Source organism: Marinobacter iranensis (assembly GCF_029207565.1).
In the GTDB taxonomy this organism is placed as follows: Bacteria; Pseudomonadota; Gammaproteobacteria; order Pseudomonadales; family Oleiphilaceae; genus Marinobacter; species Marinobacter iranensis.
This window is the reverse complement of sequence record NZ_JANCMW010000010.1, coordinates 115,344-172,415: the sequence shown is the minus strand read 5'-3', so window position 1 is coordinate 172,415 and position 57,072 is coordinate 115,344. Positions and strand designations below refer to the sequence as shown.

Below are 57,072 nucleotides of genomic sequence, written 5' to 3'. Positions count from 1 at the left end.
TATCCCCCTCACGAAAACGCTCAAGCCCGGTATCGCCCCGGTCACACAGTATGGGGGTCATACCAAGGTCGGCCACGTGCATGCGCACCAGCTCGCCAATACCCGGGTTGTCCTCAACAATCAGTACGTTTCGTGTCATAGGTTCCTGGCCTGTCGAAGGCGCCCGGTTAATTCATGGCATCCGACTTGTCCATGCCATCGCCCTTCATGCCATCCTTCATGTCGTCGTGCATGGCCTTGTCGTCTTTCATGCCCATTCCGTCATCCTTCATACCCATGTGGTCGTCGGACATGCCCTCTTTTTTCATATCGTGGCTCATGGAATCGGACATGCCGTCTTTCTTCATGTCGTGATTTTCCATTGATCCTTTCATATCGTCCTTCATCATGCCATTTTCCGATGCCATGTCATCGGCCTGGGCCGCGCCTGCCATCAAGCCAAACAGGACCATTGCTGCAACTGTGCTGAACTTGTTCATTGTGACTTCTCCCCAGTAATTTAAGCCTGCCTGGCTGACAGGCCCGGCATCTATCCTGGGTGCACGCCATCACGTGAGAGTCACGAGGTGTTAAAGAGTGTATAGCGGAAAGTTCACAAATGTGTCACGCCGAAAAGGCTGACCAGTCTTCTCAGCACAATGTGCAATTCCCCTGGACAGATCTTCCGGGGTAGGCTGTGGCCGTCCGGTGATTCTGCTCTTCATAGCGGGTTTCCTGTTTTGTCGTTAGAATGAAATCGAATTCCGATACGAGGTTGCAGTGACAGAAAAGACAACAGCAAGGGCGACGCCAGCGGACGCCTTCCGACGTGCCCGAAGGATGTGGCTGAAGGGTGAAAGAATTCACCTGGCGTCCCTGTCCGCGGAGCTGAACATCGGAAGAGCCACCCTGTTTCGCTGGGTCGGCAACAAGGATTTACTGCTGGGGGAAGTGCTCTGGTCACTTTATGAACCCGTGAGGCTTGAAGCGCTCAGCGTAACGCCAGGCCAGGGCGTGGATTTTGTGGTTGGGGTGTACCGGCACATTAACTCCATCCTGTTGCACTCCGAGCCACTGCGGCGCTTTATCCATGAAGACCCGGAGTACGCCCTGAAGATACTGACGTCATCCCAGTCCACGATTCATAGCCGCACGGTGGAGGCCAATACCCGCACGCTTCGGGAGCAGATAGCGGCGGGACATCTCAATCCGCCCCTGAACGTCAACAGCCTGTCTTATTTCATGGTGCGCCTGGCCGAGTCCTGCCTTTACAGCGACATCATCAATGGCCGGGAACCCCGTGAGGAGGAGTTGGAGGATGCCTGTACTGCGGTGCGGATTCTGCTTGGTGGGAAGGCCTGAAGCTGGGGGCTGATCCCGCGGCGGGGGTGCCTTTTCTTCTGGGAAAAATAACTCGCTGCGCTCAGACATCTTTTTCCCCGCAGAAAAGGCACCCCCACCCCGTGACCGACCTGACTCCAGTGGTTCTGTCGGATTACGCTTCGCTAATCCGACCTACATGGTGCAGCCCCCATACACCCCCGTAGGCCGGATTAGGCGAAGCCGTAATCCGACACTCAACTATCAGCCATCACAACTGCAACGACCGAACCTCCAGAAACTCTTCCAGCCCCCACTTGCCAAACTCACGCCCAATGCCGGAATGGCCGAATCCGCCAAATGGCGCCAGTGGGTTGAAGCCACCACCGTTGACGAATACCTGACCGGTGCGCATCTTACTGGCCACTTTCTTGGCGTGGTTATCATCAGCGGACCAGACTGCCCCGGACAGGCCATAGGCGGTACCGTTGGCAATCTCGATGGCCTCGGCTTCATCCTCGTAGGGAATCACGCACAACACCGGGCCGAAGATTTCTTCCTGGGCAATGCGGCTGTCGGGTTTGACGTTGCCGAATACCGTGGCCTTGACGAAGTAGCCCTGGTCACAGCCTTCCGGCGCTTCCGGGCCGCCGGTCACCAGGGTGGCGCCTTCCTTGATACCGATGTTGATGAAATCGATCACCCTGTCCCGCTGTTGGGCGGAAGCCAGCGGGCCCAGGCGGGTGGTTTCTTCCAGTGGGTTGCCGGGGGTCATTTTTGCCACCGCATTGGCGGCCAGTTCACAGGCTTCGTCATGCTTCTGTGCCGGCACCAGCATGCGGGTGAGCGCGGTGCAGGTCTGGCCGGAGTTCAGCAGGCAGTTGTTGACGGTTCCCTTCACTGCTTTTGCCAGGTCGGCATCCGGCAGGATGATCGATGCGGACTTGCCGCCCATCTCCAGGGCAAAGCGCTTGAAGTCATCGGCGGCGGCGTGGGCAATCAGGCTGCCGGTGCGGGTGGAGCCGGTGAAGGACACCATGCTGACGTCGGGGTGTTTGATCAGGGTGTCGCCCACGGTGTGGCCTTCACCGCAGACCAGGTTGAAGACGCCCTCAGGCAGGTCCGTTTTGTCGAGTATGTCCGCCAGGATATAGGCGCTCTGGGGCGCGATTTCCGACGGTTTGAGTACCACCGTGCAGCCGGCGGCTATAGCCGGCACCACCTTGAGGATTACCTGGTGCAAGGGGTAGTTCCAGGGGGTTATGCATCCCACCACACCGACAGGGGTGTGCTGTACTTCGGAGTTGCCAACCTGTTCAGCAAAGGTGAATTCCGGCAGCAGTTTCAGGTAGCTTTTGGTGATGGTGGCAGGCAGCCCCGCCTGAATGCCGGTGGCCAGTTTGATGGGCATGCCCACTTCCCGGCATACCGTTTCAGCAATCTCGCCAGCCCGCTCTTTCAGGCCGGCGTGCAGCTGCTCCAGTACGTGGAGCCGTTTTTCCAGGGTGCTTTCAGACCAGCTTTCAAAGGCAGCACTTGCGGCGGCGATGGCCTGTTCCATTTCTTCGCGGCCGGAGGCGGGAACCTTGGCGATGACGTCGCCGGTGGCGGCCTCATGAACCTCGATGGTCTCGCCATTCCAGTCCTGCCACTGACCGTTGATGTAGTTCCTGCTGAGATCTTTCATGGTTCTGCTCCTGAATCAGTCGAACACAATCACGCCACGGGCGTTCTTGCCAGCCAACATATCATCGAATGCCTGGAGTGCGTCATCAATGGGGTAGGTGCGGGTGACCAGTTCGTCGAGTTTGAGTTTGCCGGCCTTGTAAAGCCCCAGAATCCGGGGGAAGTCGTATTGTGGCCGGGCGGAGCCCAACCAGCTGCCCTTGAGGGTTTTCTCGTCCGCAGGTAGCGTCAGGGTGGTGATCGACGTTTTGTCCCTGGGATCGGAAACACCCACCACTACGGCGGTACCGCCACGGCCCAGGCACTTGTAGGCCTGCTCCACCACCGGGCCGGCGCCGACGCATTCGAAGGCGTAGTCCACGCCGCCGGTGAGCTTCTTTACGGCCTTGGCGGCGTCTTCCACTTCGTTGATGTTAACGGTGTGAGTGGCACCGAATTCCCTGGCCATTTCCAGCTTCTTGTCGTTGTTGTCCACCGCCACGATCATTTCCGCGCCGGCGGTGACGCAGCCCTGAATGGCGTTCAGGCCCACGCCGCCAATGCCGAAAACGGCTGTACGGGAGCCGGGTTCGACCTTCGCGGTGTTGAATACGGCGCCAACACCGGTCATTACGGCACAGCCCACCAGGGCAGCATTCTGCATGGGCACGGACTCGTCCACTTTGACGCAGTTGTCCACGTGCAGGGTGGCGTATTCGGCCATCACGCCGCAGGCACCGAAGACGTTAAGGTCTTCGCCATCCGCACCTTTGGTGCGAACGCTGCCATCGGGCAGGGTAAACATGGCCTTACGGGCGTTTTCACAGAGTACCGGGCGGCCGCGTACGCACTGGCGGCATTTGCCGCACATGGAGATGAAGGAACTGACGACGTGGTCGCCTTCCTGGAAGGCGGTGACACCCTCGCCCACTTCAATGACAACGCCGGCAGCTTCGTGGCCGAGGACCAGTGGCGCGGGGTATGGGATTTTGCCGGTGGTTGCGGACTGGTCGCTGTGGCAGACGCCGCAGGCACCGATCTTGATGGTGATTTCGTCCCATTTGGGGCCTTCCACGGTGATGGTTTCTACCTGAACGGGCTGGCCCCATTCGCGGCAGACGACGGCCTTTGCTTTTCTGTCCATTGTGTTTGATTCCTCGGTTTTACGTAGCTTTCTTGTTTGGGGGCTGGCCGCGGGGTGGGGTACCTTTTCTTATGGGAAAAATAACTCGCTGCGCTCAGACATCTTTTTCCCGCCAGAAAAGGTACCCCACCCCACGACCGGTCTGACAAAGTTGGCTTTGTCGGATTACGGCTGCGCCTAATCCGACCTACATGGGCAAACCGTGCAATCATAGGTCAGCGTAGGTCGGATTAGCCGAAGGCGTAATCCGACAAACAAGGTCCCACTAGAACTCCCCATCCTGCATCCCCAACACCGTGGTATCCACAGCACCCACCAACTCAGCCAGGCTGACCACTTTTGGCAACTCGTACCTGGCAAAATACTCACAGGCCTTCACCTTGCCCTCGTAAAATTCCGCCGGCTGCTCACTGTTTCCTTGCAGTCCGGCCATGGCCTTGATGGCCTGTCGCAGCCAGAGCCAGCCAACAACGGTGTGGCCAAAGGCTTCGAGGTAGAGCGAGGCGTTGGCCAGGGCTTTTTCCAGGTTGCCGCTGGCTTTTTCGGCGTTGATGGCGTCTGTCGCTGCGGCCATGGATTTCACGGCCCGGCCCAGACGGTCCGCGCATGGTGCCAGCCGTTCGATATCACGGGCCTCGCCGATGGTGGTTTCGATGCGGTCCATCAGTTCCTGGTAGAACCTACCGCCGGCCATGGAGATTTTGCGGCCCAGCAGGTCGATGCCCTGGATGCCGTGGGTACCTTCGTGGATCGGGTTCAGGCGGTTGTCGCGGTAGAACTGCTCAACGGGATACTCGCGGGTGTAGCCATAGCCGCCGTGTACCTGGATCGCCAGGCTGTTGGCTTCCAGGCAGAACTGGGACGGCCAGGATTTGATGACCGGGGTCAGCAGGTCGAGCAGGCCGGCGGCGAGTTGGCGCTGGTCTTCAGTTTCTGCGTGCTTTTTCTCATCCACCAGCATAGCGCCCTGCAGGCACAGGGCCAGGCCCCCTTCCACGTAGGCTTTCTGGATCAGCAACATGCGGCGGATGTCGGTGTGACGGATCAGCGGGACCTGGGGAGAGTTCGGGTCTTTCTCGCCAACGGGACGGCCCTGTTTGCGGTCGCGGGCGTAGTCCAGCGCATGCAGATAACCGGTGTATCCCAGCATGACCGCCCCCAGCCCGACACCGATGCGAGCTTCATTCATCATGTGAAACATCGCCGCCAGGCCGTTATTGGGCTCGCCCACCAGGTAACCCACCGCTCCGTCTTTCTCACCAAAGTTGAGCATGGTGGAAGTGGTGCCCCGATACCCCATCTTGTGAATCAGGCCTGCCAGCGCGACGTCGTTCCGCTCACCAAGGCTGCCGTCGTCATTCACCAGGATCTTGGGCACGATAAACAGCGATATACCTTTCACCCCGGCGGGGGCGTCCGGTAAGCGGGCAAGCACCATGTGGATGATGTTGTCGCTCAACTCATGGTCGCCGGCGGAAATAAAAATCTTGTTGCCAAACAGGCGATAGCTGCCATCGTCCTGCGGTTCGGCACGGGTGCACAGGTCGCCGAGGGACGAACCGGAGTGGGGCTCCGTCAGACACATGGTGCCGAAGAAGCGGCCGGCCATCATCGGCTCGGCGTATTTCTTCTGTTGGTGTTCAATGCCCTGGGTCATGATCAGATTCGCTGCCGCGATGGTCAGGCCGGCGTAACCCTGAGTGCCCACATTAGCGCCCTTGAGCATCCCCACGCACATCTGGGCCACGGCAGCGGGAAGCTGCATGCCGCCGCGCTCGTAGTCCTGACCTGCGGCCATCAGGCCGGTATCCCGCAGAACGTCCAGGGCTTTTTTGACCTCCGGCCGCATGTTCACGCGACCGTTCTCGAAGGTGGGTTCTTCTTCGTCCACCAGGCGGGCGTGGGGGGCGAACTCTTCCGCGGCCACTTTCAGCGACAGGTCCAATGCTGCCTGCAGGGTTTCACGGTTGTGTTCGGCGTAGCGTTCATAGCCCAGGGTCTGTTCGACGTCGTGGAGCTCGAACAGCTGGAACGCCAGGTCCTGGGTGTTGATGATCTTTTGTTGCATGGCCTCGTTGCCCTTGGCATGAATGAACACGGGTAGCCTGCCGGTCTGGAGTCTGGTCCTGCGGTGGGGGTACCTTGTCTGCCGGGAAAAAGATGTCTGAGCGAAGCGAGTTATTTTTCCCAGAAGAAAAGACACCCCGCCTCGGGCCCAGCCCCAAAACAAGCAGGCCAACAAGTTAAACCACTTCAAACAGGCCAGCGGCCCCCTGGCCACCACCGATGCACATGGTGACGACAACGTACTTGGCACCCCGGCGCTTGCCTTCAATCAAGGCATGCCCTGTCAAACGGGAACCAGTAACACCGTATGGATGCCCCACGGAGATAGAACCGCCGTTCACATTCAATTTTTCCATGGGGATACCCAGGCGATCGCGGCAGTAGACCACTTGTGACGCGAAGGCTTCGTTCAGTTCCCACAGGTCAATGTCATCCATTTTCAGACCGGTGCGTTCCAACAGCCGTGGAATGGCGAAGACCGGGCCGATACCCATTTCGTCCGGTTCGCAGCCGGCAACCGCAAAGCCACGGAAGATGCCCATTGGCTCAATGTTGTTCTTTTCGGCGTAGGTGGAGTTCATCACCGTGCACACGGACGCACCGTCAGACAGTTGGGACGCATTACCCGCTGTCACAAACTGGCCCTCACCACGCACCGGGTCCAGGCCCTGAAGGCCTTCGAGGGTGGTATTCGGGCGGTTGCACTCATCCCTGGTCAGGGTGACATCTTTCTGACTGACCTCCCCCGTTTCCTTGTCCTTCACCAGCATGGTGGCGTCGTAAGGTACAATTTCGTCGTCGAACTTACCGGTCTCCTGCGCGGCGGCGGTGCGCTGCTGGGAGAGCAGCGCGTACTCGTCCTGGGACTCACGGCTGACCCCATAGCGCTGGGCCACAATGTCGGCGGTTTCAATCATCGACAGGTACAACTCGGGCTTGTTCTTCATCAGCCAATCGTTAGTGGCGTGGAAGCTGTTGAGCTTGTCGTTCTGAACCAGCGAAATGGACTCCACACCGCCAGCCACCATGGCCGGCACCTTCTCCGAAACCACACGCTGGGACGCCATGGCAATAGCCTGCAAACCGGAACTGCAGAAACGGTTGATGGAAACACCCGCGGTAGTCACCGGCAGCCCGGCGCGGATGGCCGCCAGGCGCGCCATGTTCTTGCCCTGGGCGCCTTCGTGGAAGGTGGCGCCGAGAATGACGTCTTCCACGATGGACGGATCAATACCCGCCCGCTGCACCGCATGCTGGATAACGTGGCCGGCCAGGTCCACGCTGTGAGTGTTGTTCAACGCACCACGGTAGGATTTACCAAGGCCGGTACGGGCGGTGGAAACAATAACGGCATCAGACATAACAATTTCCTTCGTAAACAGTAGGTCGGATTAGGCGAAGCCGTAATCCGACACAGAGTTGAGGGTTTCGACGGCATTGTCGGATTACGCTTCGCTAATCCGACCTACAAGAGCGAGAGGTCAAAACTCCGAAGTAAGGTCGGTCAGGGGGTGGGGTGCCTTTTCTGCCGGGAAAAAGATGTCTGAGCGCAGCGAGTTATTTTTCCCAGAAGAAAAGGCACCCCACCCCCTGACCAGCCACCCAAAGCCAGCAGGCTAACCTTCAAAGATCCCCAAACTTACGCCCCTCACTGACCAGTTCCTGCAACAGCCCCGCCGGCTTCCACTGCTCGCCCCCAAGGTCATCGTAGAACTGCTCAACAGTGCCAAGAATAATGTCCAGGCCAATCTGATCCGCCCAGAACATCGGCCCACCCCGATAGGCCGGGAAGCCATAGCCGTAGATCCAGGTAATGTCGATATCAAGGGAGCGGTCGGCAATGCCCTCTTCCAGGATCTTCGCGCCCTCATTGATCATCACGTACATGCACCGCTCCAGAATCTCCTGGTCAGTGATGTCACGAGGCGTAATGCCCTGCTCCTTACGGAACTCGGCGATAACCCGGTCCACCTCCGGATCAGGGATCGGCTTGCGGTTACCCTCTTCGTATTTGTACACACCCGCCTGGGTCTTCTGCCCGAGGCGACCCTGCTCCGCCAGCTTGTCCATCCAGCTTGCCGGCACATCCTCACCGGCCTTGCGGCGCTCCTGACGAATACTGTAGCCAATATCGATACCCGCCAGATCCGACATGGCAAACTGCCCCATGGGAAAGCCCAGGTCGGTCAGCACCTTGTCCACCTGCTGCGGGCTCGCACCCTCATTGACCAGCGCCATGGCCTCGGCGCCGCGCTTGTGCAACATGCGATTACCCACGAAGCCATAGCAGTTGCCCACCATGACCCCCACCTTGCGGATCTGCTTCGCCAGCGCCATGGCAGTGGCCTTAACCTCGTCGGAGGTCTTCTCGCCGCGCACAATTTCCAGCAGCTTCATCACATTGGCAGGGCTGAAGAAATGCAGGCCAATAACGTCCTGCGGACGTTTGGTGGCGGCCGCAATGTCATCGATGCTCAGAGTAGAGGTGTTGGACGCCAGAATCGCACCCGGCTTACAGGCTTCGTCCAGCTGACCGAAGATTTTCTTCTTCAGGTCCATGCTTTCGAAAACCGCCTCGATAACCAGATCCACATCGCTGAAATCATCATAGGTCAGGGTGCCGCTGATCAGGCTCATGCGTTCTTCAACCTGAGACTGGGTGATGCGGCCTTTCTTCGCGGTGTTCTCGTAGTTTCTGCGAATCACCGCCAGGCCCTTGTCCAACGCCTCCTGTTTTACCTCGGCAATTGTCACCGGAATGCCGGCGTTGGCAAAGTTCATGGCAATGCCGCCGCCCATGGTGCCAGCGCCGATGACACCCACTTTACGGATGTCACGAACCGGCGTGTCCTTGGGCAGGCCTTTCACTTTGGACACTTCCCGCTCCGCAAAGAAGGCATGAACCAGCCCGGCGCGCTGCGGGGATTCCATGCACTCCATAAACAGTTCACGCTCACGCTTCACGCCTTCCTCAAACGGCAGGTTGAAGGCCGCTTCCACTGCATCCACGCACTTGAATGGCGAGAACAGGCCACGAGCTTTCTTCTGCAACCCGGCGCGGAACTGTTCGAATACGTCACTGCCCTTGTCAGCTTCGATCTTGTCGGTCAGGTCGCGAACACGACGGGTCGGTTTGCCTTCGTCGGCAATTTTCCGGGCGTACGCCAGGCCAACGGCTTTGATATCACTACCGTCTTCAACCGCATCAACAATACCCAGTTCAAGCGCGTCTTTGGCGCCAACAAACTCGCCGGAGGTGATCATTTCCAGCGCCTTTTGAGCACCGGCCAAGCGCGGCAGGCGCTGTGTGCCACCGGCACCAGGCAACAGGCCAAGCTTCACTTCCGGCAGGCCAACCTTGGCACTGCTCAGCGCGACGCGGTAATGACAACCAAGAGCGGTTTCGAGTCCACCACCGAGGGCAGTGCCGTGAATGGCGGCCACAATCGGTTTGTCACTGTTTTCATACTGACCTACGACGGAAGGCAGCCCCGGTTCCTGCATGGGCTTGCCGAATTCGCGGATATCGGCGCCGGCAATAAAGGTGCGGCCTTCGCACACCAGCAACAGTACCTTGGCGTCAGCGTCTTTCCGGCCCTGTTCCAGCGCGGCCACCAGGCCGGAACGAACCCCGTGGCTGAGGGCGTTCACCGGTGGGTAGTTCACGGTGATCACGCCGATGGAGCCTTCCCGGTTGTAAGTTACGACCTCAGACATAATCTCTCCTTGCCTTATATGGAATGTAGTTTTAACAAGCGAAACATAGGAACGATTTAATACAAATTCTCGGTAAGTTTCAACCATGAATCAAAATGCAGCCATAAAAAAACCCCAGAACGAATTCTGGGGTTTTTACTCTAGGGCCGGGGGAGCCGGCGGGGAGGGCGTTCCGAAACCGTGCGGAGCCATGGATGGCGGAGCCGAGCGTACAGGGACGTATTTACAGCGTGTTTCGGAACGCCCTCCCCGCCGGCTCCTTCACCAGTGTCGGATCAAACACCGAGCGATTCAATATCACTGGCCAGCATTGCCAACTGGTGAGCGATGGACTCACGCAGCTTTTCGCCGGAAATCAAATAGGAAGGTGCCGCAGACGTCAGCACCATAATCGTGCCATCCTGTAGATGGATGGGCACACCGGCAGAGTTTATGTTGCGGTCCCATTCGCCCAGGGACAGACAGAAGCCATGCTTCTTGAAGTCCTCCATCGCGCGATCGAGCCCTTCTTTTTTCTCCGGCCAGACTTCAGGGCCGTATTTTGCCTCCATGGCATCGTCAATCAGCTTGCGGCCCTTGTCGCTGATGGCGCAGTAGTAGGCGCGCCCCGCGGAGGTCGTGGACATCGGCAGCTTCAGGCCAATGTCCATGCGCAGGAGAGAGGCTTCCGGCGGCAGGCGGTTCTCCACATAGATCATGTGCAGGCGGTCACGGCAGGTCAAACCCACGGACATGTTGGTCTGGCGGGCAAACTCGTCCATGTAGGGCTTGGCCAGCTGGCGCACCTTGAGATTGGATACGTAGGCATAACCCAGAGCCAGAACACCGGAGCTGAGCTGGTACTTTTCCAACTGGGCGTTGTAGCTGAGGTAGCCCAGTTTGGTCAGGGTGTAGGTCATGCGGGACACCGTCGGCTTTGGCAAGCCGGTCAGCCGGGATATATCCTGGTTACCCAGGATGACCGAGCCCTGGCTGAACGCCCGGAGAACATCCAGGCCACGGGAGAGCGCCTCTACGAACTTGCGATCCTTTTCCGGCTTCACCGGTTCACCATCTCCGGAAGCGACCATCAGCTCCGGTTTAGTGGTTTCTGCTTTTGTCATAAACTGGCGTCCTCCAACAGCTGCGCCTGATCGGGTGTGCCGGGGATATCCGGATAGTAGTCAGATAGAAGAAAAGTTGAGGTATTTTAATCGCTGCAGATAGCAAGTACCAGAAACCATTATCAAAAGTCGTGCCAAATATGAAACACTCTTCCTTTATGTTTCAGTTTTCTTCCACCAGTAAGCCACGGCACCCGGGGTTTACGGATATTTTTCGGTATATTATTCTGCAAAGCGAAACATAGTAAAGAAATTCAATGCACCTTACGAATCCCCGGAGAGCACATGAAGGTTCTATTTGTAGCAGGAGATCCCAAGCCAGAACGCTGGACCGTCCCCATAAAGGAACTGCTTCCAGAAGCCGAGGTTTACGTATGGGACGCTAACGGCCCGGCTGTGGATGCCGACTACGCCATTGTCTGGCAACCACCGGTGGAGCTGTTTGAACGCGAGAAGAAGCTGAAGGCGGTATTCAATCTGGGCGCAGGCATTGATGGGTTGCTGGCCGTTCCCAACCTGCCGCCCCAATTGCCCATCGTGCGCCTGGAAGATGCCGGGATGTCCGCTCAGATGGCGGAATATGTTCTGCACCAGCTAGTGGAAGCCAGTCGGGGTATGGAAACCTACCGGGAACAGCAACGCGAAGGTACCTGGAAAATTCATCGTCCGATCAAGCGCAGTGAGTGGCCGGTCGGGGTCATGGGCCTTGGCCATATTGGCAAGCGGGTGGCACGTACCCTCGCCGGTCTGGATTACCGGGTTAATGGCTGGGCCCGCAGCGAACACGACCTGGAGGGAATCACGACCTTTGCCGGGGCCGATAACCTGCCCGGATTCCTGCAGGCGACCCGGATTCTGGTGAACACCCTGCCACTGACCGAGGAAACCCGGGATATCCTTGACCATCAGCGTCTCAGCCAACTGATCCCCGGTGCCGTGGTGATTAACGTTGGCCGGGGGGAACACCTGGTGGAGGACGACCTGCTAAAAGCGATCGACGATGGCCATGTGGCCCGAGCCTCCCTGGATGTTTTCCGCCAGGAGCCACTGCCCTCCGATCACCCCTTCTGGCAGCGCCCGGAGATCACCATCACGCCACACATTTCGGCGCGCACCCTGCGGGATGCCACGCTGGAGCAGATCACCGGCAAGATGCGCGCGCACCACAATGGCCAGCCGATTACCGGCCTTGTGGACACCACTCGGGGCTACTGACGCACAAGGATAACGCGCCGGTCACCCCGCTACCGTGGCCGGTGCCACCACGAACACTCCCCACAGCATCAGCAGCAACAACGGAATCGAGAACAATACAAACACTCCATTCCAGCCAAACGCCACCACCCAGCGCGACACCTGGCCAAACCGTGACAGCAACATCACTGCCGGGCCGAACGGGGACAGCATCATAGCCAGGGAGAAGCCGATCACCAGGGCTACCGCAATCGGTAACGGATCAACGCCTTCCGCTACCAACTGGGGCATTAATCCCGCCTGCACACTCAGCACGGTAATGGGAATAACCCCCACCGCCGATAACATTGGCATCATCAGTAATCCACAAACCGCCAGCAGAAACACGCCCAGTTCACCGGACGCCATGCCTGCCAGGGCGTCCGCAGGAATTACGGTTACCAGTGCCACGCCCAGCCCGGCCGAACCGGCAAAGATGGACATCTCGTTGCTCATGCCCAGCATGTTGTCGGCGGCCTCCCGCGCCACTGCGACCGGCGAGCGTTCGTTCCAGAACATATAAAGGAAGGTCACCACCGGCACTGTCAGCATGGCCGCCACCGATACCTTCAACTCTGTAAACTGCACCAGCAAACCCATGGACGTGAAGATGATCAACACCAGCAGCAATAACTGCCCACTTCCGGCGGGCCAGCTTTCCAGCGGCTCCCGCTCACTGCTGACCAGGCGGAAACGCTTGTGCTCCAGCATCCACCCCACCAGCACCAGCAGCGCCGCGCTGCCTATGCCGTAGGGCAGCAGACCGGACCAGCTCAGGGTGGGCACTTCCCGGGCAATAATGGCCACAGCAACACTGGTGGGCGCCACCAACGGCACCAGCGCAAAGCCCCGCAATGTACTGATCAGCACGCTACGCAACCAGCGCACGCGCGAGTCACCGGTAATGCCTCTTTGCCGGAGGGTATCCGCCAGGGTACCGCAGAGCAGGTTCATCATCCCGAAGCTCAGCACCGAGGCAATGCCACAGCTCACCACGGCGTATTTCGGGTACAGCAACGCCGGGCGGCCGCCCAGCAACACATCATGTATGCGCTGTAGCACCTCGAGCCGGCGAACCAGGCACTGCATCATCCCCAGGCTTCCCAGGAACGCCGCGTAGAACGCAGCATTGGAAGCGGCCCGTATGAGGTCTTCGGTGCCCAACTGGCCGACGAAACCCAGATAGCCAATCACCAGCAATGAAATCAGAAACAGAGAACGTGAATAGGGCTGCAGACGCCCCAGCGACCGTACGAAATAAAGTACAAACAACACCCCGGCGAGTGCACTGAGGTGTGGGCTGGAGAGGCAAAGCGCCACAAGTTCCAGTAACACTGCGACAGGAACCAGAAAACGGCTCATAACAGATTCGTGCCCTTCGATGACGGTATCAGTTGCATTTCACAAAGGCCCGGATTAGTCTTTATCAATCAATATACAAAACTTAATTCCGCTATACGAAACTATATCAACATTAATTACATGACAAGCCCCGCCTCTTTTTTCCTTGTCCGTGGAGGACCACAATAGGGAGCTTGTCATCCGATTGATTGAGCAACTGACTAATTTTCTGAGGAGATAACACATGGCTTCCGCACCCTGGGATGACCTGCTGCACTTCGACAAGCAACTGGATGAAACCGAGCGCCAGGTTCGGGACAGTATCCGCTCCTTCTGCGACCAGCGCCTGATGCCAGGCATTATCGAAGCGAACCGTCATGAAAAATTCGACCGTTCCATATTCACTGATATGGGCGAACTGGGCATGCTCGGCGCCACCCTGCCGGAAGAATATGGCGGTCCCGGCCTGAACCATGTTTGCTACGGCCTGATCGCCCGTGAAGTCGAACGGGTGGACTCCGCCTACCGCTCCGCCCTGAGTGTGCAGTCGTCACTGGTCATGTACCCCATCTTCAGCTACGGCCAGGAAGCACTGAAGAAGCGCATCCTGCCGAAACTGGCCTCCGGCGAATACGTTGGCTGCTTTGGCCTGACCGAGCCCAACCATGGCTCTGATCCGGGCGGCATGGAAACCCGCGCCAAGAAAGTCGACGGCGGCTACTTGCTGAGTGGCTCCAAGATGTGGATCACCAACTCACCGATTGCCGACGTGTGCGTGGTCTGGGGCAAGCTAGACGGCAAGGTCACCGGGTTTGTGATCGAGCGGGGCGCCAAGGGCCTGGAGACACCAAAGATCGAGGGCAAGTTCTCACTGCGCGCCTCCGAGACCGGCTCCATCTTTATGGACGAGGTGTTTGTACCGGACGAGAACAAGCTGGACGTGGAAGGCCTGAAAGGCCCGCTGAGCTGCCTGACCAAGGCCCGCTACGGCATCAGTTGGGGTTCCCTGGGTGCCGCCGAGTTCTGCTGGCACGCAGCCCGCAACTACACCCTGGAGCGCAAACAGTTTGGCAAGCCCCTGGCTGCCAACCAACTGATCCAGAAGAAGCTGGTGGACATGCAGACTGAAATCACCATCGGCCTGCAGGCGGTACTCCAGCTTGGCCGCATGATGGACGCTGGCGTTGCCACCCCGGATTCCGTGTCCCTTCTCAAGCGCAATAACTGCGGCAAAGCCCTGGACATCGCCCGGGTTGCCCGTGACATGCATGGTGGCAATGGTATCTCCGACGAATACCATGTGATTCGCCACGTGATGAACCTGGAAGCAGTGAATACCTACGAAGGTACCCATGATGTCCACGCCCTGATCCTCGGCCGTGGCCAGACCGGCATCCAGGCCTTCAGCTGATTCCGCTGTACTCCCATCAAAAGCAGAGCTCAGGCTCTGCTTTTTTCATGCCCGAAAAAAGCCCCGGAGCGGGGGAGCACTCCGGGGCAAGGATGCATGAAAGCACCTGAGAATCGCGTTATTCCAACAGCGTGCCGATCAGAAGCTCAGCTTCGCGGAGGCCATAACCTGCTCGTACTGTTCGCTGCTGCCAGAGGCAATCTCTCCGAAATCCCAATAGACGTACTCCAGCCCCAGCGTCAGGTTCCTGTGAGCGGACCACAGAATATTGGCGTGAACCGACGTTGAAGAGTCGAAATAACTCAGCGTGCCTGAAGGCGAGGCTGCAAGGTCATCGACGATTTCGGTATGGGAGACTGTCAGGGTGCTGCGCCATGCGGGCGACCAGAAGTGACGATACGCCGCCGTGGCACCATAGGTTTTGAGTGGCTCCACATCACCCATGGCCAGCGCCCCCAGGTCCACATCCGGGTAAGTCAAAAGCCCCATGTACCGGCCGAGCGCGCCATAACTGTATTGCAGGCGCAGGTCGTCACGGCCAATGGTCGGAATACGGGCACTCAGGGACACCGCTCCATCGGTCCTGGTTTCGTCCGCTGCGTTGTCTTCAAAGTTCCGCAACAGGCCGGCAATGGAATAGAACCCATAATTGCCACGAATCTGATACCGCATCGCAAGGTCCGGGTAGGACTGGTCATCATAGGAGTTACCGTAGTAACCGTCCTCGGGGTTCTCCAGGGAAACCATCAGCTTCCCACCCGGCGCCGCCATGTTGTAGCGAATCATCGGCTGGGTTGCGTAAATGAAGGCGGCCTGCTTGCCCTGATCGAGAATCTCCGGCATGGCGGCCAGGTCGGTAAACGTGGTGTAGGTTTGACCGAAGTCCCAGCCGTTCCAGGAACCGTAGGCCTGGCGTAACCGCGGAGAGTAACTGTTGGAGACGATTTCGTTCCCGGTTTCACTCAGGCCGTCATTAAGGTCCTGGTTAAAGTCCATCTCCAGGTAGGTGGTCAGCGTATGACCGACGACATCCTCGGTTTTGGTGCCAATACTGATGCGTGATTCCCGCGCTGAGAAACCGGTCTTCCAGTCACTCTCATCCGATGCCGCCGCGCTCGCAAACGTCCTTGGCAAACCAACACTGTAACTGTTCAGGCTGCCGTTACCGTGGGAGCCGAAAATCGCATCAGCCTTGATGAAACCACCGAATGAAATCGTGGTGCTCCCGATCTTGATCCCGTCGCCGTCGCGCAGCAGATAAGGGTTGTCTTCTTCCAGTTCCGGCGCGGTAGACACAGCGCCTTCCAGTTTGCTTTCCAGCAGTTGTACGCGCTCACGCAACTCATCCAGTTCGGAGCTCTGCGCTAGGGCAGATCCGGACCCGAGAGCGATCATTGGCAGGCTGACAAGGGCAGCGGCCCGTGCAAGTGGGTGTACTTGGAAACGTCTTGTTATTGTCATCTCAAACCTCTTAACGGAGTTGATTGTTTGTCTTTGTTATTGAAATTCCGGTGCCGGCACTGGCTCACACCAAATCAATCACGCTGTTTCACTGTGCGGTATTTAATTGATTTATGATTTCGCATAGCAGTACCAGCTGCCGTGTTTTTGAATATAGACGATGAATTTGTGATCACAAGTGTTTAAAACCACATTTTAATGAAAGTCGTGATTACTCTGTGTTTTCTTGTTTCATTACCGTTGACAGGTAAGCAACCTATGAATGATCATTGAGTAATTCTGCTATGCGGTATATATTTTCGCTGTAATGCATTAACGAGGTTTATTCGATGAACATGAACTACACGGCCGAGGAGCTTGCTTTCCGTGACGAGGTGAGGGCGTTCCTGGACGAGAAACTGCCGGCGGATATCGCCGCCAAAGTGAAAGGGTTCCGCCGCCTGTCCAAAGAGGACCATCAGCGCTGGCAGAAAATCCTCAGCACGCAGGGCTGGTACGCCACCCACTGGCCTGAAGAATATGGCGGCGTGAAATGGACGCCGGTGCAGAAGCACATCTGGGACGAAGAATCCTGCCGTTACGGTGTTCCCCGCTCCATCCCGTTCGGGGTGAACATGGTGGCGCCGGTGATCATCAAATTCGGTAACGAAGAACAGAAACAGACCTACCTGCCACGCATCCTCAGCGGCGAGGACTGGTGGTGCCAGGGTTATTCCGAGCCCGGCGCCGGCTCCGACCTTGCATCGCTGAAGACCCGCGCGGTGCGCGATGGCGATCACTACATCGTCAACGGCCAGAAAACGTGGACCACCCTGGGCCAGTACGCCAACATGATCTTCTGCCTGGTGCGTACCAACACTGAGGTCAAGAACCAGGAAGGTATCTCGTTCCTGCTGATCGATATGAACACACCGGGTATTACCGTGCGCCCCATTATCACCCTTGATGGCGAGCACGAAGTTAACGAAGTGTTCTTTGAAGACGTAAAGGTGCCGGTTGAAAACCTTGTCGGGGAAGAGGACAAGGGCTGGACCTACGCCAAGTATCTGCTGACTTATGAGCGCACTGGCCTGGCCGGCATTGGCATTTCCAAGGCCGCCCTTTCGCACCTGAAGGAACTGGCCTCTCGCCGCCTGAAGAACGGTCGCCCACTGATCGAGGACCCGTCATTCAGCCAGCGCATCGCCAAAGTGGAAATCGACCTCACGGCAGCGGCCATCAGCAACCTGCGCATCATTGCCTCTGTTGAAGGCGGTGGCGTGCCGGGCGCGGAAAGTTCCATGCTGAAAGTGAAAGGCACCGAAATCCGCCAGGCCATCAATGACCTGGCCCGCCGCGCAATCGGCCCCTATGCCCTGCCATTCCTGGAAGAGGAGATGGATATGGATTACGAGGGCGAGTTCCTGTCGGACAAAGACGCCGCGCCACTGTCGGCCCAGTATTTCAACAACCGCAAGCTGTCGATTTTCGGCGGATCCAACGAGATCCAGAAGAACATCGTGTCGAAAATGATTCTCGGGCTTTAAGGAGGCGACCATGGATTTCCGACTCAACGAAGAGCAGCAGATGCTGCAGGACACCGTGGCCCGCCTGGTGCGCGGTGAATACAGTTTTGAAAAGCGCCTGGCATTCAGCGAGACTGAACTGGGCTTCAGTGCCGATTTCTGGAAGCAGCTCAGCGAGCTGGGCCTGACCGCGGTGCCCTTCTCTGAAGAACTTGGTGGTTTCGGCGGTGGCGGTGTGGAACTTCAATCCGTCATGACGGAGCTCGGCCGCGGCCTGTGCCTTGAACCCTACCTACAATCTATCATCCTGGGGGGCGGCCTGATTGGCCAGGCGGGCAACGACAGCCAGAAGGACGTCTGGCTGAGCGGCATCGCCAGTGGCGAGCTGAAAGCTGCGGTAGGCCTGCAGGAGCCTCAAAGCTTCTATGACCTGAATAATGTGGAGACCCGTGCCGAGAAGAGCGGTGAGGGCTTTGTGCTGAACGGCCGCAAGGCGGTGGTGATCGGCGGCCACTGTGCCGATCTGATCGTGGTGTCCGCGCGCACGTCTGGCGACACCCACGATGCGGATGGCATCAGCCTGTTTGCCCTGAGCCCGGACACTGCGGGTGTTGAACGCCGCACCTACCCCACTATTGATGGTGCCAAGGGCTGTGACATCACACTGAATAACGTCCAGGTAGGCGCAGATGCTCTGCTGGGAGAGCAAGGCAAGGCCGCTGATGTCATCGACTATCAGGCTGGCCGCGCCATCGCTGCCCTTTGCGCCGAAGCGGTGGGTGTTATGGAGATGGCCAACGAGCTGACTCTGGACTATCTCAAGCAGCGCAAGCAGTTTGGCGTACCCATCGGCAGGTTCCAGGTACTGCAGCACCGTATGGTGGACATGATGTCTGAACTGGAGCAGGCTCGTTCCATGGCGATTCTGTCTGCCAGTGTTGCCGACAGCGAACAAAGCGATGAGCGTAGGCGCGTGCTGGCTGCCGCCAAGAATGTGATTGGTCGTGCCGGCCAGTTTATTTCTGAGGCCGGCATCCAGTCCCACGGCGGCATTGGCATGACCTGGGAGTACAATTTTGCCCATTACGCCAAGCGGCTGATCGCCATCAATCATCAGTTGGGCGATGACGATTTCCACCTGGAACGTTACGCTGCCCTGCTGAAGGCAAGCTAACAGGCTGTGGACATCACCATGACAACAAGCGATCAGTCAACACAACAGGATCTGAAGAAAGCCGAATGGAAGGTTCGCACCGAGCTGGCCGCCGCCTATCGACTGGTGGCACTGTTTGGCTGGGACGATCTGGTATTCACCCACCTGTCCGCGCGGGTGCCGGGTCCGGATCATCATTTCCTGATCAATCCCTATGGGCTTCTGTTCCATGAAATCACCGCGTCGTCGCTGGTGAAGGTGGATAAGGATGGCCAGGTAGTGGAGTCTGGCGGTGTCAGCCGCGTGAATCCGGCCGGCTTTACCATTCACAGTGCAGTGCACATGGGCCGGGAGGATGCTGGTTCGGTAATGCACCTGCACGCGCCCGATGGTGTAGCAGTGTCCGCTCACCGGGATGGTCTATTGCCTCTGAGCCAGACCGCGATGCTGTGCCTGAATCACCTGAGCTATCACGATTATGAGGGCGTGGCCCTGAATCTGGATGAACGGGAGCGGCTGATCAGGGATCTGGGTGACAAGTCGATGATGCTGCTACGCAATCATGGGGTGCTGACGGCGGGCAAGGATGTGCCGGAGACCTTTACCTATCTGTATTTTCTGATGAAGGCCTGTGAGATCCAGGTCAAGGCCCAGAGTTGTGGGCCGACTTATATGCCTTCGGAGCAGGCGATTCAGACGACGGCGGACCAGTCTCAGGCGCTGGGTGGGGCGGCGGCTTTGACCTGGCCGGCTTTGGTTCGGCTTTTGGACAGTAAGAACCCTGGGTACGCTGTCTGATCTGATGCCTGGTGCGCCATGGAAGGAGGAAGGGTCTACTGAGACACGCTGTGAATACGTCCCTGTACGCTCGACCAAAACATCCATGTTTTGGACGGTCCCAGTAGACCCTTCCTCCTCCCATGGCTTCTGCTTCAACTTCATACCAACCATCAACTAATGGGAGCAGACATGCTTTCCGTTGAATTAAACGATCTCGACAAGCTTTGTGGCACCACCATTGGCCATAGCCCCTGGAAAACCATTACCCAGGAGATGATTCAGGCCTTTGCGGACGCTACGGGTGATCACCAGTGGATTCATGTAGACGTGGAACGGGCAAAGCGGGAAACGCCCTGGAAAAGCCCGGTAGCTCACGGCTTCCTCATGGTGTCGCTGATTCCGTTGCTGAATCAGGAGGTGATTGATGTGCAGGGTGCTACCGCCCGCATCAATTACGGCATAAACAAGCTGCGCTTCCCCGCTGCCGTGAAATCGGAGTCGGACATTCGTACCAAAGTGGAATTACTGGAGGTGTCACAGCTGGATGAGCAGCGCACGCTGGCCAGCTATCGAACCACGGTGGAGATTCAGGGCGAGGACAAGCCGGCCTGTGTGGCGGAGAACCTGGCAATGTATGTGGCTTGAGTGATAAATGCCATGTCGTGAAAAAGGGGCCAAGGCCCCTTTTTTGTGAGACGGCGGTTGAGAACTCACTCAGTCGATCTCTACCTGAACAATTTCACCATCCTTCACCACCGCCAGGGTGGTCTCGGTCACGAAGCCGCCGTTTTCGGTCACTTCGGTGACTTCGTAAGGGTTCTTGCTGTCATCCATGTTTTTCAGGGCATCGCCAATGGCGGCGCGGATGGTTTTCGGGTCTGTGGACTCGGTTGCGTCCATGGCTTCCACCAGGGCATGTAGCGCCAGGTAGTTGTAGGCCGCTTCTGAGCCGGGCATTTTGTCGTACTCGGCCTGGTAGCGCTTGATGAAGTCCTGGGCCGCCGGGGTCTCGTATACGCTTAGCGGAACCACACCGATGGCGCCTTCCACCATGTCCAGACCACCAGCTACCTGGGCCACTTCATCAATCTTGGCCTGGTCCATCACAATGAAACCGCCCTGGAACCCCATCTGGCGTGCCTGTTGTACCACCAGGCCAGTCGGTTCGGAGGCACCACCCACAAACATCACATCCGGGTTTTCGGCAATAATGCGGCTGACGCCGGTGAAGAAATCTGCCGACTTATTGTAGTCCATGGGGGTGTCGGCCACTACTTCACCCCCTTTGGATTCCCACTCTTTCTTGACCATGGAACTCCAGATTTTGGCGTACTCGTGGGTGGCGCCGCCCATGCCCAGTTTATTGCCCTGATGCTCCAACGCATAGTCGGTAAAGGCTTTCACATAGCCATCAAAGGTGGGGGGAATGCGCACAGTCAGGCTGTTTCCCTTTTCGGTAATGCTGGGCACACTGGAATAGGCCATCACCAGGAAGTTGTCCTTTTCATTGAAATCCTGGAGAGCAAAAATGCCACCGGAGTGGGGCACGAATACCGCCGAAACGTTGGACTCCTGCTTCAGTCGCTTGGCGTTGGTGGCGGCCTGGGCGGGCGAGTAGCGATCATCCAGGGGGATCAGGTTGATGGTGGTCTTCTCGCCGTTCAGGTCAAAACCGCCCGCAGCGTTGATTTCCGCCACAGCCATCCGCAGTCCGGACAGGGTGTTTTCGCCATACAGGGCGGCACCGCCGCTTAGCGGCCCGGTGAAACCAATACTGACTTCCCCCGCCATTGCTCCGACAGACAGACTCATACCAAGGGTTGCCGCTGCGACAGCCCGACCCAGTTTCTTGGCTATTTTCATTGTTATCTCCTGGTTGTGTTGTGCGTGTCACTCTGATTTTTATTTGTGTTGGGAGCCATCAGGCCCCGATGTACGCCTTGCGGACCTGCTCATTACCCAGCATGGCTTCGCGGTCGCCCTCCATCACCAGGTGACCGTTTTCCATGACGTAGGCGCGATGGGCAATCTTCAGGGCCGCAAAGGCATTCTGCTCAGCCAGCAGCACGGTTGTCCCCATGCTGTTGATCTGCTTTATGGTTTCGAACACCTGCCTGACCACCAATGGGGCCAGCCCCAGGGATGGTTCATCCAGCATCAGTAATCGCGGACGGCTCATCATGGCGCGGCCGATGGCCACCATCTGTTGCTGACCACCGGACAGCGAGCCGGCTGTTTCATCGGCCTTGTCTTCGAGGATTGGAAACAACTCCAACACTTCGTTCAGGCGTTTCCTGTTGCCCTGACGATCACGGCGGTGCACATAGGCGCCCATCATCAGGTTCTGCAGCACGGTCATCTGCGGGAACAGCTTGCGCCCTTCGGCGCACTGCACCACGCCGCTGCCGACAATAGCGCTGGCTTTCATGCCGTTGAGTTGCTTGTCCTCGAACCGGATATCCCCGGCAGCCGGTTTCACCAGGCCACTGATGGCGTTGAACAGACTGGTCTTACCGGCGCCATTGGCCCCCAGCAGCACCACCAGTTCCCCGGTGTCCACCGTCATGGATATATCGGTCAGGGCCTTGAAGCTGCCGTAACAGACATCCACATGGTTAAGCTGCAGCATCTTCGTCACCTCCCAGATAGGCCTCGATCACCACCGGATTGTTACGCACCTCTTCGGGCGTGCCCTCGGCGATTTTCTCGCCGTGGTCCAGCACCATGATCTTGTCCGCCAGGCTCATGATCATGTCCATCTTGTGCTCGATCAGGCACACGGTCAGGCCTTTTTCATCCACCATCTTGCGCATCAACGCGGCAAAACCGACGGTCTCTTCCGGATTGATCCCGGCCGCCGGTTCGTCCAGCAACACGATCTTGGGGTCGGTTGCCAGTGCCAGGGCAAAGGCCACCCGCTTGCGTTCCTCCTGGGTGATATCAGCGATGAACTGGCCGGCCACATGGCTGAGGCCGACAAACTCGAGGGCTTCCATGGCCTTATCCCGTGCGGCCTTTTCCTCCCGCTGCAGGCGCTTGCTGTTGATCAGCACGTCCCACAGGCCGGATCGGGTGCGCAGGCGATGCCCCACGATCAGGTTGTCCAGCACCGTGGCCTGCTCAAACAGGTTGGTGGTCTGGAAAGTACGGCCCACGCCCAACCGTGCCACCCGGTCGCTGGGCAGGGTGGTCACGTCCGCGCCGTCCAGCAGGATTCGGCCGGAGGTAGGCTGGTGCAGGCCCGAGATCAGGTTAAAGAAGGTGCTCTTGCCGGCACCGTTGGGGCCGATAATGGCGTTGATCTTGCCGGTTTCGAATTCCACCGACACATCGTTCACCGCCGCAAGGCCGCCAAACATTTTGGTCAGATGTTCTACCTTAAGCATTGCTCTCAGCCTCCCGGTTCTGTGCGGTGTCTACCTTGCGTTCCTGTCGCTTCTTCGCAGGCGCCAGTGCCTGGGATTTGCGGTGCATCCAGGTCAGGAATGAACCGGTAATACCCCGGGGGAAGAAGATCACCAGCAACACCAGCAGCGGGCCGAAGATGATCATCCGGTACTCTTCCAGGAACTGCAGGGACTGGGTGATCCACACAATACCCACGGTGCCCAGCAGCGGCCCCATGATGGTGCCGATACCGCCCACCAGCAGGTAGGTGATCATGTCGAACGTATGTTGGATATTGGCCGCGTCCGGGCCGATGAAACGGACCATGCCGGCATACAGGGCACCCGCCAGGCCGGCGTAGGTGGTGGACAGGACAAACGCCAGGACCTTGTTGCGCATCAGGTTGATGCCCAGGGACTGGGCCAGTTCGTCACCGTTGCGGATAGCAATAAAGGTGCGGCCCAGCAGGGACTTCGACAGACGCCCCATGAACCAGATCGCGAACACCAGGAAAGCCAGCACCAGATAGTAGAAGGGTGTCGTCTCGGTGAAATCCACCAGACCAAAACCGTAGGGGGCGTCGATGTCACGGACACCAATGGCACCATGGGTCAGCTCTTCCCACTTGTCGATCAACAGGTAGATGATGAAGCCCACACACAGGGTGAAAATAGCGAAGTAATGCTCTTTCAGGCGTAGCGAGACAATACCCACCAGGAACCCCAGTACCGCCGTCATTACCAACGCGCCCACGAAGGCTGGCCAGAAGCTCCAGCCATAGTCGGCGGTCAGCAGGCCCAGTGTGTAGGCACCGATGGCGAAGAAGCCACCGTGGGCCAGGTTCAACTGGCCACAAAAGCCGGTAATGATGTTCAGGCCGTAGACTGCTATCGCCCAGACAAAGGCGGTGGCCATCACATACACCTGGTATTCGTTTGCTGCAACCAGCGGGAACAGCACGGCAAAGGCCAGCATCAGATACTTGGCGGCTGGCGTCATCAGCAGGGAGGCGAATTTGAACATGATCAGTGCGCCCCCTTCGCGAACAGGCCCTGTGGGCGGACAGACAGGATCAGCACCAGCAGGCCGAAGGCAATGATGTCCTTGTAGGACGTGGAGATGTAGAAGCCTCCCAGCGCCTCGGCGAAGCCGATGATCATGCCGCCGACGATGGCACCGGGAACGCTGCCCATGCCGCCAAGGATGATGATCACGAAGGCCTTCATAATGACCAGGTGCCCCATAGCCGGGTAAACCAGGTTGATGGGCGCATAGAGAGTGGCGGCAAACGCAGCCAGCATGCCAGAGATGGCAAAGGTCATCATCGCCACACGGTTGGCATCGATCCCCACCAGGAAGGCACCGTCACGGTTCTGGGCCATGGCGATGATGGTGGCGCCTGTCATGGTCTTGCGCAGGAACAGTTGCAGGGCCACCACCAGCACGAACGCACCGGCGATGATCAGCAGCCGCTGTTCGGGAATGATCAGCCCGTCGAAATTGAGGATGCCGGTAAACGGCGAGGACATGCGGCGGAAATCCGAACCCCAGAACATCTGCACCACCGCTTCCAGGAACAGCAGGATGCCGATGGCGGCGATCTTGTCGTGGATGGGTGGCGAGTGCCTCAGGGGGTGGAACACCAGGCGTTCACACAGTATCGCCAGGACGGCGACCACGGCGGCCGAACCGGCCATGGCAATCCAGTAGTGCGCGCCCAGGTCCACCATGAAGAAGTACGACATGAAGGCCCCGACCATGTACAGGGCACCGTGGGCAAAGTTGGGGATATGAAGTATCCCGTAGACCAGGGTCAGGCCCAGGGCTACAAGACCGTAGATACTCCCCAGGGTTAACCCGTTGATGATTTGTTGCAAAAAAAGGCTCAAGTGTGCTCCTCCGCTGTATTGTTGTTGTAGCGAGTTATGCGGTTTCGGGCAGAACCTTGCGGCCCTGCATCAGCATGATGAAACAATTACACCGAACGTCTCGTATGTCAATATTTAGAACAATATTCCGCTATGCGAAATTAAATGATGAAAATTCCCTTAGGACTTGGCCTTCCACTCCTCTTCCTGCAGCGCCCGCCACATCAGTTTGCCCGTGGGTGATTTGGGCAGTTCATCCACAAACTCGATGATCTCAGGCACTTTGTAGGCAGCCATCTGCTCTTTGCACCAGTTGACAATGTCCGCTTCGGTGGTATTGGCCTCCCCATCCGGTGTCAACACAATGCAGGCTTTCACGGTCTCCCCGCGTTTGGGGTGCGGCGATGAAATGACGCATACCTCGTGGATTGCCGGGTGTCGGTACATCAGTCCTTCCACCTCCGAGGGCCAGACCTTGAAACCGGATGCATTGATCATCCGTTTGACCCGATCCACCATGAAGAAATAGCCGTCTTCGTCGTAATAAGCGAGGTCGCCAGTGCGAAAGAAGCGTTTACCGTCGATTTCCACGAACGCCGCCTCGGTTTCAGCCGGGCGGTTCCAGTATCCAAGCGTCACTTGTGGCCCGTTGGAAACAATTTCCCCCACCTCGCCCGGGCCTTTCTCTTCCAGCGTTTCCACGTCGATAATGCGGCTATCGACATCAAACACCGGAATGCCCAGGCACTGGGCCTTGGGGTGGTCCGAGGGATTGATGTGGGTGGCAGCCATGGTTTCCGACAGGCCATAACCCTCGATGTAGTCCAGCCCGGTCATGGCCTTGAGCTTGGCAGCAACCGCTTCCGGCATTGCCGCACCGCCACCGCCAATGGTGTTCAGGCTGCTCAGGTCGTACTTGCCAATGTCCGGGTTCGACAGGAAATCCACCGCCATGGTGACAATGTTGGTCCAGCCGGTGACCTGGTAGCGCTCAATCAGCCGGGCAGCGGTAGTGCGGTCCCAGCGGGTCATGATCACCGTGGTGGAACTGCTGTAGATGGGGCTGTTCATGGAGCCAGTCATGCCGGTGACGTGGAAGAACGGCAGTGTTGCCAACTGAACCGTATTGGCCGTGCTCAGGTTCCAGAACGCCCGATGGACTGCGGTTGCCATCACGCTGCGATGGGTATGCATGCAGCCCTTGGGCGCGCCGGTGGTCCCGGAACTGTAGGGAATCACCGCCAGGTCTTCCGGGCCGGCGGTATGCGCCGCTGGCTTATGGTTCGCCGCCAGCGCCTGTTCCCAGGTCACAACGCCCGGAACGTCTTTTGACCAGGCTGGCGCAGCCACTTCCGCCGGCAGGTCCAGGTCGGTGTCCTTACTGATGTAGGTGTTGTAGGACGCCACCACAACCTGGCCCAGATCGGTGGTTTCCAGCAACGGCGCAATAAAACCGGCCAGTTCCTGGCCAGCCAGGCACAGGCTCGCGCCGGTATCGGCAATGTAGTGTTCCAGTTCAGCTGCCCGGTTCATCGGGTTCACCGGAATCACCACCGCGTCAGCACGGAGTATGGCGTAGTAGGCAACCACATACTGGGGCGAGTTCTGCATGTAGAGCAGCACACGGTCGCCCTTGCTGATCCCCTGGGCCTGAAGATAGCCGGCCATGGATTCCACTTCGGCCAGCAACTGGCTGTAGGTGATGAGCGCGTCGTAAAAAATGATGGCGGTGTGGTCCGGATACCGCAGCGCGGAAATTTCCAGGTTGGTGAACACGCTGGTGTCTGGCAGCGTCATCTGCTTGGGCAATTCCTTTGGCCAGACTTTGTGATGGCGAGTAAATGTCATTGTTATAATCCCCTCATGCAGTTCAGTGGGTCGCAACAGCGACCAGATCAGATCCCCCGGTTTCCCTCGCTGGCTATCTTCCAGCCCAAGTCCGCCAGCAGGCTCGCACGCTTACCCACTTGCAGGGCATCGGCATTGGCGGCATTGCCCTGCAACGCACGGGCATACACCCCCTGAAGAATGGCCGCGAGGCGGAACAGTGAAAACGCCAGGAACACGTGCCAATCCGCGATACCGTTACGGCCGGTCTGTTGGCAGTAACGAGCAATGGTTTCCTGCTCATCCGGAATACCCAGGGCTTCCAGATCCTCACCCAGCAAACCGCGGGAACCTTCCATGTCCGAGGGCAAGTAGTAGGGCAGACAGTAATAGGCCAGGTCCGCCAGCGGATGTCCCAGGGTGGACAGTTCCCAGTCCAGAATGGCAATCACTTCGGGTTTGTCCGGAGCCAGCATCAGATTGCCGAAGCGGTAATCTCCGTGGGCGATGGAGCATTCATCGGTAGAAGGCAGGTTCTCGGGTAGCCACTCCATGAGCTTGTCCATGGCGGGCATATCGTCGGTCTTGGATGCCAGGTACTGCTTACTCCAGCGCGCGACCTGACGAGCGACATAACCTTCGGGGCGACCGAAATCAGACAGCCCGACCGCGTCTACATCCACCGAGTGCAGCGCCGCCAGGGTGTCGATGGCAGACAGATGCGCCGGCATCCGCTCATGACGATCCAGCGCCCGCAACGCCGGGTGACTAACAATCCTGCCTTCCAGGAAGTCCATAATGTAGAACGGCGTGCCAATAATGCTGCTGTCTTCACACACGGCACGGGTGGTGGGTACGGGAATGCTTGTGTGTTCAGACAGAGCGCGCATTACCTTGTATTCACGCTCGACCATATGAGCCGAAGGCAGGGTTATCCCTGGCGGCTTTTTTCGCATTACAAATTGGCCGCAGTCAGTATCCAGCAGAAACGTAGGATTGGACTGTCCGCCCTGGAACTGCCTGACCTCCATACGGCTACCAAAGTCCGTCAGCTCTTCCTGAAGCCAAGCCAATAGCTTGGGCTCGTCGAACTTATGGGCTGGCAAAACATCTACCAATTCCGGAGTCATATTCATTGTTCGTTTCAACCTTCGTTATCTTTATGCGTTGCGGCCTGCAATCAGTTCAGCGGACGGTGGGTGGGGTGCCTTTCTTCCGGGAAAAAGGTGTCTGAGCGCAGCGAGTTCTTTTTCCCGGAAGAAAGGCACCCCACCCACCGGCCTCCCCGCTACTGAAGACAATCCTCAGCAAATGGTTTCGCCGCCGTCGGCGACAATAACTTGACCTGTTATATAGGCACTGGCCTTGGTTGACAGAAAAACTGCGAGGCCGGCTATATCAACTGGATCGCCAATTCGTCTTAACGGAGTCTTGTCTTCCGCACGCTTAACACGAACCGGGTCTTCCCACAGGGCTTTAGCGAAGTCGGTCTTGATCAGGCCGGGGGCTATGCTGTTAACGCGGATACCTTTTGGCCCCCATTCCACGGCCAGGTTACGGGCCAGGGCTGCTTCCGCTGCCTTGGAGACACCGTAAGTGCCGATGGTGGTGTTACCCCGGATGCCGGCGATGCTGGAAAGCAGAACAACTGCGCCTTCGCCTTTCTCAGCCATCTGCGGCAGCACCATGTTGGTCAACCAGAAAGTACCTTTGACGTTGGTGTCCATGATCTTGTCCCAGGCGTCGTCGGTCATCTCGGCGGTGGTGCCGTAGACCGGGTTGGTGGCAGCGTTGCACACCAGTACGTCGATGGAACCCCAGGCTTCATTGGTTTTATCCACCAGGTTCTGAAGGTCTTCTTTCTTGCCCACATGGCAGGGAATGGCGATGGCTTCGTAGCCTTGAGCTTTCAGCTCGTTGGCTACCTGCTCACAGGCATCCGCCTTGCGGCTGGAGATCACCACTTTGGCGCCCAGGCGGGCCATTTCTTCGGCAATAGAACGGCCGATGCCTTTAGTGGAACCGGTGATCAGTGCGACTTTTCCAGTCATATCAAAAAGCGGATTAGTCATAGTTCGATCCTCATGCTCAATGCTTGGGGAACGAACGGGGAGGCACCTGCCGGGACTGTGCAAAACATGGATGTTTTGCTCAAGCCTACAAGGACGTATTCACGGCGTGTCCCGGCAGGTGCCTCCCCGTTTGTTCATTCACCCGTGTTCAGCGGGCAACGTGGTGCTCAGCGGTATTGGCGAAGCTCGATCTTGGCGACGGAATCCAGGTGCACCTCATCAGGGCCGTCCGCCAGCCTCAAGGTTCGGACGTGAGCCCAGGCCTTCGCCAGGAAAGTGTCCTGGGACACACCTGCACCACCGTGAACCTGAATCGCACGATCAATGATCTTCAGCGCCATACTTGGGGCGATCACCTTGATCATAGCGATTTCCTGACGGGCCACCTTATTACCCACAGTATCCATCATGTGCGCCGCCTTCAGGGTCATCAGCCGCGCCTGCTCAATCTCGATGCGGCTGCGGGCAATATCCTTGCGGATCGAATCGAAACTGGACAACGGCTTGCCGAAAGCCTCACGAGCATTGGCCCGCTGACACATCAGCTCCAGCGCACGCTCGGCCACACCAATAGTGCGCATGCAGTGGTGGATACGGCCCGGCCCAAGGCGACCCTGGGCAATTTCGAAGCCGCGCCCCTCACCCAGCAGAATGTTCTCCACCGGAACCCGCACATTGTCGTAGTGGATCTCGGCATGGCCGTGAGGGGCATGGTCGTAACCGAACACCGTCAGCGGGCGAATCATTTTTACGCCCGGCGTGTCCAAAGGCACCAGGATCATCGACTGTTGCTGGTGCTTCTCGGCATCCGGATTGGTCTTGCCCATGACGATGGCGATCTTGGCCGTGGTCGTCATGGCTCCAGAAGACCACCATTTGCGACCGTTGATCACATATTCGTCACCGTCACGGCGGATTTCACAGGCAATATTGGTAGCGTCCGAGGAAGCAACATCCGGCTCGGTCATGGAGAAGCAGGAGCGGATTTCGCCATCGAGCAGCGGCTTCAGCCATTTATCCTGCTGCTCTTTATTACCGTAGCGGGCAATGGTTTCCATGTTGCCGGTATCCGGCGCGGAGCAGTTGAACACTTCCGGCGCCATCGCGGAACGGCCCATGACTTCACACAGATGCGCGTATTCGTAGTTGGTCAAACCGGCGCCGAATTCGCTTTCCGGCAGAAACAGGTTCCACAGGCCGGCAGCTTTTGCCTTGGCCTTCAGCTCTTCAACTATAGGCACCGGAGCCCACCGGTTCTCTGCCTGCTCCACCTGTTCATGGTGCTTATGCTCGTTGGGGTAGATATGGGCATCCATGAATTCGTGAAGCTGCGCCTGCAGCTTTTTGGCTTTGTCAGACAGTTCAAACATGTCCAGTACCTCGTTGATTGGTTGTCGTGGGCCGGCTGTTGCAACGCCGACGTATCTGCTGGTGTTATAGAAATCAGATTGGCACACCTTCCGGCTTTTCACTGCCAGAGCGAAGACGAAAGGTGCCTTCGGCGATTGCCAGCAGGTTGCCCTGGTCGTCGTGGACTTCCCCGCTGCTGTTGAAAATGCGGGTACCGCCTGCCCGTTTCCGGCCGGTGACCCGGATAGTCCCACCAGAGCATTGGCCGGTGAATGTTGTGGTCAGTGACAGGGTGATGGCCTTGCGCATACGGCCAGGATAAGGGCAGTAAGTGCCCGCTTCGGCCAGGACAACGTCCAGCAGGGAGGTCAACACTCCGCCGTGAACGACACCACCAAGATTCAAATGCTGCGGCGCCAGTTCCAGCTCAATCACCGCCTCGCTCTCATCCCAGGACACCTGGCGATACCCCAGCAGGTTGTGAAATCCGGGCAGATCCTGACCGCCGCTGATATGCAGACTGTCTTCATTCATTACACTTTCATTCCCGGCAGGTTAAGGGACGCGGTGTTGCCACCATCAACAGGTAAGGCCTGGCCGGTAATGTAGCTGGCGTCATCACTGGCCAGGAACAGAATGGCCGCAGCAATTTCCTCCGGCGCGCCGTAACGACGCAGTTCACATCGGGAACCCAGCTTGTGGGCTTTCTCGTTGGCGCGGGCATAGTCAAACACCGCCTGGGTCATCCCGGTTTCCACCAGCCCCGGGCATACCGCATTTACGCGGACATTGTCACTGCCGAGATCGCAGGCAGCGGTCATGGTGAGATTGATCACCCCGGCCTTGGACGCACTGTAAGCGTTGCCGCCGGCACCGGACCGGATACCCGCAACGGAGGCGGTATTGACGATCGAGCCCAGTTTTCGGGCCTGCATGTGGGGCGCCACATGCTTGATGAACAGCATGGTGCCGATCAGGTTCACCGCCAGCACCTTCTCCCATTCTTCCCGGTCGTTGCCGGCAATACCGGGGTGACCACCACCGGTGCTGGCAATGCCGGCAACGTTGCACAACACGTCAATCCGGCCGAAGGCAGAGATAGTTTCATCCACCAGGGCGCTGACCTGGTCTTCGTCGGCTACATTACCAATACGGCGCAGAGTTTCAGCACCTTCAGGCATCAGACCCTCGGTATCCAGCAGGCCCGCCTCGGAACGGTCGACCATCATGAGCTGCGCACCTTCGCGCGCCAGCCTGACCGCAGTGGCCCTGCCGATGCCGCTCCCGGCTCCGGTGACAATGGCTACCCGATTGTCGAAACGCCCCATGCCGATGCTCCTTTTTTATGATTTTTTGCGCCGTCATAAACTCAACTTGATCGTAATTTGTCACGCCTTCCGGTTTTGAGTCAATATATTCGGAAGTTAATTTCACTAGATAAAACATAATGACACCGATAGGCGAAAAAATGAAAAGCACTCAGGAAATGCCCGTCTATGCTCCCATTGATTCTGAAGAAACCATGGAAGCCCTCGGTCAACGCATTCAGCACCTTGCGATAGAACGCCCTGATCATGTCGCGCTCATCGATGGCGAGACTCAACTCAATTGGCAGGCGCTGGTAACGCGCGCCAATCGCATAGCCAACCGGCTCAGGGCCGCAGGGTTAGAACAGGGCGATGCCGTAGCGGGGTTATCGGAAAACAGCATCGACTACGTCGCACTGTACCTGGGCACATTGGTGGCCGGTGGCTGCATGGTGCCGCTCTCCGGCATGGCCAGCGGTGAGAGCCTGGCCTTGATGCTGGATGATTGCGGGGCCCGTTTCCTGTTTGTGTCCGGAAAGAATTCGGCACTGTTTGAAGCCGCGGCCGACAAACTTGGCTCACTTGGCCCCGACCAATGCATTGGGCTGGATGGTCGTGGTCCGGGAATAAGTCAGGATTTTGAGTCCTGGCTGGGAGATACCGATGCCGAAGCCAACCCGGCGCCGGTTACCCTGGATGACCCGTTCAATATCATCTACAGCTCCGGCACTACCGGCACCCCCAAGGGCATTCTCCACGACTATCGTTTTCGCCAACGCCAGATGGTCCGAATGAGTCGTTTTGGTCTGGACGGAGATGCCGTCAACCTGGTTTCCACGCCGATGTATTCCAACACCACCCTGGTGTCCATGCTGCCCACCCTGTTCCATGGTGGCATCCTGGTTCTCATGGCAAAGTTTGATGCCCGGCACTTCCTCGAACTGGCCGAGCGCTACCGCGTGACCCATGCCATGCTGGTTCCGGTCCAGTATCAGCGCATCCTCGCCGATCCGGAGTTCGATCGCTTCGATCTGTCCGCTTTCAAGCTCAAGCTCTGTACCAGCGCTCCCCTGGGGGCCAGGATCATCAAGGAAGCCATGGAGCGCTGGCCCGGCAACATCCGTGAAGTGTATGGGCTGACGGAAGGTGGCATTTCCACCAGCCTGGATTGCGCGGCACACCCGGATAAATGGGACTCAGTGGGGACACCGACTGAAGGCGCAGAAGTGCGGGTGATCGACGAGGAGGGCAACGAACTGCCTCAGGGCGAAACCGGAGAGATCGTGGGCCGCGCCATTTCGATGATGCGGGGTTACATCAACCGCGAGGAACAAACCCGGGACATGCTCTGGACCAGCCCAGAGGGCCTGGTGTTCTACCGCAGCGGTGATATGGGGCGAATCGACGAAGAGGGCTTCGTCTATATTCTGGACCGCCGTAAGGACATGATCATCTCCGGTGGTTTCAACATCTATGCGGTGGATCTTGAAAAGGTGCTGCAGGCCCACCCCGCCGTCGCCGATGTTGCGATAATCGGCATTCCCAGCGAGCAATGGGGTGAAACGCCGCTGGGGCTGGTGGTACGCAAGCCCGGCAGCACGCAGGATGAAGTGGAGATCCTGGACTGGGCCAATGGGCAGCTGGGCAAGGCCCAACGCCTGGCGGCGATTGAGTTCCGCCCGGAGTTGCCCCGCTCCACCATTGGCAAGGTACTCAAGCGCGAACTGCGTGCGCCGTACTGGTCCTGACTTTGCGCGGTTGGCACTGGAAAGCTCACTGTAGACTAAACTTTGGTAACGGAATATCGGCAAGCACCCTATTGCAAAAAGGAAAGTGTGTGATAGATTCAAACATAGGAATTCATTCTGCAGTCACTTGTTTTGCAGAGCGAAATAGTAATGGGACGACCAACACAATAAATAATGATTGAGGTCCAGCAATGAAGATCCTAACCACCGCCAGAACAACCCTCGCCGCTTACGGCTCTGCCCTGACCCTGGGACTGGCCGCCGCCTTTGCCAGCGCCCCGGTAGTTGCCGAAGAAAATTTCACCTGGAAGGTCCAGTCCCACTGGCCGGGCTCCAGCAGTTCCTATGAAGACAGCCTGGTTCGCCTGAAGAATATTATTGAAGAACGCACCGACGGACGCCTGGAACTGGAGTTGTACGAAGCTGGCTCGCTGTTCAAGGCCAAGGAAATCTTCAACGCTGTCAGCCGGGGCATTCTGGAAATGGGTACCATCTCCCCGGCCTATGCCCAGGACAAAATTTCCCTTGCCGGCATCGCTTCCGGCCTGCCGTTTGCTTTCCGTAACGTCTGGGAAGCCGCCTATTTCCACCAGGGTCTGGGCTTTGAGCAGATGCTTCGCGATGAGGCCGCCGAGCATGGCGTTTACTGGGCAACGGACAAGGTTTACCCCACTGAAATGGTGGTCAAGCAGCCGATTAAAAGCTGGGAAGACTTCACCGAGCTGAAGATCCGCTCTTCCGGTGCACTGCAGACCTTCCTGACCGAAGCCGGTGCCGCCGCGTCCTATATCCCTGGCAGCGAACTCTATTCCGCCCTGGACTCCGGCATTGTCGATGGCGCCCATTGGGGTGCGTCCCAGGGCGCCTTCAGTATGGGCCTGTATGAAGTGGCCAAGTATCACGTGCAGCCGGCACTGAACATCGCCGGCACCGACGTCATCATCGTCAGCCAGAAGGCCCTGGACAAACTGCCGGAAGACATGCAGAAAATCGTCAAGCAGGCGCTTGATGAGCAGTTCTGGTTCCGCACCAACGAATACCAGTACAAGGAACGCATTACGCTGGCCAAGGCCATCAACGAACACAACGTCCAGGTAAATACCCTGCCGGAAGACGTGCAGGATCGCCTGACCCAGACTGCCCAGAAGATGTGGGATGAGGAAGGCAAACGAAGCGAAAATGCCCAGAAGGCGTTGGACATGCTTAAAGCCTACCTGGCAGATCTGGGCTACCTGTAATAAGTACCCGAAACCTGAATCCGACCAGGCCAGTTCACCTGGCCCGGTTCTGTTTTCGAACTTACCGTTTCCCGGAGAATACCAATGGGTGTGCTGACCGCATTCATGAGAGGGGTCACCCGTCTCAACGATGTTATCGGGCGCGGGATAGCGCTACTCGTTTTTGCCATGTTCGCGTTCCTGATTATGGAGGTGGCCTTTCGCTATCTGTTCAACTCACCCACCGTATGGACCAACGAACTGACCCAGATGCTCTTCGGCGTCTACGCGGTGATGTCAGGCGGCTACATCATGGCGCACCGGGGCCACGTCAATGTCGACCTGTTGCACTCGCACCTGCCGCCTCGGGGCCAGGCAGTTCTCGACATACTGACGTCCGTGATTTTCTTCATCTTCACCCTGGCACTGCTGTATTTCGGCTTCAGCATGGCAAGCGAGTCCATCGCCAGTTGGGAAACCTCCTATTCCGCCTGGAACCCGCCCATCTGGCCCGTAAAAGCTGCCATTCCACTGGGCACCGGCTTACTGGTTCTGCAGGGCATTGTAAAGTTACTGGAAGACATCGCGGTGGCCTTCAACCTCAGTTACTACACCCCCGAACCACAGGAAGACAATGAAGGAGAGTCATCGTGAGTATTGAACTCCTGACCCTGCTGTTCTTCGGCTCCCTGCTGTTTTTCCTGCTGCTCGGCCTGCCACTGGCCTTTGTCCTGGGCGGCGTATCCGTTGTCTTCCTCTACTTCACCTGGGGATTCGATTCCTTCTATATGGTGGCCTCCCAGATCTGGGGCACCATGGAAAGCTTCACCCTGGTGGCGATCCCCCTGTTCGTGTTCATGGCAATGATCCTGGAGCGAACCGGGGTGGCCAAGGACCTGTACCGCATGATGCACCTCTGGTGCGGCGGCCTGCGGGGCGGCCTCGCCATCGGCACTCTCGGCATCTGCGCTGTTTTCGCCGCCATGGTCGGTATCAGTGGCGCGGCGGTTGTGGCCATGGGCACCATCGCCCTGCCATCCATGCTGGAACGGGGCTACGACAAAAAGATGGCTCTCGGCGTGATCAACACCGGCGGCGGCTGGGGCATTCTCATTCCCCCCAGCATCCTGATGATTCTTTACGCGCTGATCACCGGCGTGTCTGTGGGCAAGATGTTCGCCGCGGGTATACTGCCGGGCGTTCTGTTGATGGTCCTGACCGTCATCTACATCGTGGTGCGCTGCCACTTGCAGCCGCACCTTGCACCAGCGCTGCCGAAAGAGGAACGCGGCACCTGGCCGGAAAAATTCCGCGCCCTGCGCGCTGTACTACTGCCCATCGGCGTCGTCATCATGGTGCTCGGCTCTATTATGGGCGGCATCACCACGCCCACTGAAGCGGCCGCCATGGGTGTACTCGGCGCGCTGATTTCCGCGGCTGTCTACAGGCAGTTCAAATGGAGAATCCTGCAGGAAGCGGCGGTCCGCACGTTCAAGCTGACCGGCATGATCATGTGGATCCTGTTCGCCGCCCATGCCTTCAGTGCTGCCTATCAGAGCATGGGCGCCCAGGACCTGATCGAGAGCCTGATGAATATGATCCCCGGTGGGCCCTGGGGCATCATCATTGCCATGATGGTAATTGTATTCCTGCTGGCCATGGTGCTGGACCCGGTCGGCATCATGCTGATTACCCTGCCGGTGTTCATGCCGATTGTGGAATCCCTGGGGTTCGATCCGATCTGGTTCGGCATCCTGTTCGTGATCAACATGGAAATTGGCTACATGACGCCGCCATTTGGCTTCAACCTCTTCTACCTGAAGGGCGTGGTACCGCCGAGCATCACTATGAAGGACATCTACTCCTCAATTGTCCCCTTCGTTATTGTCGAGATTGTGGGCCTTGCATTGATCATGATCTTTCCGGAAATCGCCACCTACTTGCCGGATCTGTTCTTCTGACGCCCGCCTGTTGCGGGCTGGTTAACGGAGAACTACCTTTAGGGAACTCCCGCCGGATGGAACCGGGAGTTCCCAATCATAAGGAGACGTTCCCATGAACCGATTACACCCAATCCTGTTTACCCTTGCCTGTCTGCTTGCGCTATCCCCGTTGACTGTTCATGCGGAAACGTTGACCGACCAGACGATTCGTTCGTTCATCAGCAGCCTGGAAGCCCTTCAGGGTATGGAAGACGAATTCGAGGAACTGACCGATGACCTGTCCACCGAAGAGAATGCGGCGGAAATGCCGGATCTGTCGCGGATATTTTCATCCTCCGTTGAGAAAATGAAAGGCCACGACATGTATGACCAGTTAGAGGAGGTGGTGCAGCAACATGGCTTCTCCAATGCCGAACAGTGGGGGAAAGCCGGTGACCGCATCTTCCATGCCTGGAGTGCTCTTGAGATGGGCAAACAGTCCGGAGAGATGAACCAGGAAATGGCCAAAGCCATGGAGGAAATCGACAACAACCCCCACATGAGTGAGGCCCAAAAACAGCAGATGCGGGAAATGATGGGCGGCGCCATGTCCGCCTACGAGCAGGCAGCCAATGCTCCCGAAGCGGACAAACGTGCTGTCCGGCCGCATATGGACGCCTTGCGTGCAGCAACCGGATCAGACCTCTAGCGAGTTCTGCGCATACTGGAAGCAAAAAAACCCGGCCACTTCAGGGGCCGGGTTTCTTCAATTCCCCTCAGCCGTGCTTACGCCATCAGGTTGTAAACAAACACGATAGCTACCGCCACCGGTGTCACAAAGCGAACCAGGTTGTACCAGAGGACGAAGCTACCACCTTCCAGGGACAGATTGCTTTTCAGTGATTCCTTCGCCACGAACCAGCCGACGAACAGTGCTGTCAGCAGGCCGGACAACGGCAGCATGACGTTCGCGGTAAAGAAGTCGAGCAGGTCGAAGATAGTTTGGCCTTCGAAGCGTTCAAACATACCCAGGGGCGCAAAGCCGGACCACTCGTTCAGGGACAGGATGGACGCGATGCCCAGCAGCCAACAGGCCAGCCCCACTACAACGGTGCTGCCCATGCGGCCCAGGATCAACTTGTCTTCCAGCCATTCCACCACCGGCTCCAACAGGGAAATCGCGGAGGTCCAGGCAGCAAACAGCAGCAAAATAAAGAACAGCGCTCCAAATACGCTGCCCATGGGCATCTGACCGAAGGCCAGCGGCAGGGTCTGGAAAATCAGGCCGGGGCCGGCACCGGCTTCCAGGCCGTTGGCAAACACCACGGGGAATATGGCCAGGCCAGCCATCAGTGCAACAACCGTATCCATAATGGAAACGGTGATGGCAGTGCGCCCGATAGACACGTCGTCCCCCAGGTAGGAGCCGTACGCCATCATGATGGCCATACCCAGGCTTAGGGTGAAGAACGCATGGCCCAGGGCCACCAGTACACCATCCATCGTCAGGGCGCCGAAATCAGGCGTGAACAGGAAGGCGACTGCTTCGCCAAAATGGCCGGTCGTGGTGGCGTAGCCAACCGCGATCAGCAGCAACACGAACAAAGCCGGCATCAGGATGGTTACCGCGCGCTCCAGGCCGGATTTCAGGCCGCGGGCCACCACGAAAATGACCAATGCCATAAAAATACTGTGCCATACCAGCAGCGTAACCGGGCTGGCCAGCAAACCACCGAACAGCTCACCAATGGCATCGGCGCCCTGGCCGGTAAAATCGCCCATGGCTGCGTGGCCAACATAGGAGGCGGCCCAGCCACCGATCACCGAATAGAACGACAGAATAATGAAGGCGGCCAGCACACCCACAATGGCGGAGACCCGCCACGCCGGTGAGGCCAGGTTGCGCTCCGCCACCAGACGAAAGCTGGTAATCGGGTTGTGCCGACCGTTACGGCCGATAAACACTTCCGCCATCATGATGGGCACACCCACAATGGCGATACACAACAGATAAACCAGCACGAAGGCGCCACCGCCGTTCTCGCCGGTTACATAGGGGAATTTCCAGATATTGCCCAGCCCGACGGCAGAACCGGTCGCGGCCAAGATAAAGGCCATCCGGGAAGACCACAGGCCTCGATGGATTGGGGTCGATTTTGAACCAGTCATTGTCTCATCCTGTGCGTTTGGCTGATGCATCGATTCAAGGCGATAGGCTGAAGGCCGGCTTCAGCTGTGGGGCGCGATTTTGCCAGCAGTAAGCACAGGATGCCAGTCTGGCCCGGCACCGGTATAGGGGTATCACCGGTGCCGGGCCAATAACTAGCCGTTTTTACTGACAAAGCGGGACACAAGGTCTTTCAGGCCCCGCGACATAGTACTCAGGTGGTCGCTGCTACCCTTGGCGGATTCCGCCTTCTGGTTACTGTGGTCCGCCAGCTCGGCAATGTTGACGATCTGGTGATTGATTTCCTCGGACACCTGGCTTTGTTCCTCAAAGGCGGCCGACATACTGATAAAGCTGTCGGATATATCCTGGATCGACGACACGATTTCCTGCAGCGATGTTTCCGCCTCACGGACTTTCTCCAGGCCCTTACCGGCATCCTGCTCCCCTTCACGGGTGGCCTGAACCGCTTCGTCCACCTGGTTGCGGAAGTCGTCAATAACGTGCTGGATCCGTACTGTGGAATCCCGGGTGCGACGGGCCAGAGACCTTACCTCATCCGCCACCACGGCAAAGCCGCGACCCTGCTCGCCGGCACGCGCAGCTTCAATAGCCGCATTCAACGCCAGCAGGTTGGTCTGCTCAGCGATGTCGGAAATCAGGCTGGCGGCCTCGCCGATGCTCTCGGTGGACGCACCGAGCTTTTTAATAGCGGAGCCGATGCCGTTGACCCGGCTAACCAGTTGCTCAATTGCGGTCAGGGCTTCGCCACTGCGCTTGCTGCCGGTAGCCGCCATCCGGTTGGCTTCTTCCGCCACCCGGGCATTGCCGTTAACGGTTTCGGTCACTTCCTGGATAGACACCGTCATTTCGTTCACGGCGGAGGCTGTCTGGTCCGTTTCCGCCCGCTGTTTGGCAATGGCTTCAGCACCCTCGTTGATGTATCGGTGGCTGGCCCTGGCCTGTTCGTAAAGCAGTTCGGCCTGGTCATCAATACGCGCCAGGGCGGTACGGATCCTCGCTTTCTCGCTCATGATCAGCATGGCCAGTTGCGAGAAAAGACCGCTTTCATCGCTGTAGGTCCTGGCCACCACGGCGTCACGGAAGGCGTCGGGGCGCAGGTCCAACAGCCCCTGTAAACGGCCGGAGACGGATTTCAGCGTCAGGCCGGCAGCCAGCAGATGTGCCACCACAATCACGCCCCCGGCGATCCAGGTATTGGCGAGAGTGGTCAATGCCACAAGGCTCAGCACGAGGGACAGAGCAAAAGGCCAGCCCGAACTGAACGCGGAAAACACCCGGCTCATCAAGCTGACACCAGCCTGTCCTGCAGACAGCTTCGGGTAGAGTTTTTCGGCCCGCGAGACCTGTTCACGGGTCGGCGATACCCGGACCGATTCGTAGCCCACCATTTTCCCGTTCTCGAGAATCGGAGTCGCATAGGCGCTCACCCAATAATGGTCCCCGGTCTTGGTACGGTTCTTCACCATACCCATCCAGGACTTGCCAGCCTTGAGGTATTCCCACATATCCTTGAACACGGCTGACGGCATATCCGGATGACGGATCACATTGTGGGGCTGTCCCACCAGCTCCTCCCGGGAGAAGCCACTGATATCCACAAACTCATCGTTACAATAGGTAATCACTCCGCGGGTATCGGTGGTGGTGATCAGCCGACCACCCTCGGACATTCTGACTTCTCGCTGGGTAACGGGAAGGTTCTTTCTCATAGCTGACAGTATCCCTGACTAGGCCACCCCAACTGTGGGTGCGGCAAACGTGGCAACACTAAGCGTAGACGCCGCCAGCAAATATAGTGAAATATACTATCTATATACCAATGTCGGTTGCGGCCAATCCCTACGCGGAAGCCCCCTAAACCGCTACCTGGGCCCTAGGGTGGAAGCGGGCATTCAGCCAAAGTGAGAGGGCGATCACACCACCTCCAATTGCCAGCCGCAACAGGTCGGCGTCCCGGTTCCAGATCAACAGGTTGACCAGCAAACCGGCTGGAACCAGGGCATTGTTCATGATCGCCAGGGTGCCGGCGTCCACATGGCACGCGCCCCGGTTCCACAGAAACAGCCCCAAGCCCGAAGCGGCCAGGCCCAGCCAGGCAAGAATACCCCATTGCAGGGAAGTGGTAGGCAGGCGGCTGGCATCACCGAAGATCAGGAACGATGGCAAGGCGATGATCAGCGCCCCAAAGAAGAAGTACCCGAAGGTGCGATAAGCCGGCAAATCAAGCGGGAAACGCATCATGGTGTGCTTGTAGCCCACCTGGCCCGCCGCGAAGGTAAAGTTGGCCACCTGGAGCAACAGGAACCCGGTGATAAAGCCCTGGCTGAGGCCATCGTAACGGATAATGCCCGCCCCAAGGGTAGCCACCGCCGCAGCCACCAGGGCAACAGGAGAGAAGCGGCGGTAGAGTGCGTCGTCAATCAGGGTGACATACAGTGGTGTGAAGATAGTGAACAGCAGAACTTCCGGTACTGTCAGGTAGCTGAAGGAGCGGTACAGGCACAAGTAGGTGACCCCGAACTGCAACATCCCCGTCACCAGAACACCCAGCTTCAATCCTCCGGGAACGCCTCGCCAGCGGGTCAGCGGCAGGAACACCAGGGCCCCCAGCACCACCCGCGTCAGCACGGCAAAATCACTATCCACGCGCCCGGCCAGGAATTCGCCGATCAGACTGAAAGAGAATGCCCACAGAACTGTTACAAAGACCAGAAGACCCATGCTGCCTACACCCGAAACCGTGAACGCGGCACTTTACCCCTTCCCGGGCCGCCTTGTACACCGCGCCACGGAAACACCCTATGCCACCCCACGCAGGGAATAGGGTACCATCCGACGTTCCTGATGCACTCCGTTTCACTTTCCCAGGCCAGGCACACGACTCCATGGACGAAACCCACCAGCCATTACCCGAAGCCCGCCAGCCGCTGGTTCAGCGCACTCTAACCGAATGGCGCACTCTGGCTCTCCTCGGCGGCCCGATCCTGATCGCCCAGGTGGCACAGATGGCAAACGGCGTGATCGATACCGTGATGGCGGGTCATGCCAGTGCCGAAGATCTGGCCGCCGTGGGCATTGGAAGCAGCCTGTGGATGCCCGTTTTCCTGTTCTTCATGGGGTTGCTGGGCGCCCTGCAACCGATCATTTCCGGCTACAACGGAGCGCGCACCACCGACAAAATCATGCCGGCCACCTGGCAGGGGTTGTACATCGCCGCCGCCGGCTCGGTGATCATGATCCTGCTGCTGACCAACGTGCACCCGGTACTCAGCGCCCTCAACCTGGAAGCCAACACTGCCCGTATCAGCCAGGGCTATCTCGATGCCTTTGCCTGGGGCATTCCCGCCATGTTGCTGATCATGGCACTGCGGGGGCTTACCGATGGATTGGGGCATACCCGGGTGATCATGGCGTTTTCGGTGCTGGGTACCCTGATAAATCTGCCACTGAACTACATTTTCATATACGGCAAGCTCGGCCTCCCGGCGATGGGCGGTATTGGCTGCGGATGGGCCACCTCTATCTCCAACGGAGTGGCGGCCATGGCACTACTGGTTTACCTGAACCGCAGCAGTGTCTATCGCCGTTTTCATCTGCTGGAGGATTGGGCCAAACCGAACGCCGCGGGCATTCGCTATATCCTGAAACTGGGCATCCCCATTGGCTTTACCATCTTCGTGGAAGCCAGCATGTTCTCGGTGATCGCCCTGTTCCTGGCACCCCTGGGGCCAGTGATTGTGGCAGGGCACCAGATTGCGCTGAACGTGGTGTCGCTGTTGTTCATGCTGCCGCTGAGTATCGGCATGGCGCTGACCCTGCGGGTGAGCTTTCTGGTGGGTGCCCGGGCGCCGGACACCGCCCGGCTTATCGCCCGCAGTTCATTGATTCTGGCTTCGGCCGTGGCCCTGCTGTTTGCCATCCTGCTGTTTGTTTATGCCGATGGCATTGCCGCGTTGTACACCAGTGACGGTGACGTCCAGGCCGTGACCGTCACACTGTTGGTATACGCCGCTTTCTTCCAGATTGCCGATGTTATTCAGGTGACCTGCATCAGTGCCCTAAGGGGCTACAAGGACACCAGCATTCCCATGTTTATCATGCTGTTTTCGTTCTGGGTCGTTGGGCTACCACTGGGTTGGGTTCTCACCTTCACTGACTGGCTGCTGCCAGCTATGGGTGCTGCCGGCTTTTGGGTAGGGCTAACTGGTGGGTTAGCGTCAGCCAGCATACTGCTGGGGCTGCGACTGTTCCTGTACGCCCCGAAACCGGCCTGATCAGGCCGACCCAGAGACCACGGTATCATCGGCATAGACAATACGGTCGCGCCCGCTGTCCTTCGCCTTATATAGTGCCTCGTCCGCCCGCAACAACCAGTCATCGGGCGTCTCTCCTGCCCGGAGCAAGGCAACACCGAAGGATGCGGTTACCTGGCCACCGGGATGACGCAAAAACTTGTGCATGATGTGCTGCAGGTTGTGCATCACCGCTCTCAACCCAGTTTCATCCACGCCCGACATCAGCAACACGAACTCCTCCCCGCCAAAGCGGAACAACTGATCCGACTTGCGTATGTTCTGCTCGATCAACGCCACCATCTCCACCAGCACATCGTCACCCACGTTGTGCCCGTGTTCATCGTTTATCTTCTTGAAATAATCGATATCAAGTAGCACCAGCGCGTAGGAGACTCCGGTACGGGAGGCGCTGGCAACAGCCATCGACAGCTCCTGGTCCATGGAACGGCGATTCTTGACGCCCGTCAGGGGGTCAATGGTGGCCAGGTGTTCAAGGCGCTCACGCTGGTTTTCGTTACGATGGGCGAAAACGTAAGCGCAGCAACTGACCACCACGGCAGTGGCGGCAAACGACCACATCTGGACAGCAGAGCTGAAGGCCACACCGTGGACCATCAACGCAATCACGGCGGCAAGGTTGATGAATATGGCGTAGCGGGATTCGGTGAGAAAGAAGCTGGTCACCAGGCAAGGGTATAACCAGAACAGCCCCGGCTCCCCAACGATAGCGCCAACCGTGACCGCACCACCACAGGCCATGATGGCCATGGCGAGACCGCTGCGAGCGGTATCACCGGTTATCCAGGCGTAGAGCATCCCCGCCGTGATCGCCAGCATAATCGTTAGATCAACGATGCCTGCCAACAGGTTGCCCTGTAAAAAACGCATCACCGCAAACGGGGTGATGCCCAAAATGGCACTGATCGCCAGCAGGGTGATGATGGACAGCCTGAAATCGGTTTTCAGCCGATAGAACATAGTAGGGGCACATTCCGGCCAGGGTCTTGTTAGCAAACTATCATAGCGCAAGATGTATATGCGGGAGACGATCACAACGAAATTTTACAAACCAGTATACGAAATAGCTTGTCAATTCCGGTCTACCGATCGAGAAATCGGCAAGCCCGCCGCTTTTCCGACACTTGAAAAACTGGAGTTAATCTTGGCTTAAGAGGTAGACTTGACCCTTATTAAAATAAGCATCAGGAAGCCATCGCGTGCAGAATCTTGTTCGTATCGCACCAGGCGCATTAACCATCGGAAAGCCTTTACCCTGGACGGTCTACGACGCTGATGGCAACGTTCTGTTGCGGCAGGGCTATGTCATACAAAACGACATCCAGCTTGAACAGCTGTTCGAGCGCGGTCTTTTCCAGCCCCGAAAAATTGAACGCCTGCAGGATGAAGTGCTCGAGGACACGCGGGTCCGCAATCCGTTTGCGGAATACCCGATATTGCTACAAACACTGGAATCGACCCTCAATGCCATTACCGAAAGGGAAGAGAGCGCACTGAAGCGGGTTTTGGGTCTGTCACGGATGATTGACCAGATGTGCCAGGATTCGCCGGAAGCCAGTCTTGCATTGGTGCACCTGTACTCCATTGAGCCCACCATCCATGAACAGATTCTGTTCTATGCCATTCTCTGCCAGTTTACTGCGCGCCAGTTCGGGCTTGATGAAAAGCGGACCGCAGTACTGATCGGCGCTGCGCTGACGGCAAACCTGGCCCTGGTGCCGGTGGCCGACAAGCTCAATGCCTCCAACCGGGTGCTGACCAACGAACAACGCGCGGTTATACGCAAACACCCCGAACGCAGCATACAGGCACTAAAAGACGCAGACATAACCAGCCCCCTGTTGCTTAAAATCATCGCCCAGCACCATGAACAGGCGGACGGTTCCGGCTATCCGCAGGGGTTGAGCGGCACGGAGATCCGGGGAGAGGCGGAAATTCTCGCGCTGGCGGAACGTTACGTGGCGATGATTACGCGCCGCGCCTACCGTGAACGCATGAATGTAGTTGAGGCCCGCAAACTGATTACCTCGCTGGCCGACGGCAAGTTTCGCCCCGCAATCCCACGGGCACTGCTGGCGATTCTGACTGATTACCCCCCGGGCACCCTTGTGAGGCTGGCCAATAACGAGGTAGCCGTAATCGTGAAACGTCCCCACAGACATCGGGGACCGTTTGCCAAAGCCATCATTGGGCCGCGAGGCAATCGCTACAACGGCTCATTCGAGCGGGACTGCAGCCTGCTGGAATTCAACGTCATGGCCGTGGAGCAACCCGAGGTCATGCCCTCCATGGATTTCGGGCTGCTCTGGGGTTTTCACTAACCTCGACGAGGTTTTCGATCACCTCAAACCAAGCGCACTGGCGTGGTGCTCAAGGTGGTCGTCTATAAACGAGGCAATGAAGAAATAGCTATGATCGTATCCCCGGTGCATCCGCAGGTTAATGTGATGATGTACCCTCTCGCAGGCATCCGCCAGCGCATCCGGATTTAGCTGACTGTCCAGGAACTCATCCGCCGTACCCTGATCCACCAACAGCGGTAAACGCTCCTTTGCTGTAGGGATCAGCAGGGTGGCGTCCCATTCCTCCCAGGCTTTGCGATCATTGCCCAGATAACCACCGAATGCTTTCTGGCCCCAGGGGCATTCACTGGGGTTTGCGATCGGAGCAAAGGCAGACACCGATTTATAGTGCCCGGGGTTCTTCAGGGCTGCGATCAACGCACCATGCCCACCCATGGAATGACCACTGATGCTGCGGCCTTCCGTTACCGGCAAATGGCCTTCCACCAGTTGCGGCAGCTCTTTGACCACATAATCGTACATCCGATAGTGGGGCGCCCAGGGTTGCCGGGTGGCGTTTACATAAAACCCGGCACCACTGCCAAAATCGTAGCTGTCGTGCTCGCCCGGCAGGTCGAGACCACGGGGGCTGGTGTCGGGACAGACAATGGCCATGCCAAGCTGTGCCGCTTTTTTCTGGGCACCGGCCTTCTGCATGAAATTCTGGTCGGTGCAGGTCAGCCCTGACAGCCAGTAAAGTACCGGCACCGGGCGCGGGTTACTGCCAACAGCGGCGGGGGGAAGGTAAACCGCAAACTCCATATCGCAGTCCAGGGCTGCCGAATGGTGCTGGTAGCGCCGGTGTTCGCCATCGAAACAGGCGTTGGTGGAGAGCAGTTGCATGGTTACCTCTCAGTGTAGTGGAATTCACAGTCTTCGGACTACGCGTATTTCGGTACTTCTATGCCATACCCGGCCTTTGCAAACTCCGCCAGAATGGCGGTGCGGGTCACAATGCCTATCAGGCGGTCATGGTCAACCACCGGGTAAACCTTTGGCTTGCCCGCCCCCAGGTTCTGAGCCAGATCCACCACAGACATTTCCGGTGATATGGTCACCGGATTGTGAAACATTACGTCGTCCACTATCGGGTCACCTTCGTGGTGGTAATTGCTCACCAGCAGGGCGTGGATACAGTCCTGCTCAGAGATGAACCCGATAACCTTGCGGTTGTCATCCACAACCGGCAATCCCGTAACGTGGTTGTGGAGCAGTGTTTTGACCACTTTGGTTAAAGGCGTACCACGACGGATGGGCTCGATGTGGTTCCACATGACATCGGATACTTTTAACGATTGCATTGGCAGGCTCCCTGACCAGTAGCATTCCGGACTCGTCCCTCTATAAACATAGGCAATGGGGGCGAAAACTGGAAGTATAAACCCCACATCCGGGATCTATTTCGCAGTCACGGGGCGCTTAACGGTTCACCGGCAGGGTTACCGCGGGTTTCCACACAGAAGGAGAGCTCGCCGGCCTGGACATGGAAGCTCTCGGGCATTGAAGGACTCCTGATGTATTTACAGACAGAAATAAGGATATAAACTCAATAGGTTATACGCTTACGCGAGACCGAAGCCCATTCCGGTCATTGTCGCGACAGGCGTCTTCAAACCATGGCAGAAACACAGGGAGATCCCCATGGAAGCCTTTGAGTCTTTTATAAGCAGCATAAACGCACTGGTGTGGGGGCCGCCCATGCTGGTGATGATTCTTGGTGTTGGCCTGTTCCTGAGCATAGGCCTGAAACTGATGCCGGTTCTGAAACTGCGCGCCGGTTTCCGGCTGATGTGGAAGGGCCGTACCGGTGCCGAGTCGGAAGGTGAGATACCCCCGTTCCAGGCGCTGATGACCGCACTGTCTGCTACTGTCGGCACCGGCAATATCGCCGGCGTTGCAACGGCCGTGTTTCTGGGCGGGCCCGGAGCCCTGTTCTGGATGTGGCTGACCGCATTGGTAGGCATGGCCACCAAGTATTCGGAGGCGGTACTGGCAGTGCGTTTTCGTGAAGTGGATGACCGCGGCGCCTACGTGGGTGGCCCTATGTATTACATCCGTAACGGGTTGGGCAAGAAGTGGGCCTGGCTGGGCGTACTGTTTGCCATCTTCGCAGCGGTGGCGGCCTTCGGTATCGGCAACACCGTACAGGCCAATTCCGTGGCGGATGTCCTGCAGACCAACTTCCACCTCCCACATTGGGCAACAGGGCTTATCCTGATGGTCCTGGTGGGCCTGGTTCTGATCGGTGGCATCAAACGCATCGGGCAGGTTGCAAGCGCCCTGGTGCCCTTCATGGCCATCGCTTATGTGCTGGTCGGCCTGGTGGTACTGGCTATCAACGCCAACCAGATCCCGAGCGCCATCGCCATGGTTTTCACCCACGCCTTCAGCCCGGTGGCTGCCGAGGGTGGCTTTGCGGGTGCCGCAGTATGGGCCGCCATTCGCTTCGGTGTGGCCCGGGGTATTTTCTCCAACGAGGCCGGCCTGGGGTCCGCACCCATTGCCCACGCAGCAGCGCAAACCAAAAACCCGATCAACCAGGGCATGGTTGCCATGTTGGGCACCTTTATCGACACCATTATCGTGTGCAGCATCACCGGCCTTGTCATCATCAGCTCCGGGGCCTGGACGTCCGGCGAAACCGGTGCTGCCCTGACCTCACTGGCCTTTGAAACCGGCCTGCCAGGTTTCGGCAACTACGTGGTCGCCATTTCCCTCGCAATTTTTGCCTTTACCACCATCATCGGCTGGTCGTTCTACGGCGAGCGATGTATCGAGTTCCTGTTCGGTGTGAAGGCCATTGTGCCTTACCGTATTGTCTGGATCCTTGCTATCCCGGTCGGTGCCACCATCAATCTTGGGCTCATATGGCTGATTGCCGATACGCTCAATGCCATGATGGCTTTGCCAAACCTTGTGGCACTGCTGTTGCTCAGCCCTGTGGTCTTCAAACTGACCCGTGAACATTTCGAGAAGGAGCGTTCCCTGGGCGTAAATCGATGAACCGACGGTAACGGATGAGCCAGATCAACCGCTCTTGGTTTTTCTCTCATCCGTCACCACTGTTTATCGTATAGACTGATTAATTATGCCGGCGCGTCATCTGGCCGGGCTAAAGTATCACCAAAGGAGGAAACACCATGAGTTTACGTCTGGGAGATACCGCACCGGATTTCGAGCAGGATTCAAGTGAAGGCAGGATCGATTTTTATAAGTGGCTGGGCGATAGCTGGGGCGTGCTGTTTTCACACCCGGCAGACTTTACTCCGGTGTGCACCACCGAACTGGGCCTGACGGCCAAGCTAAAAGACGAATTTGCCAAACGCAACGTCAAGGCCATCGCCCTGAGTGTGGACCCGGTCGACTCCCACAAAGAGTGGATCAAGGACATCAACGAAACCCAGGGGTGCACGGTCAACTTTCCGATCATCGCCGACCATGACCGCAAGGTCTCGCAGCTCTATGACATGATCCACCCCAATGCCAACGATAGCCTGACGGTCCGTTCGCTGTTCGTGATTGATCCGAACAAGAAGATTCGTCTGACCATCACCTACCCGGCCAGCACCGGCCGCAACTTCAACGAAGTTCTGAGGGTGATCGACTCACTGCAGATGACCGACGAGCACAAGGTAGCTACGCCGGGCAACTGGGAAGCTGGCGGCGACGTGGTGATCGTGCCGTCCCTGCAGGATGAGGATGAGATCAAGGAACGCTTCCCTCAGGGGTACCGTGCGGTGAAATCCTACCTGCGGATGACGCCAGACCCACGCGCGAACTGGAGTGGTGAATAAGCGCTGAACGAACAGTAAGCTGAAACAGAAAAGCCGGGCAGATACCCGGCTTTTCTTATACGGCCTCTCTTCTGGAATCAGAACGCTGGAACCACGGCCCCTTCGTACTGCTTCTTGATAAACGCCTTTACCTCATCCGTGGTCAACGCTTTCGCCAATTTCTGGATTGCCTCGTCGTTGGCGCGGCTTTCATGGGCCACCAGAATGTTCACGTAGGGCGACTCGGCACCTTCAATCACCAACGCATCCTCAGTCGGATTCAGGCCGGCTTCCAGCGCGTAGTTGGTGTTGATCAACGCCAGGTCCACCTGGTTCAGGATACGCGGCAGGGTGGCTGCTTCCAGTTCCTTGAATTCCAGGTTCTTGGGGTTGTCAGCAATATCGCGGGGTGTTGCGGTGATCTTGCTCCCGTCCTTCAGGGTGATCAGGCCAGCTTTCTGAAGCAGCAACAGTGCACGGCCGCCGTTAGTGGGGTCGTTTGGAATGGCAACGGTTGCACCTTCTTCAAGGGCGTCCAGAGAGTCAATCCGGCTTGAGTAGGCACCAAAAGGCTCAACGTGAACACCCACAACACTGACCAGATTGGTGCCACGGCCATCGTTGAATTCGTCCAGGTACGGCTGGTGCTGGAAGAAGTTCGCGTCCATCCGTTTCTGGTCAACCTGTACGTTAGGCTGGACGTAATCGGTAAACACCTTCACATCCAGTTCCACACCCTGTTCTGCCAGCTTGGGCTTAACAAATTCAAGGATCTCGGCGTGGGGTACGGGCGTTGCTGCCACGGAAAGCTTTTCCGCAAACGCGGCGGAAGAGAATGTTGCAATGGCAGCCACTGCCACCAGGGTCTTTTTGAAGTTCATAAGCACGTTCTCCTGCGGGTATTGTCAATGAATTCATCTGGCCTTGGAGTACGGCAGACGGTGGGAGGCAACTGCCGAAAAACGCCCGTGAATACATCCCTGTAGGGCTCGGTCGCGCCATCCATGGCGCTCCACGTTTTCGGAAGTTGCCTCCCACCGTCCGCCTATATCAGGCTTCTGTTATTTGCGGCTGAAATATAAAACGAGACGGTCGCCTGCCATTTGTAACAACTGTACGAAAATAACCAGCAATGCAACGGTAATGACCATGACATCGGTCTGGAATCGTTGGTAACCGAAGCGGATAGCCAGGTCACCCAAGCCACCGCCACCGACAACACCGGACATCGCCGCATAGGAAACCAATGTAATGGCCGTTACGGTAATGCCTGCGATGATGCCCGGCAATGCTTCCGGTAACAGGGCTCCGAAAACAATCTGTTTAACCGTGGCGCCCATCGCCTGCGTCGCCTCAATGATCCCACGGTCAACCTCGCGCAGTGACGTTTCAACCAGGCGCGCGAAGAAAGGAGCTCCGCCGGCCACCAATGGCGGGATCGCACCCGCCACGCCAAGAGACGTACCGATTAACATCACCGTGAACGGGATCATCACGATAAGCAGAATAATAAACGGTACCGAACGTAGCACGTTTACCACGAACGACAGCACCGCATAAGCGACGGGCTGCTCGAGAAGCTGGCGCTTGCCAAACAGGAACAGCAGCACCCCCACTGGCAGGCCAATCAGCACGCTGAACAGCAGTGACATGCCCACCATCACCAGGGTGTCCCAGCTGGCCCAGCCGATTTCGGTCCAGTCCACGTTACTGAGCAGGTTTTCCATCAGGGCTTCCATCAGCGCAGTACCTCCACATGGACATCCGCCGCTTCAAAGGCCTGCATCGCCGCCCCAAGATCACCGCCTACCAGCGACAGGGTCAACTGGCCGTAGGGCGTGTCCTTGATGTGATCAATGCGCCCGGACAGGATACTGAAATCAACACCGGATTCCCGCGCCACGCTGCCCAGCAACGGTGTGTAGGTGGACTCGCCGCGGAAGGTCAGGCGCAGGATGCGGCCTTTGGCATGCTGCAGGTCCTGTTGCATTTCTTCACGGTCGATACTTTCACTTTCAAACACAAAGTCCCGGGTGGTGGGGTGTTTCGGGTGCAGGAAGACATCACTAACCGCGCCCATTTCCACCACCTCACCGGCATCCATCACCGCCACGCGGTCACAGACGCGTCGCACCACATCCATTTCATGGGTGATCAGTACAATGGTCAATCCCAGTTCGCGGTTGATATCCGCCAGGAGCTTCAGGACTGATTGCGTGGTCTGCGGATCAAGGGCGCTGGTGGCTTCGTCGCACAGCAGAATTGTCGGGCGGCAGGCGAGGGCGCGTGCAATGCCCACGCGCTGCTTCTGACCGCCGGAAAGCTGTGACGGGTACTTGTTGGCCTGGTCCACCAGGCTGACCCGTTTCAGCAGCTCGTCCACCCGCTCACGGATCTCGGTGCGGGAATAGATACCGGCCAGCTTCATGGGAAAAGCGATGTTGTCGGCCACGGTTTTCGAGGACAGCAGGTTGAAATGCTGGAAGATCATGCCCACCTTGCGGCGGAAGGCCCGCAGCTCACTGGCGTTGTAGCCGGTGATGTTTTCATCATCGATCAGGATACGACCACCGGTAGGCGGTTCCAGCAGGTTGATCAGGCGCACGAGGGTGGATTTACCCGCGCCGGAGTGGCCGACGATGCCAAACACCTCGCCGGTGTCGATGGTCATACTGGTTGGGTGTAAGGCGGGGATCGCCCGTCCACCTACCTGGTAGGACTTCTGTACCTGGTCAAATACAATCACAGCGTTGCCTTGTGGGCGCCCTGTCAGCGCTTTGTGGGTGCAGCAATAAAACGCGCAATTATAAACCAAACGGAAACCAAACCCGAATCCGGAGCCTTGGTATATCCCCTTACACCATTAACCACCTGACACGAGCATGGGTACTGGACTAAACTGGCAGATTACAAGAACGTAATCAATAAATCCGAGGCGCGCGCTATTTTGAGCACTAAAACCGAGACTCCGCCCTCAAGGATGAACTCTACCCAGGCATGGGTGACCTACCTCAGTAAAGTGGAACTGCCGGTTCTGGCAAACACACTCCGCCGGATTGACGAACTGACCGACAGTAGCAACAGCACGGTCAACGAGCTGGCCAACGTTATTCTCAATGATGCCCAGCTCACCTCCCAGGTTCTGCGGTTGTCGAACACGGTGTTCTACAACCAGACGCGCACCCAGGTCAGCACCGTTAGCCGGGCCATCACGCTGATTGGCTTCGATGCCGTGAAGTCCATGGCCATCTCATCACTGATTGTGGATTCCCTGCTGAAACGCAACGACCGGCCTCACCTGCTCCGCTGCCTGGCGAGGGCGATTCACGCCGCCGTCCAGGCCCGCTGCCTGCTACCAAAACGCAACGAGCACGCCCTGGAGGAAGTCTTCATCGGGGCATTGCTGATGAATATCGGCGAACTGGCATTCTGGTCCTGCGAAACGAAACAGGCCAACGAACTGGAAGGCCGGCTCCGAAACGGGGAGCCGCCGGTAGAAGCCCAGAAATCCGTTCTCCACACCACCTTTGCCGAAATTACCCGTGGCCTGGTGGAAGCCTGGTCGCTGGGGCCCTTCATTAAAGAAGTTGTGGCCCCGGGACAGGCCAACTCAAAGGCAGCCAGTCTTGTGCGCCATTCCGTCGAGATGGCCAGGCTGTCCGAGGATGGCTGGCGTGGTGCAGACATGGAAAAAGTCATGGAAGCGCTGGGGCAGGATATCGGCGAGAACACCGCCGCCGTCCGCGACCAGCTCAAGGTAAACGCCGGTGAAGCCGCGCGTGTAGCCGTGTCCCTGGGCATTCCCCAAGTGACGGCGCTGATGCCCGGCAGCCAGGGTGGCCCCGGCGAGGAAACAGCACGAGCGCCGGAAGTGGACCCCAACCTGCAGCTACAGATTCTTCGCGACCTTACCCACAGCCTCACCGACAAGCCGGATATCAATGAAGTCTGTCAGTTGGTGATCGAGGGCATACACCGTGCCGTGGGGATGCAACGGGTCGTGTTGTTGATGAGTGACCGTAGTGGACTGGAGTTGATTCCGCGCAAGCTGGGCGGCAGGGGTACTGACGCCTGGAAGGACAACTTCACCATTCGCAAGGACGGTACCGGAGCACTGGGTGCGTTACTGCCTCACGCCAGTTGCTACGTCTACCAGCCCAAGTCGAAAACTGACCGCATTACCTACGACCGCTGGCTGGGCAACGTACCGGCCCTGGTTGGCCCCCTGAATGCCAAGGGGCGCCTGGTCGGTTTGTTCTATGCGGACAATGCGGCGGCGGACTACCTGCCATCCGAGGAGCAGCTTACGGCGTTCAGCCACTTTGTGCAGAACGCCCAGCTGTGTATCACCCTGCTTTCAAGTCACTGAGCCATCAGCGAGTGATCATAGCCTGTATAGTTTGGCAACGTGCAGGATGGGGCCGGTAGGCTGCCCGGTGGGGGAACCTCCCACCGGCTCAAGGCTGATAGCCAGGGTTCTGCTGTTACTGAGAAGCTTCCGCGCCTCGTCATCAAGGGTCACCCTATAGGTGTCGCCCACCGGAATAACCCCGAGGGACAAAGGTTGCCCGTCCTCCGGTACAATCCACAATTCGTAATCCTTACCCTGCTGGGCCGCCGTCGCGGCAACTGGGCGTAACTTGAGCTGCCTGTCGAGCACGGACTGGCTGACCAGCCATAGCGGATCGGTCACGTCTGCCTGCACAATGGCGCCCGACAGGTGGTCATCCACCCCGGGTTCTGGGTGCTGGAGCAAGACGACCGCCAGTACCAGCGCTGCAGCGGTTGCCAGTATACTCCAACTCGGCCAGAACCAGCGGCCGGCCCCTTCATTGGCCGCCTCTGCGCCTCCCGCTTTATCCACCTGTGGCCAAAGCCGGCGTTCGATCCCGGCCCAAACCGACGCCGGTGGCTGTTCTTCCTCAATGCGTGTGCCCAGGTGCCCCAGTTTCTCTTCCCAGAACCAGACTTCCTGGCGGATTCGAACCGACTCCATCATCCACCGCTCGAAACGCCTGCGAGCCGCCCCATGCAGGGAACCAAGCACGTATTCCGCTGCCAATGCTTCTATTCTTTCCGGTGTCCTTTTCATCGTTCCAGACACCTCTTCAGAGCCATCAACCCGCGTCGGATCCAGCTTTTTACGGTTCCAATGGGAGAACTCAAGGCCTCAGAGAGCTCGTCATGGGTGAACCCCCGGTAATAGGACAACAGGATGCTATCTCGCTGCGTCTCGGAGAGTTCGTCCAGGCACCCGCGCAGCTCGGCGCTACCCGCAATCCGGAGAGATTCATCGAGTGGTCCTTCGCGCTCGTCAGCAACGCGCTCTAGGTGGGCATCGCCGGACGTCGGCCTCGACTTCCTGTTCCTCATAATATCCAGTGTGCGATAACGGGCAATCGTCAGCATCCAGCTCAAGGGTGCTCCCCGTTCATTGTGATACTCACCGGCGTTATGCCATATCTGCACAAACGCGTCCTGAACCGCTTCCTCCGCCAGGTCCCGCTGGCTTGCCAGTTTCAGGCATAACCCAAACATTCTGCCAGAGATTCTCTGGTACAGGCGCTGGAACGCCTGTCGATCTTCATGAGCTATGGCCATCAGCAAACCCATGAGCTCATCCTGCTCGCTATCAATGTCAGACATGTCAGCTATCCGTTCGCCCCGTTTACGGTATTGATACCGTTCCTACGCACATCAGCGCCTGAAAGTTGCACTACGACATTAGTCGTTAAATTTTTTTGTGACAACTGCATCTTTCTGTGCACTGGCTGCGTAATGACTTTTGCAACACCAACAATAGAAGAGGAAAACGGAATGAACACTTTATTAAAACGCTCCGGCCTCGCCATTGCGGTTGCCGGACTCTGTATCAGTGCCGGCGCCGCAAACGCCTCAAGCCACCGCGAAGCGCCCTTTATTACCGAAGTACCAAAAGTAGACGGTACCGACTTCTACATGTTCCGCAGCTACGAGACGGGACGCGAAGACTTCGTGACCCTCATCGCCAACTATCTGCCACTGCAGGATGCCTATGGCGGCCCCAACTACTTCGATCTGGACGACGACGCAGTTTATGAAATCCACATCGATAATAGTGGCAACGCGCAGGAAAACCTCACGTTCCGCTTTGAGTTCTCGGATAACCTGAACGACATCCAACTGCCAGTGGGACCGGACGGCGACAAGAAAATGGTTTCCGTGCCGCTCAAGAACATTGGTGATGCCAGCAACGAAGCCAATGTGCAGTTCAGCCAGGAATACACCGTATCGGTTATCCGGGGCGACCGTCGTACCGGTACTGTCGAAACCGCGACCAACGTTACGGACGGCACCGCCACCTTTGACAAGCCGCTGGACAACATCGGCAGCAAGTCTTTTCCCGGCGGCTATGAGACTTACGCCAACCAGCACATCTTCGAGATGGCCATTCCCGGCTGCAGCACCAACGGCCAGGTATTTGTAGGTCAACGCAAGGAAGCCTTCGCGGTTAACCTTGGTGAGATCTTCGACCTGGTCAACACCAACCCGCTCGGCGCACGTAACGCTGAAGGCCCGGGCGACCTCGCTGACAAGAACGTGACATCGTTTGCCCTGGAAGTGCCAACCGAGTGCCTGACGGGAACAGCGGCCACGGCCTCTGGCGCCCCGGTCATCGGTGGCTGGACCACGGCCAGCGTGCGTCAGGCCCGTGTTATCAACCCGGCGCCTACATCAAACGGTAAGGGTGCTACCGTAGAAGGTGGAGCCCTGACCCAGGTATCCCGCCTCGGCATGCCGCTGGTCAACGAAGTTGTCATTGGCCTGAAGGACAAAGACCTGTTTAACGCCAGTGAGCCCATGAACGATGGCCAGTTCGCCACCTATGTGACTCATCCCACGCTGCCAGAACTGCTGGAAGTCCTGTTTGGCGTAACAGCACCCAATAACTTCCCGCGCAACGACCTGGTTACCGCATTCCTGACCGGCGTGCCGGACCTGAACCAGCCTCAGGGCGTTACTGCATCGGAGATGTTGCGTCTGAACCCAGCGGTCGCGACCACGGCACCAGCCAGTCAGAGTGATCTTGGTGTACTCGGTGGCGACAATGCCGGCTTCCCGAACGGCCGTCGCCCGGTGGATGACACTGTGGATATAGCATTGCGTGTCGCCATGGGCGTTCTGGCGGATCCGGCCGACGCTCCGGATGGTGGACTTGAATACACCGATGGTGTGCAGCTTAACCCGGCCGAACTCCAGAACGTGTTCCCGTACCTGGCCACACCGCTGGCCGGTTCACCCAACAGTTAACAGGAGATCACGATGAACGTGTTTCTGAAAACCTCATGTCTGGCTGTTGTGGCAGCAATGCTGGGTGGCTGTTTCAACGGCTCCAGCGGCAGTCGGGAACCAAGGCCGGACCCAGCGGTTGATTTCACGGCTTTCGTGAAAACGCAGATCGACAACACGGACGACACTCGTGCAGCTGTCCAGATCAACAACCAGGAGTTCAGTTTCAATGACCAGAATAATGAACAGGCGTTCGACGATCTGTTCATCCAATAGGACCCCTTGCCGGCCTTCAGTACGCCTGAAGCCGGCAAGCACACTCCCTGCCCTTCGGGGCGGGGCTTTTTGTGTCGGGCTGTGGTTGATGGCCGCTTTACCAAACGTCGCAACCGCTGCACCCGGACCTATTGAGAAGGATTTCGCCGATACCGACATTCTTGTTGAACTGCCAGAGCCGGCACTGACCACGTCCGAGCTGCCGGATTCGCCCGAGCAACTGGCAGACACCGTACAAAATCAGATCTCCCGTGCCAGAAGCACCGGAGACCCCCGTTTCCTGGGCTATGCTGACGGAATGTTGCAGCGATGGCCCGGAGAGATGACAGAC

The 57,072-nt window shown here is 57.9% G+C and carries 52 protein-coding genes (2 of these 52 running past the window's edge); 20 read left to right on the top strand and 32 right to left on the bottom strand.

The window, feature by feature from the left end; translation table 11 throughout:
* On the bottom strand, positions 1-139 hold the beginning of the coding sequence (locus NLU14_RS15660; RefSeq protein WP_275708184.1) for a response regulator transcription factor. The gene continues 572 nt to the left of window position 1, outside the view; the window shows 139 of its 711 coding nt (coding positions 1-139); it begins with the start codon at positions 137-139; its stop codon lies off the left edge, out of view.
* Between the two features lie 28 nt (positions 140-167).
* Positions 168-479 carry a hypothetical protein gene (locus NLU14_RS15655; RefSeq protein ID WP_275708182.1) on the bottom strand — a complete coding sequence of 104 codons (312 nt, stop codon included), beginning with the start codon at positions 477-479 and terminating at the stop codon, positions 168-170.
* Between the two features lie 280 nt (positions 480-759).
* Here NLU14_RS15655 and NLU14_RS15650 point away from each other — a divergent pair, with 280 nt between their 5' ends.
* Complete coding sequence (locus NLU14_RS15650; RefSeq protein WP_275708180.1) at positions 760-1,341, top strand: QsdR family transcriptional regulator; 582 nt, start codon at positions 760-762, stop codon at positions 1,339-1,341.
* A gap of 229 nt (positions 1,342-1,570) precedes the next feature.
* Here the strand turns inward: NLU14_RS15650 and NLU14_RS15645 are convergent, their stop codons facing one another.
* From NLU14_RS15645 to NLU14_RS15620, 6 genes are all read right to left on the bottom strand, one after another.
* Complete coding sequence (locus tag NLU14_RS15645; RefSeq protein ID WP_275708178.1) at positions 1,571-2,986, bottom strand: aldehyde dehydrogenase family protein; 1,416 nt, start codon at positions 2,984-2,986, stop codon at positions 1,571-1,573.
* Between the two features lie 15 nt (positions 2,987-3,001).
* A complete protein-coding gene (locus NLU14_RS15640) occupies positions 3,002-4,108 on the bottom strand; it encodes a Zn-dependent alcohol dehydrogenase (RefSeq protein ID WP_275708176.1) in 1,107 nt (368 codons plus the stop codon).
* 265 nt (positions 4,109-4,373) lie between these two features.
* Positions 4,374-6,176 (bottom strand): acyl-CoA dehydrogenase, encoded by a 1,803-nt coding sequence (locus NLU14_RS15635; RefSeq protein WP_275708174.1) that lies wholly within the window; start codon positions 6,174-6,176, stop codon positions 4,374-4,376.
* 175 nt (positions 6,177-6,351) lie between these two features.
* Positions 6,352-7,536 (bottom strand): acetyl-CoA C-acyltransferase, encoded by a 1,185-nt coding sequence (locus tag NLU14_RS15630; RefSeq protein ID WP_275708172.1) that lies wholly within the window; start codon positions 7,534-7,536, stop codon positions 6,352-6,354.
* A gap of 262 nt (positions 7,537-7,798) precedes the next feature.
* The gene (locus NLU14_RS15625; protein ID WP_275708169.1) at positions 7,799-9,892 is read right to left on the bottom strand and encodes a 3-hydroxyacyl-CoA dehydrogenase NAD-binding domain-containing protein; all 2,094 of its coding nucleotides are present in this window, start codon (positions 9,890-9,892) and stop codon (positions 7,799-7,801) included.
* A gap of 275 nt (positions 9,893-10,167) precedes the next feature.
* On the bottom strand, positions 10,168-10,995 hold the full coding sequence (locus tag NLU14_RS15620; protein WP_420845069.1) for an IclR family transcriptional regulator: 828 nt from the start codon (positions 10,993-10,995) through the stop codon (positions 10,168-10,170).
* Between the two features lie 285 nt (positions 10,996-11,280).
* Between NLU14_RS15620 and NLU14_RS15615 the strand changes: the two genes are divergently transcribed.
* Positions 11,281-12,210 (top strand): 2-hydroxyacid dehydrogenase, encoded by a 930-nt coding sequence (locus NLU14_RS15615; protein WP_275708167.1) that lies wholly within the window; start codon positions 11,281-11,283, stop codon positions 12,208-12,210.
* Positions 12,211-12,231: 21 nt separating this feature from the next.
* Here the strand turns inward: NLU14_RS15615 and NLU14_RS15610 are convergent, their stop codons facing one another.
* Positions 12,232-13,590, bottom strand: coding sequence for a hypothetical protein (locus NLU14_RS15610; RefSeq protein WP_275708165.1), 1,359 nt, complete (start codon positions 13,588-13,590; stop codon positions 12,232-12,234).
* 223 nt (positions 13,591-13,813) lie between these two features.
* Here NLU14_RS15610 and NLU14_RS15605 point away from each other — a divergent pair, with 223 nt between their 5' ends.
* Positions 13,814-14,980, top strand: a complete 1,167-nt coding sequence (locus tag NLU14_RS15605; protein WP_275708163.1) for an acyl-CoA dehydrogenase — start codon at positions 13,814-13,816, stop codon at positions 14,978-14,980.
* 138 nt (positions 14,981-15,118) lie between these two features.
* Here the strand turns inward: NLU14_RS15605 and NLU14_RS15600 are convergent, their stop codons facing one another.
* The gene (locus NLU14_RS15600; RefSeq protein WP_275708160.1) at positions 15,119-16,441 is read right to left on the bottom strand and encodes a porin; all 1,323 of its coding nucleotides are present in this window, start codon (positions 16,439-16,441) and stop codon (positions 15,119-15,121) included.
* 329 nt (positions 16,442-16,770) lie between these two features.
* Between NLU14_RS15600 and NLU14_RS15595 the strand changes: the two genes are divergently transcribed.
* The 4 genes from NLU14_RS15595 to NLU14_RS15580 all read left to right on the top strand — a co-directional run bounded on the left by NLU14_RS15595 (position 16,771) and on the right by NLU14_RS15580 (position 20,524).
* Complete coding sequence (locus NLU14_RS15595; RefSeq protein ID WP_275708157.1) at positions 16,771-17,967, top strand: acyl-CoA dehydrogenase family protein; 1,197 nt, start codon at positions 16,771-16,773, stop codon at positions 17,965-17,967.
* 10 nt (positions 17,968-17,977) lie between these two features.
* Positions 17,978-19,120 carry an acyl-CoA dehydrogenase family protein gene (locus tag NLU14_RS15590; RefSeq protein WP_275708155.1) on the top strand — a complete coding sequence of 381 codons (1,143 nt, stop codon included), beginning with the start codon at positions 17,978-17,980 and terminating at the stop codon, positions 19,118-19,120.
* 18 nt (positions 19,121-19,138) lie between these two features.
* Positions 19,139-19,897, top strand: coding sequence for a class II aldolase/adducin family protein (locus tag NLU14_RS15585; protein ID WP_275708153.1), 759 nt, complete (start codon positions 19,139-19,141; stop codon positions 19,895-19,897).
* Positions 19,898-20,068: 171 nt separating this feature from the next.
* A complete protein-coding gene (locus tag NLU14_RS15580) occupies positions 20,069-20,524 on the top strand; it encodes a MaoC family dehydratase (RefSeq protein WP_275708152.1) in 456 nt (151 codons plus the stop codon).
* Between the two features lie 69 nt (positions 20,525-20,593).
* On the opposite strand, the gene NLU14_RS15575 is transcribed toward NLU14_RS15580, so the two are convergent.
* The 11 genes from NLU14_RS15575 to NLU14_RS15525 all read right to left on the bottom strand — a co-directional run bounded on the left by NLU14_RS15575 (position 20,594) and on the right by NLU14_RS15525 (position 31,711).
* Complete coding sequence (locus NLU14_RS15575; RefSeq protein WP_275708150.1) at positions 20,594-21,742, bottom strand: ABC transporter substrate-binding protein; 1,149 nt, start codon at positions 21,740-21,742, stop codon at positions 20,594-20,596.
* A 58-nt stretch (positions 21,743-21,800) separates the two neighbouring features.
* On the bottom strand, positions 21,801-22,508 hold the full coding sequence (locus tag NLU14_RS15570; protein ID WP_275708148.1) for an ABC transporter ATP-binding protein: 708 nt from the start codon (positions 22,506-22,508) through the stop codon (positions 21,801-21,803).
* Complete coding sequence (locus NLU14_RS15565; RefSeq protein ID WP_275708147.1) at positions 22,495-23,265, bottom strand: ABC transporter ATP-binding protein; 771 nt, start codon at positions 23,263-23,265, stop codon at positions 22,495-22,497. Before NLU14_RS15565 ends, NLU14_RS15570 begins: the two co-directional genes overlap by 14 nt.
* Entirely contained in the window at positions 23,258-24,289 is a 1,032-nt protein-coding gene (locus tag NLU14_RS15560) for a branched-chain amino acid ABC transporter permease (protein WP_275708145.1), read from the bottom strand. Before NLU14_RS15560 ends, NLU14_RS15565 begins: the two co-directional genes overlap by 8 nt.
* A 2-nt stretch (positions 24,290-24,291) precedes the next feature.
* Positions 24,292-25,155: a branched-chain amino acid ABC transporter permease gene (locus NLU14_RS15555; protein ID WP_275708143.1), complete on the bottom strand. Its 864-nt coding sequence runs from the start codon at positions 25,153-25,155 to the stop codon at positions 24,292-24,294.
* A 159-nt stretch (positions 25,156-25,314) separates the two neighbouring features.
* Positions 25,315-26,982, bottom strand: a complete 1,668-nt coding sequence (locus NLU14_RS15550; protein WP_275708141.1) for a long-chain fatty acid--CoA ligase — start codon at positions 26,980-26,982, stop codon at positions 25,315-25,317.
* Positions 26,983-27,029: 47 nt separating this feature from the next.
* Complete coding sequence (locus tag NLU14_RS15545) at positions 27,030-28,097, bottom strand: phosphotransferase (protein WP_275708138.1); 1,068 nt, start codon at positions 28,095-28,097, stop codon at positions 27,030-27,032.
* A 168-nt stretch (positions 28,098-28,265) separates the two neighbouring features.
* Complete coding sequence (locus NLU14_RS15540) at positions 28,266-29,033, bottom strand: SDR family NAD(P)-dependent oxidoreductase (protein WP_275708136.1); 768 nt, start codon at positions 29,031-29,033, stop codon at positions 28,266-28,268.
* A 167-nt stretch (positions 29,034-29,200) separates the two neighbouring features.
* Positions 29,201-30,403 carry an acyl-CoA dehydrogenase family protein gene (locus tag NLU14_RS15535; protein ID WP_420845068.1) on the bottom strand — a complete coding sequence of 401 codons (1,203 nt, stop codon included), beginning with the start codon at positions 30,401-30,403 and terminating at the stop codon, positions 29,201-29,203.
* A 73-nt stretch (positions 30,404-30,476) separates the two neighbouring features.
* Positions 30,477-30,917: a PaaI family thioesterase gene (locus tag NLU14_RS15530; protein WP_275708134.1), complete on the bottom strand. Its 441-nt coding sequence runs from the start codon at positions 30,915-30,917 to the stop codon at positions 30,477-30,479.
* Positions 30,917-31,711 (bottom strand): SDR family NAD(P)-dependent oxidoreductase, encoded by a 795-nt coding sequence (locus tag NLU14_RS15525; RefSeq protein ID WP_275708132.1) that lies wholly within the window; start codon positions 31,709-31,711, stop codon positions 30,917-30,919. Before NLU14_RS15525 ends, NLU14_RS15530 begins: the two co-directional genes overlap by 1 nt.
* 140 nt (positions 31,712-31,851) lie before the next feature.
* On the opposite strand from NLU14_RS15525, the gene NLU14_RS15520 reads away from it, so the two are divergent.
* The 5 genes from NLU14_RS15520 to NLU14_RS15500 all read left to right on the top strand — a co-directional run bounded on the left by NLU14_RS15520 (position 31,852) and on the right by NLU14_RS15500 (position 37,286).
* The gene (locus tag NLU14_RS15520) at positions 31,852-33,438 is read left to right on the top strand and encodes a class I adenylate-forming enzyme family protein (protein WP_275708131.1); all 1,587 of its coding nucleotides are present in this window, start codon (positions 31,852-31,854) and stop codon (positions 33,436-33,438) included.
* 191 nt (positions 33,439-33,629) lie between these two features.
* The gene (gene dctP, locus NLU14_RS15515) at positions 33,630-34,676 is read left to right on the top strand and encodes a TRAP transporter substrate-binding protein DctP (protein ID WP_275708129.1); all 1,047 of its coding nucleotides are present in this window, start codon (positions 33,630-33,632) and stop codon (positions 34,674-34,676) included.
* A gap of 84 nt (positions 34,677-34,760) precedes the next feature.
* Positions 34,761-35,309, top strand: coding sequence for a TRAP transporter small permease subunit (locus NLU14_RS15510; protein WP_275708127.1), 549 nt, complete (start codon positions 34,761-34,763; stop codon positions 35,307-35,309).
* Entirely contained in the window at positions 35,306-36,616 is a 1,311-nt protein-coding gene (locus tag NLU14_RS15505; protein ID WP_275708125.1) for a TRAP transporter large permease, read from the top strand. Before NLU14_RS15510 ends, NLU14_RS15505 begins: the two co-directional genes overlap by 4 nt.
* 94 nt (positions 36,617-36,710) lie before the next feature.
* Complete coding sequence (locus tag NLU14_RS15500; protein ID WP_275708123.1) at positions 36,711-37,286, top strand: hypothetical protein; 576 nt, start codon at positions 36,711-36,713, stop codon at positions 37,284-37,286.
* A gap of 77 nt (positions 37,287-37,363) precedes the next feature.
* Here NLU14_RS15500 and NLU14_RS15495 read toward each other — a convergent pair whose 3' ends face one another.
* From NLU14_RS15495 to NLU14_RS15485, 3 genes are all read right to left on the bottom strand, one after another.
* A complete protein-coding gene (locus NLU14_RS15495; protein ID WP_275708121.1) occupies positions 37,364-38,746 on the bottom strand; it encodes a sodium-dependent transporter in 1,383 nt (460 codons plus the stop codon).
* A gap of 153 nt (positions 38,747-38,899) precedes the next feature.
* Positions 38,900-40,477 carry a methyl-accepting chemotaxis protein gene (locus tag NLU14_RS15490; RefSeq protein ID WP_275708118.1) on the bottom strand — a complete coding sequence of 526 codons (1,578 nt, stop codon included), beginning with the start codon at positions 40,475-40,477 and terminating at the stop codon, positions 38,900-38,902.
* Between the two features lie 145 nt (positions 40,478-40,622).
* Complete coding sequence (locus tag NLU14_RS15485) at positions 40,623-41,489, bottom strand: EamA family transporter (protein ID WP_275708115.1); 867 nt, start codon at positions 41,487-41,489, stop codon at positions 40,623-40,625.
* A 164-nt stretch (positions 41,490-41,653) separates the two neighbouring features.
* On the opposite strand from NLU14_RS15485, the gene NLU14_RS15480 reads away from it, so the two are divergent.
* A complete protein-coding gene (locus tag NLU14_RS15480; protein WP_275708113.1) occupies positions 41,654-43,042 on the top strand; it encodes an MATE family efflux transporter in 1,389 nt (462 codons plus the stop codon).
* Here the strand turns inward: NLU14_RS15480 and NLU14_RS15475 are convergent, their stop codons facing one another.
* The gene (locus NLU14_RS15475) at positions 43,043-44,041 is read right to left on the bottom strand and encodes a GGDEF domain-containing protein (RefSeq protein WP_275708111.1); all 999 of its coding nucleotides are present in this window, start codon (positions 44,039-44,041) and stop codon (positions 43,043-43,045) included.
* A 239-nt stretch (positions 44,042-44,280) separates the two neighbouring features.
* Between NLU14_RS15475 and NLU14_RS15470 the strand changes: the two genes are divergently transcribed.
* Entirely contained in the window at positions 44,281-45,402 is a 1,122-nt protein-coding gene (locus NLU14_RS15470; RefSeq protein WP_275708109.1) for an HD-GYP domain-containing protein, read from the top strand.
* Positions 45,403-45,420: 18 nt separating this feature from the next.
* Here NLU14_RS15470 and fghA read toward each other — a convergent pair whose 3' ends face one another.
* Together fghA and NLU14_RS15460 are read right to left on the bottom strand one after the other, a co-directional pair.
* Positions 45,421-46,266 carry an S-formylglutathione hydrolase gene (fghA, locus tag NLU14_RS15465; RefSeq protein ID WP_275708107.1) on the bottom strand — a complete coding sequence of 282 codons (846 nt, stop codon included), beginning with the start codon at positions 46,264-46,266 and terminating at the stop codon, positions 45,421-45,423.
* A gap of 38 nt (positions 46,267-46,304) precedes the next feature.
* Positions 46,305-46,724, bottom strand: a complete 420-nt coding sequence (locus tag NLU14_RS15460; RefSeq protein WP_275708105.1) for a CBS domain-containing protein — start codon at positions 46,722-46,724, stop codon at positions 46,305-46,307.
* Positions 46,725-47,064: 340 nt separating this feature from the next.
* On the opposite strand from NLU14_RS15460, the gene NLU14_RS15455 reads away from it, so the two are divergent.
* The gene (locus tag NLU14_RS15455; RefSeq protein ID WP_275708103.1) at positions 47,065-48,426 is read left to right on the top strand and encodes an alanine/glycine:cation symporter family protein; all 1,362 of its coding nucleotides are present in this window, start codon (positions 47,065-47,067) and stop codon (positions 48,424-48,426) included.
* 137 nt (positions 48,427-48,563) lie between these two features.
* Entirely contained in the window at positions 48,564-49,217 is a 654-nt protein-coding gene (locus NLU14_RS15450) for a peroxiredoxin (protein ID WP_275708101.1), read from the top strand.
* Between the two features lie 77 nt (positions 49,218-49,294).
* On the opposite strand, the gene NLU14_RS15445 is transcribed toward NLU14_RS15450, so the two are convergent.
* From NLU14_RS15445 to NLU14_RS15435, 3 genes are all read right to left on the bottom strand, one after another.
* Complete coding sequence (locus NLU14_RS15445; RefSeq protein WP_275708099.1) at positions 49,295-50,077, bottom strand: MetQ/NlpA family ABC transporter substrate-binding protein; 783 nt, start codon at positions 50,075-50,077, stop codon at positions 49,295-49,297.
* Between the two features lie 180 nt (positions 50,078-50,257).
* Entirely contained in the window at positions 50,258-50,935 is a 678-nt protein-coding gene (locus NLU14_RS15440) for a methionine ABC transporter permease (protein ID WP_275708097.1), read from the bottom strand.
* On the bottom strand, positions 50,935-51,942 hold the full coding sequence (locus NLU14_RS15435) for a methionine ABC transporter ATP-binding protein (RefSeq protein WP_275708094.1): 1,008 nt from the start codon (positions 51,940-51,942) through the stop codon (positions 50,935-50,937). Before NLU14_RS15435 ends, NLU14_RS15440 begins: the two co-directional genes overlap by 1 nt.
* A gap of 201 nt (positions 51,943-52,143) precedes the next feature.
* Between NLU14_RS15435 and NLU14_RS15430 the strand changes: the two genes are divergently transcribed.
* Entirely contained in the window at positions 52,144-53,565 is a 1,422-nt protein-coding gene (locus tag NLU14_RS15430; protein WP_275708092.1) for an HDOD domain-containing protein, read from the top strand.
* A gap of 15 nt (positions 53,566-53,580) precedes the next feature.
* Here NLU14_RS15430 and NLU14_RS15425 read toward each other — a convergent pair whose 3' ends face one another.
* Together NLU14_RS15425 and NLU14_RS15420 are read right to left on the bottom strand one after the other, a co-directional pair.
* Positions 53,581-54,288, bottom strand: coding sequence for an anti-sigma factor (locus tag NLU14_RS15425; protein WP_275708090.1), 708 nt, complete (start codon positions 54,286-54,288; stop codon positions 53,581-53,583).
* Complete coding sequence (locus tag NLU14_RS15420; protein WP_275708088.1) at positions 54,285-54,842, bottom strand: sigma-70 family RNA polymerase sigma factor; 558 nt, start codon at positions 54,840-54,842, stop codon at positions 54,285-54,287. Before NLU14_RS15420 ends, NLU14_RS15425 begins: the two co-directional genes overlap by 4 nt.
* 171 nt (positions 54,843-55,013) lie before the next feature.
* Between NLU14_RS15420 and NLU14_RS15415 the strand changes: the two genes are divergently transcribed.
* The 3 genes from NLU14_RS15415 to NLU14_RS15405 form a co-directional block, all read left to right on the top strand.
* Positions 55,014-56,486 carry a DUF4331 domain-containing protein gene (locus tag NLU14_RS15415; protein WP_275708086.1) on the top strand — a complete coding sequence of 491 codons (1,473 nt, stop codon included), beginning with the start codon at positions 55,014-55,016 and terminating at the stop codon, positions 56,484-56,486.
* A 12-nt stretch (positions 56,487-56,498) separates the two neighbouring features.
* On the top strand, positions 56,499-56,741 hold the full coding sequence (locus tag NLU14_RS15410; protein WP_275708084.1) for a hypothetical protein: 243 nt from the start codon (positions 56,499-56,501) through the stop codon (positions 56,739-56,741).
* Between the two features lie 88 nt (positions 56,742-56,829).
* Positions 56,830-57,072, top strand: the start of a protein-coding gene (locus NLU14_RS15405; protein WP_275708082.1) for a tetratricopeptide repeat protein. The gene runs 855 nt beyond the window's last position; 243 of the gene's 1,098 nt are visible here — the first part of the coding sequence; the start codon lies at positions 56,830-56,832; its stop codon lies off the right edge, out of view.

Excerpts from the sequence above, each read along its gene's own strand:
- NLU14_RS15530 (WP_275708134.1), bottom strand. The coding sequence starts at position 30,917 with ATGAATGAAGACAGTCTGCATATCAGCGGCGGTCAGGATCTGCCCGGA.
- NLU14_RS15485 (WP_275708115.1), bottom strand. The coding sequence starts at position 41,489 with ATGGGTCTTCTGGTCTTTGTAACAGTTCTGTGGGCATTCTCTTTCAGT.
- NLU14_RS15575 (WP_275708150.1), bottom strand. The coding sequence starts at position 21,742 with ATGAAAATAGCCAAGAAACTGGGTCGGGCTGTCGCAGCGGCAACCCTT.
- NLU14_RS15490 (WP_275708118.1), bottom strand. The coding sequence starts at position 40,477 with ATGAGAAAGAACCTTCCCGTTACCCAGCGAGAAGTCAGAATGTCCGAG.
- NLU14_RS15445 (WP_275708099.1), bottom strand. The coding sequence starts at position 50,077 with ATGAACTTCAAAAAGACCCTGGTGGCAGTGGCTGCCATTGCAACATTC.
- NLU14_RS15450 (WP_275708101.1), top strand. The coding sequence starts at position 48,564 with ATGAGTTTACGTCTGGGAGATACCGCACCGGATTTCGAGCAGGATTCA.
- NLU14_RS15540 (WP_275708136.1), bottom strand. The coding sequence starts at position 29,033 with ATGACTAATCCGCTTTTTGATATGACTGGAAAAGTCGCACTGATCACC.
- NLU14_RS15620 (WP_420845069.1), bottom strand. The coding sequence starts at position 10,995 with ATGACAAAAGCAGAAACCACTAAACCGGAGCTGATGGTCGCTTCCGGA.
- NLU14_RS15475 (WP_275708111.1), bottom strand. The coding sequence starts at position 44,041 with ATGTTCTATCGGCTGAAAACCGATTTCAGGCTGTCCATCATCACCCTG.
- NLU14_RS15440 (WP_275708097.1), bottom strand. The coding sequence starts at position 50,935 with ATGGAAGCCCTGATGGAAAACCTGCTCAGTAACGTGGACTGGACCGAA.
- NLU14_RS15590 (WP_275708155.1), top strand. The coding sequence starts at position 17,978 with ATGGATTTCCGACTCAACGAAGAGCAGCAGATGCTGCAGGACACCGTG.
- NLU14_RS15495 (WP_275708121.1), bottom strand. The coding sequence starts at position 38,746 with ATGACTGGTTCAAAATCGACCCCAATCCATCGAGGCCTGTGGTCTTCC.
- NLU14_RS15460 (WP_275708105.1), bottom strand. The coding sequence starts at position 46,724 with ATGCAATCGTTAAAAGTATCCGATGTCATGTGGAACCACATCGAGCCC.
- NLU14_RS15510 (WP_275708127.1), top strand. The coding sequence starts at position 34,761 with ATGGGTGTGCTGACCGCATTCATGAGAGGGGTCACCCGTCTCAACGAT.
- NLU14_RS15525 (WP_275708132.1), bottom strand. The coding sequence starts at position 31,711 with ATGGGGCGTTTCGACAATCGGGTAGCCATTGTCACCGGAGCCGGGAGC.
- NLU14_RS15480 (WP_275708113.1), top strand. The coding sequence starts at position 41,654 with ATGGACGAAACCCACCAGCCATTACCCGAAGCCCGCCAGCCGCTGGTT.
- NLU14_RS15550 (WP_275708141.1), bottom strand. The coding sequence starts at position 26,982 with ATGACATTTACTCGCCATCACAAAGTCTGGCCAAAGGAATTGCCCAAG.
- NLU14_RS15455 (WP_275708103.1), top strand. The coding sequence starts at position 47,065 with ATGGAAGCCTTTGAGTCTTTTATAAGCAGCATAAACGCACTGGTGTGG.
- NLU14_RS15655 (WP_275708182.1), bottom strand. The coding sequence starts at position 479 with ATGAACAAGTTCAGCACAGTTGCAGCAATGGTCCTGTTTGGCTTGATG.
- NLU14_RS15635 (WP_275708174.1), bottom strand. The coding sequence starts at position 6,176 with ATGCAACAAAAGATCATCAACACCCAGGACCTGGCGTTCCAGCTGTTC.
- NLU14_RS15585 (WP_275708153.1), top strand. The coding sequence starts at position 19,139 with ATGACAACAAGCGATCAGTCAACACAACAGGATCTGAAGAAAGCCGAA.
- NLU14_RS15545 (WP_275708138.1), bottom strand. The coding sequence starts at position 28,097 with ATGAATATGACTCCGGAATTGGTAGATGTTTTGCCAGCCCATAAGTTC.
- NLU14_RS15630 (WP_275708172.1), bottom strand. The coding sequence starts at position 7,536 with ATGTCTGATGCCGTTATTGTTTCCACCGCCCGTACCGGCCTTGGTAAA.
- NLU14_RS15625 (WP_275708169.1), bottom strand. The coding sequence starts at position 9,892 with ATGTCTGAGGTCGTAACTTACAACCGGGAAGGCTCCATCGGCGTGATC.
- NLU14_RS15645 (WP_275708178.1), bottom strand. The coding sequence starts at position 2,986 with ATGAAAGATCTCAGCAGGAACTACATCAACGGTCAGTGGCAGGACTGG.
- NLU14_RS15610 (WP_275708165.1), bottom strand. The coding sequence starts at position 13,590 with ATGAGCCGTTTTCTGGTTCCTGTCGCAGTGTTACTGGAACTTGTGGCG.
- NLU14_RS15580 (WP_275708152.1), top strand. The coding sequence starts at position 20,069 with ATGCTTTCCGTTGAATTAAACGATCTCGACAAGCTTTGTGGCACCACC.
- NLU14_RS15615 (WP_275708167.1), top strand. The coding sequence starts at position 11,281 with ATGAAGGTTCTATTTGTAGCAGGAGATCCCAAGCCAGAACGCTGGACC.
- NLU14_RS15520 (WP_275708131.1), top strand. The coding sequence starts at position 31,852 with ATGAAAAGCACTCAGGAAATGCCCGTCTATGCTCCCATTGATTCTGAA.
- fghA (WP_275708107.1), bottom strand. The coding sequence starts at position 46,266 with ATGCAACTGCTCTCCACCAACGCCTGTTTCGATGGCGAACACCGGCGC.
- NLU14_RS15500 (WP_275708123.1), top strand. The coding sequence starts at position 36,711 with ATGAACCGATTACACCCAATCCTGTTTACCCTTGCCTGTCTGCTTGCG.
- NLU14_RS15415 (WP_275708086.1), top strand. The coding sequence starts at position 55,014 with ATGAACACTTTATTAAAACGCTCCGGCCTCGCCATTGCGGTTGCCGGA.
- NLU14_RS15595 (WP_275708157.1), top strand. The coding sequence starts at position 16,771 with ATGAACATGAACTACACGGCCGAGGAGCTTGCTTTCCGTGACGAGGTG.
- NLU14_RS15560 (WP_275708145.1), bottom strand. The coding sequence starts at position 24,289 with ATGTTCAAATTCGCCTCCCTGCTGATGACGCCAGCCGCCAAGTATCTG.
- NLU14_RS15420 (WP_275708088.1), bottom strand. The coding sequence starts at position 54,842 with ATGTCTGACATTGATAGCGAGCAGGATGAGCTCATGGGTTTGCTGATG.
- NLU14_RS15535 (WP_420845068.1), bottom strand. The coding sequence starts at position 30,403 with ATGTTTGAACTGTCTGACAAAGCCAAAAAGCTGCAGGCGCAGCTTCAC.
- NLU14_RS15425 (WP_275708090.1), bottom strand. The coding sequence starts at position 54,288 with ATGAAAAGGACACCGGAAAGAATAGAAGCATTGGCAGCGGAATACGTG.
- NLU14_RS15640 (WP_275708176.1), bottom strand. The coding sequence starts at position 4,108 with ATGGACAGAAAAGCAAAGGCCGTCGTCTGCCGCGAATGGGGCCAGCCC.
- NLU14_RS15600 (WP_275708160.1), bottom strand. The coding sequence starts at position 16,441 with ATGACAATAACAAGACGTTTCCAAGTACACCCACTTGCACGGGCCGCT.
- NLU14_RS15410 (WP_275708084.1), top strand. The coding sequence starts at position 56,499 with ATGAACGTGTTTCTGAAAACCTCATGTCTGGCTGTTGTGGCAGCAATG.
- NLU14_RS15570 (WP_275708148.1), bottom strand. The coding sequence starts at position 22,508 with ATGCTGCAGCTTAACCATGTGGATGTCTGTTACGGCAGCTTCAAGGCC.
- NLU14_RS15565 (WP_275708147.1), bottom strand. The coding sequence starts at position 23,265 with ATGCTTAAGGTAGAACATCTGACCAAAATGTTTGGCGGCCTTGCGGCG.
- NLU14_RS15605 (WP_275708163.1), top strand. The coding sequence starts at position 13,814 with ATGGCTTCCGCACCCTGGGATGACCTGCTGCACTTCGACAAGCAACTG.
- dctP (WP_275708129.1), top strand. The coding sequence starts at position 33,630 with ATGAAGATCCTAACCACCGCCAGAACAACCCTCGCCGCTTACGGCTCT.